At 59.7% G+C, this 56,858-nt stretch carries 52 protein-coding genes and 2 pseudogenes; 23 read left to right on the top strand and 31 right to left on the bottom strand.

Going from position 1 to position 56,858, the window contains the following annotated elements:
- The first annotated feature begins 123 nt into the window (after nt 1-123).
- The gene (locus JWR14_RS15340) at nt 124-357 is read left to right on the top strand and encodes a hypothetical protein (RefSeq protein ID WP_299708144.1); all 234 of its coding nucleotides are present in this window, start codon (nt 124-126) and stop codon (nt 355-357) included.
- 227 nt (nt 358-584) lie between these two features.
- Here the strand turns inward: JWR14_RS15340 and JWR14_RS15335 are convergent, their stop codons facing one another.
- The 6 genes from JWR14_RS15335 to JWR14_RS15310 all read right to left on the bottom strand — a co-directional run bounded on the left by JWR14_RS15335 (nt 585) and on the right by JWR14_RS15310 (nt 7,495).
- A complete protein-coding gene (locus JWR14_RS15335) occupies nt 585-1,079 on the bottom strand; it encodes a hypothetical protein (RefSeq protein ID WP_299708142.1) in 495 nt (164 codons plus the stop codon).
- Nucleotides 1,080-1,220: 141 nt separating this feature from the next.
- The gene (locus tag JWR14_RS15330; protein ID WP_299708140.1) at nt 1,221-2,171 is read right to left on the bottom strand and encodes a DmsC/YnfH family molybdoenzyme membrane anchor subunit; all 951 of its coding nucleotides are present in this window, start codon (nt 2,169-2,171) and stop codon (nt 1,221-1,223) included.
- An 11-nt stretch (nt 2,172-2,182) separates the two neighbouring features.
- Complete coding sequence (locus JWR14_RS15325; protein ID WP_299708138.1) at nt 2,183-2,926, bottom strand: 4Fe-4S dicluster domain-containing protein; 744 nt, start codon at nt 2,924-2,926, stop codon at nt 2,183-2,185.
- 39 nt (nt 2,927-2,965) lie between these two features.
- Nucleotides 2,966-5,896 (bottom strand): molybdopterin-dependent oxidoreductase, encoded by a 2,931-nt coding sequence (locus JWR14_RS15320; protein WP_299708136.1) that lies wholly within the window; start codon nt 5,894-5,896, stop codon nt 2,966-2,968.
- 127 nt (nt 5,897-6,023) lie between these two features.
- Entirely contained in the window at nt 6,024-7,019 is a 996-nt protein-coding gene (locus JWR14_RS15315) for an Ldh family oxidoreductase (protein ID WP_299708134.1), read from the bottom strand.
- A gap of 173 nt (nt 7,020-7,192) precedes the next feature.
- On the bottom strand, nt 7,193-7,495 hold the full coding sequence (locus JWR14_RS15310; RefSeq protein ID WP_299708132.1) for a helix-turn-helix domain-containing protein: 303 nt from the start codon (nt 7,493-7,495) through the stop codon (nt 7,193-7,195).
- 86 nt (nt 7,496-7,581) lie between these two features.
- Here JWR14_RS15310 and JWR14_RS15305 point away from each other — a divergent pair, with 86 nt between their 5' ends.
- Complete coding sequence (locus JWR14_RS15305) at nt 7,582-8,679, top strand: NADH:flavin oxidoreductase/NADH oxidase (protein WP_299708129.1); 1,098 nt, start codon at nt 7,582-7,584, stop codon at nt 8,677-8,679.
- A 105-nt stretch (nt 8,680-8,784) separates the two neighbouring features.
- Here the strand turns inward: JWR14_RS15305 and JWR14_RS15300 are convergent, their stop codons facing one another.
- Together JWR14_RS15300 and JWR14_RS15295 are read right to left on the bottom strand one after the other, a co-directional pair.
- Nucleotides 8,785-10,419, bottom strand: a complete 1,635-nt coding sequence (locus JWR14_RS15300) for a methyl-accepting chemotaxis protein (RefSeq protein ID WP_299708127.1) — start codon at nt 10,417-10,419, stop codon at nt 8,785-8,787.
- 384 nt (nt 10,420-10,803) lie between these two features.
- Nucleotides 10,804-11,964 carry a 2-aminoethylphosphonate--pyruvate transaminase gene (locus JWR14_RS15295; protein WP_299708125.1) on the bottom strand — a complete coding sequence of 387 codons (1,161 nt, stop codon included), beginning with the start codon at nt 11,962-11,964 and terminating at the stop codon, nt 10,804-10,806.
- 295 nt (nt 11,965-12,259) lie between these two features.
- Here JWR14_RS15295 and JWR14_RS15290 point away from each other — a divergent pair, with 295 nt between their 5' ends.
- From JWR14_RS15290 to JWR14_RS15280, 3 genes are all read left to right on the top strand, one after another.
- On the top strand, nt 12,260-13,171 hold the full coding sequence (locus tag JWR14_RS15290) for an NAD(P)-dependent oxidoreductase (RefSeq protein WP_299708123.1): 912 nt from the start codon (nt 12,260-12,262) through the stop codon (nt 13,169-13,171).
- Nucleotides 13,172-13,410: 239 nt separating this feature from the next.
- The gene (locus JWR14_RS15285; protein WP_299708121.1) at nt 13,411-14,067 is read left to right on the top strand and encodes a peroxiredoxin; all 657 of its coding nucleotides are present in this window, start codon (nt 13,411-13,413) and stop codon (nt 14,065-14,067) included.
- 194 nt (nt 14,068-14,261) lie between these two features.
- On the top strand, nt 14,262-15,332 hold the full coding sequence (locus JWR14_RS15280; protein ID WP_299708193.1) for an MBL fold metallo-hydrolase: 1,071 nt from the start codon (nt 14,262-14,264) through the stop codon (nt 15,330-15,332).
- A gap of 120 nt (nt 15,333-15,452) precedes the next feature.
- Here JWR14_RS15280 and JWR14_RS15275 read toward each other — a convergent pair whose 3' ends face one another.
- Nucleotides 15,453-15,905 (bottom strand): Lrp/AsnC family transcriptional regulator, encoded by a 453-nt coding sequence (locus tag JWR14_RS15275; RefSeq protein ID WP_299708119.1) that lies wholly within the window; start codon nt 15,903-15,905, stop codon nt 15,453-15,455.
- A 124-nt stretch (nt 15,906-16,029) separates the two neighbouring features.
- Here JWR14_RS15275 and JWR14_RS15270 point away from each other — a divergent pair, with 124 nt between their 5' ends.
- Nucleotides 16,030-16,653, top strand: coding sequence for a LysE family translocator (locus JWR14_RS15270; RefSeq protein ID WP_299708117.1), 624 nt, complete (start codon nt 16,030-16,032; stop codon nt 16,651-16,653).
- A gap of 482 nt (nt 16,654-17,135) precedes the next feature.
- On the opposite strand, the gene JWR14_RS15265 is transcribed toward JWR14_RS15270, so the two are convergent.
- The 6 genes from JWR14_RS15265 to JWR14_RS15240 all read right to left on the bottom strand — a co-directional run bounded on the left by JWR14_RS15265 (nt 17,136) and on the right by JWR14_RS15240 (nt 23,736).
- Nucleotides 17,136-17,582, bottom strand: coding sequence for a heme-binding protein (locus tag JWR14_RS15265; RefSeq protein WP_299708115.1), 447 nt, complete (start codon nt 17,580-17,582; stop codon nt 17,136-17,138).
- A 46-nt stretch (nt 17,583-17,628) separates the two neighbouring features.
- Nucleotides 17,629-18,648 carry an aldo/keto reductase gene (locus JWR14_RS15260; RefSeq protein WP_299708113.1) on the bottom strand — a complete coding sequence of 340 codons (1,020 nt, stop codon included), beginning with the start codon at nt 18,646-18,648 and terminating at the stop codon, nt 17,629-17,631.
- Between the two features lie 59 nt (nt 18,649-18,707).
- Entirely contained in the window at nt 18,708-19,928 is a 1,221-nt protein-coding gene (locus JWR14_RS15255) for an ABC transporter substrate-binding protein (RefSeq protein WP_299708191.1), read from the bottom strand.
- Between the two features lie 183 nt (nt 19,929-20,111).
- Nucleotides 20,112-21,359 carry a DUF1479 domain-containing protein gene (locus tag JWR14_RS15250; protein ID WP_299708111.1) on the bottom strand — a complete coding sequence of 416 codons (1,248 nt, stop codon included), beginning with the start codon at nt 21,357-21,359 and terminating at the stop codon, nt 20,112-20,114.
- A gap of 353 nt (nt 21,360-21,712) precedes the next feature.
- Nucleotides 21,713-21,979, bottom strand: coding sequence for a hypothetical protein (locus JWR14_RS15245; protein WP_299708108.1), 267 nt, complete (start codon nt 21,977-21,979; stop codon nt 21,713-21,715).
- Between the two features lie 332 nt (nt 21,980-22,311).
- The gene (locus JWR14_RS15240) at nt 22,312-23,736 is read right to left on the bottom strand and encodes a PLP-dependent aminotransferase family protein (protein WP_299708106.1); all 1,425 of its coding nucleotides are present in this window, start codon (nt 23,734-23,736) and stop codon (nt 22,312-22,314) included.
- Between the two features lie 103 nt (nt 23,737-23,839).
- On the opposite strand from JWR14_RS15240, the gene JWR14_RS15235 reads away from it, so the two are divergent.
- Genes JWR14_RS15235 through JWR14_RS15225 form a run of 3 tightly spaced genes read left to right on the top strand, consistent with a single transcriptional unit; the run spans nt 23,840 to nt 25,446 of the window.
- Entirely contained in the window at nt 23,840-24,316 is a 477-nt protein-coding gene (locus JWR14_RS15235) for a GNAT family N-acetyltransferase (RefSeq protein WP_299708189.1), read from the top strand.
- On the top strand, nt 24,313-24,957 hold the full coding sequence (locus JWR14_RS15230; RefSeq protein ID WP_299708104.1) for an NAD(P)H-dependent oxidoreductase: 645 nt from the start codon (nt 24,313-24,315) through the stop codon (nt 24,955-24,957). Before JWR14_RS15235 ends, JWR14_RS15230 begins: the two co-directional genes overlap by 4 nt.
- 57 nt (nt 24,958-25,014) lie before the next feature.
- Entirely contained in the window at nt 25,015-25,446 is a 432-nt protein-coding gene (locus JWR14_RS15225; protein ID WP_299708102.1) for a carboxymuconolactone decarboxylase family protein, read from the top strand.
- A gap of 80 nt (nt 25,447-25,526) precedes the next feature.
- Here the strand turns inward: JWR14_RS15225 and yghU are convergent, their stop codons facing one another.
- The 3 genes from yghU to JWR14_RS15210 form a co-directional block, all read right to left on the bottom strand.
- On the bottom strand, nt 25,527-26,405 hold the full coding sequence (yghU, locus tag JWR14_RS15220; RefSeq protein ID WP_299708100.1) for a glutathione-dependent disulfide-bond oxidoreductase: 879 nt from the start codon (nt 26,403-26,405) through the stop codon (nt 25,527-25,529).
- Between the two features lie 232 nt (nt 26,406-26,637).
- Entirely contained in the window at nt 26,638-27,279 is a 642-nt protein-coding gene (locus JWR14_RS15215) for a DsbA family oxidoreductase (protein ID WP_299708098.1), read from the bottom strand.
- Nucleotides 27,280-27,711: 432 nt separating this feature from the next.
- Nucleotides 27,712-29,247 carry an FAD-dependent oxidoreductase gene (locus JWR14_RS15210; RefSeq protein ID WP_299708096.1) on the bottom strand — a complete coding sequence of 512 codons (1,536 nt, stop codon included), beginning with the start codon at nt 29,245-29,247 and terminating at the stop codon, nt 27,712-27,714.
- 53 nt (nt 29,248-29,300) lie between these two features.
- On the opposite strand from JWR14_RS15210, the gene JWR14_RS15205 reads away from it, so the two are divergent.
- Nucleotides 29,301-29,939 (top strand): TetR/AcrR family transcriptional regulator, encoded by a 639-nt coding sequence (locus JWR14_RS15205; RefSeq protein WP_299708094.1) that lies wholly within the window; start codon nt 29,301-29,303, stop codon nt 29,937-29,939.
- 60 nt (nt 29,940-29,999) lie between these two features.
- Here JWR14_RS15205 and JWR14_RS15200 read toward each other — a convergent pair whose 3' ends face one another.
- The 4 genes and pseudogenes from JWR14_RS15200 to JWR14_RS15185 form a co-directional block, all read right to left on the bottom strand.
- Nucleotides 30,000-30,326, bottom strand: a complete 327-nt coding sequence (locus JWR14_RS15200; RefSeq protein ID WP_299708092.1) for a DUF1634 domain-containing protein — start codon at nt 30,324-30,326, stop codon at nt 30,000-30,002.
- Nucleotides 30,323-31,186 carry a sulfite exporter TauE/SafE family protein gene (locus JWR14_RS15195; protein WP_299708090.1) on the bottom strand — a complete coding sequence of 288 codons (864 nt, stop codon included), beginning with the start codon at nt 31,184-31,186 and terminating at the stop codon, nt 30,323-30,325. Before JWR14_RS15195 ends, JWR14_RS15200 begins: the two co-directional genes overlap by 4 nt.
- A 14-nt stretch (nt 31,187-31,200) precedes the next feature.
- Complete coding sequence (locus tag JWR14_RS15190; RefSeq protein WP_299708088.1) at nt 31,201-31,947, bottom strand: GntR family transcriptional regulator; 747 nt, start codon at nt 31,945-31,947, stop codon at nt 31,201-31,203.
- Between the two features lie 55 nt (nt 31,948-32,002).
- Nucleotides 32,003-32,215, bottom strand: a pseudogene (locus JWR14_RS15185) (helix-turn-helix domain-containing protein); the annotation flags it as partial.
- Between the two features lie 13 nt (nt 32,216-32,228).
- Between JWR14_RS15185 and JWR14_RS15180 the strand changes: the two are divergent.
- Nucleotides 32,229-32,527 (top strand): annotated as a pseudogene (locus JWR14_RS15180) (hypothetical protein).
- A 13-nt stretch (nt 32,528-32,540) separates the two neighbouring features.
- On the opposite strand, the gene JWR14_RS15175 reads toward JWR14_RS15180, so the two are convergent.
- From JWR14_RS15175 to JWR14_RS15150, 6 genes are all read right to left on the bottom strand, one after another.
- Nucleotides 32,541-34,028, bottom strand: a complete 1,488-nt coding sequence (locus tag JWR14_RS15175) for an MdtP family multidrug efflux transporter outer membrane subunit (protein WP_299708086.1) — start codon at nt 34,026-34,028, stop codon at nt 32,541-32,543.
- Entirely contained in the window at nt 34,025-36,133 is a 2,109-nt protein-coding gene (locus JWR14_RS15170; RefSeq protein ID WP_299708084.1) for an FUSC family protein, read from the bottom strand. Before JWR14_RS15170 ends, JWR14_RS15175 begins: the two co-directional genes overlap by 4 nt.
- Before the next feature lie 9 nt (nt 36,134-36,142).
- Nucleotides 36,143-37,201 carry a multidrug transporter subunit MdtN gene (gene mdtN, locus JWR14_RS15165; RefSeq protein ID WP_299708082.1) on the bottom strand — a complete coding sequence of 353 codons (1,059 nt, stop codon included), beginning with the start codon at nt 37,199-37,201 and terminating at the stop codon, nt 36,143-36,145.
- A 19-nt stretch (nt 37,202-37,220) separates the two neighbouring features.
- A complete protein-coding gene (locus tag JWR14_RS15160) occupies nt 37,221-37,517 on the bottom strand; it encodes a YtcA family lipoprotein (protein WP_299708080.1) in 297 nt (98 codons plus the stop codon).
- A gap of 85 nt (nt 37,518-37,602) precedes the next feature.
- Nucleotides 37,603-37,968 carry a response regulator gene (locus JWR14_RS15155; protein ID WP_299708078.1) on the bottom strand — a complete coding sequence of 122 codons (366 nt, stop codon included), beginning with the start codon at nt 37,966-37,968 and terminating at the stop codon, nt 37,603-37,605.
- A 45-nt stretch (nt 37,969-38,013) separates the two neighbouring features.
- Nucleotides 38,014-38,625 (bottom strand): response regulator, encoded by a 612-nt coding sequence (locus tag JWR14_RS15150; RefSeq protein WP_299708076.1) that lies wholly within the window; start codon nt 38,623-38,625, stop codon nt 38,014-38,016.
- Between the two features lie 610 nt (nt 38,626-39,235).
- Here JWR14_RS15150 and JWR14_RS15145 point away from each other — a divergent pair.
- The 6 genes from JWR14_RS15145 (at nt 39,236) to JWR14_RS15120 (ending at nt 49,056) form a co-directional block, all read left to right on the top strand.
- The gene (locus JWR14_RS15145; RefSeq protein WP_299708074.1) at nt 39,236-42,946 is read left to right on the top strand and encodes a PAS domain-containing protein; all 3,711 of its coding nucleotides are present in this window, start codon (nt 39,236-39,238) and stop codon (nt 42,944-42,946) included.
- Nucleotides 42,947-43,082: 136 nt separating this feature from the next.
- Complete coding sequence (locus tag JWR14_RS15140) at nt 43,083-43,826, top strand: threonine/serine exporter family protein (protein ID WP_299708072.1); 744 nt, start codon at nt 43,083-43,085, stop codon at nt 43,824-43,826.
- A gap of 548 nt (nt 43,827-44,374) precedes the next feature.
- Nucleotides 44,375-46,096 (top strand): ubiquinone-dependent pyruvate dehydrogenase, encoded by a 1,722-nt coding sequence (poxB, locus tag JWR14_RS15135; protein ID WP_299708070.1) that lies wholly within the window; start codon nt 44,375-44,377, stop codon nt 46,094-46,096.
- 32 nt (nt 46,097-46,128) lie between these two features.
- The gene (locus JWR14_RS15130; RefSeq protein ID WP_299708068.1) at nt 46,129-47,412 is read left to right on the top strand and encodes an MFS transporter; all 1,284 of its coding nucleotides are present in this window, start codon (nt 46,129-46,131) and stop codon (nt 47,410-47,412) included.
- 87 nt (nt 47,413-47,499) lie between these two features.
- The gene (locus JWR14_RS15125; protein WP_299708187.1) at nt 47,500-47,820 is read left to right on the top strand and encodes a DUF3331 domain-containing protein; all 321 of its coding nucleotides are present in this window, start codon (nt 47,500-47,502) and stop codon (nt 47,818-47,820) included.
- A 261-nt stretch (nt 47,821-48,081) separates the two neighbouring features.
- Nucleotides 48,082-49,056: a PDR/VanB family oxidoreductase gene (locus tag JWR14_RS15120; RefSeq protein WP_299708066.1), complete on the top strand. Its 975-nt coding sequence runs from the start codon at nt 48,082-48,084 to the stop codon at nt 49,054-49,056.
- On the opposite strand, the gene JWR14_RS15115 is transcribed toward JWR14_RS15120, so the two are convergent.
- On the bottom strand, nt 49,053-49,988 hold the full coding sequence (locus JWR14_RS15115; RefSeq protein ID WP_299708064.1) for a LysR family transcriptional regulator: 936 nt from the start codon (nt 49,986-49,988) through the stop codon (nt 49,053-49,055). The genes JWR14_RS15120 and JWR14_RS15115 overlap by 4 nt on opposite strands.
- Before the next feature lie 119 nt (nt 49,989-50,107).
- Between JWR14_RS15115 and JWR14_RS15110 the strand changes: the two genes are divergently transcribed.
- Genes JWR14_RS15110 through JWR14_RS15085 form a run of 6 tightly spaced genes read left to right on the top strand, consistent with a single transcriptional unit; the run spans nt 50,108 to nt 54,774 of the window.
- Entirely contained in the window at nt 50,108-51,400 is a 1,293-nt protein-coding gene (locus tag JWR14_RS15110; protein WP_299708062.1) for an aromatic ring-hydroxylating dioxygenase subunit alpha, read from the top strand.
- Between the two features lies 1 nt (nt 51,401).
- Nucleotides 51,402-51,899, top strand: a complete 498-nt coding sequence (locus JWR14_RS15105; protein ID WP_299708060.1) for an aromatic-ring-hydroxylating dioxygenase subunit beta — start codon at nt 51,402-51,404, stop codon at nt 51,897-51,899.
- Between the two features lie 51 nt (nt 51,900-51,950).
- Complete coding sequence (locus tag JWR14_RS15100) at nt 51,951-52,316, top strand: hypothetical protein (RefSeq protein ID WP_299708058.1); 366 nt, start codon at nt 51,951-51,953, stop codon at nt 52,314-52,316.
- Nucleotides 52,313-52,876 carry a nuclear transport factor 2 family protein gene (locus tag JWR14_RS15095; RefSeq protein WP_299708056.1) on the top strand — a complete coding sequence of 188 codons (564 nt, stop codon included), beginning with the start codon at nt 52,313-52,315 and terminating at the stop codon, nt 52,874-52,876. Before JWR14_RS15100 ends, JWR14_RS15095 begins: the two co-directional genes overlap by 4 nt.
- A 3-nt stretch (nt 52,877-52,879) precedes the next feature.
- Nucleotides 52,880-54,034, top strand: a complete 1,155-nt coding sequence (locus JWR14_RS15090; protein WP_299708054.1) for an amidase — start codon at nt 52,880-52,882, stop codon at nt 54,032-54,034.
- On the top strand, nt 54,031-54,774 hold the full coding sequence (locus JWR14_RS15085) for an SDR family oxidoreductase (RefSeq protein ID WP_299708052.1): 744 nt from the start codon (nt 54,031-54,033) through the stop codon (nt 54,772-54,774). Before JWR14_RS15090 ends, JWR14_RS15085 begins: the two co-directional genes overlap by 4 nt.
- A gap of 77 nt (nt 54,775-54,851) precedes the next feature.
- Here JWR14_RS15085 and JWR14_RS15080 read toward each other — a convergent pair whose 3' ends face one another.
- Nucleotides 54,852-56,090: a dienelactone hydrolase family protein gene (locus JWR14_RS15080; RefSeq protein ID WP_299708050.1), complete on the bottom strand. Its 1,239-nt coding sequence runs from the start codon at nt 56,088-56,090 to the stop codon at nt 54,852-54,854.
- Between the two features lie 20 nt (nt 56,091-56,110).
- A partial coding sequence (locus JWR14_RS15075) for an SDR family oxidoreductase (RefSeq protein WP_299708048.1) occupies nt 56,111-56,858 on the bottom strand: 748 nt, incomplete at its 5' end.

The following is a 56,858-nucleotide window of genomic DNA, read 5'->3' as shown; positions in this document are numbered from 1 at the left end:
GATTGCCCACGTGCTGCGTTCCTGCTTTTAATTATGTGCTGGGTGCGGAAAATTAATATTTTTGACCGACGAATGGCGGGGCTAAAGTTATCGAAGCGTGGCAATCAATGAAAAGGAGATGCGATGGTCTTTTATCACCATGGTGCGGCTATTCAACCGTCGGTAACAAGACTAGGCAACACGTTCCTGGCGCGCGTTTCCATCCTCGAGGAGGATGGCGAAGCAACCTCTCTTGGCAATCTTGGACAGTTCGCCAATCGTGACTGTGCCTTTGAATTTGCTGTGCGCAGTGCCACTGCGTTCATCGATGGCGAACCCTTGCCGCGGTCGCCGTTTGAGCAGCCGCGGACCAAGTGAACAGAGACGCGGCCGCTCAGGTTTCGCTTGAGGCCAGAGACGTCCAGTAACACGTCATGCGGACAAAGGCGCGCAGGAACGACAGAAACAGCCTGGGCAGAATCCACGATTGTCGGTTCTGCCCGGATCGACCGCCAGAAAGCTGGCTCAGGATAACCTGTGCCAGCGCGTCAAATCCTGCGCAAGGTCTCGTACACAAGACCGATTAAACCAGCAGCGGCTGCAAGTTATTGCATCGACAAGGAACCTGCGTCGCCTTTGATCCTCAATACGGCCGCTTGAGCCGGAGGCGCCAGATTTTGCTCAGCAAGGCTGGCCTTGAGCACGGTAACCTGGTTTTCAGTTCCCTGATCGAAGTCGGCGTCGAGTTCGCTGATGCGGCGGTTGTACCAGTTGACCACGCAGACTTTGTCCTTGCAGTTGTGCTGACGCCACTGCCACTGCTTGACCCGGTCGTCCTCAAAAGCTTCCGTGTCGGGCGTAACGTCCTTCGCGCGCTTGTAGGCGATCGCCAGCTTGTCGTCGAGTGACGACAGTTCGGGATCGTTGCACACCAGCTTCTCCGAACTTGAGACCCGCTTGCCGCAGTGGAAGCTCGCGGCCTGAGCCGTCCCGGACAAGCCACCACCCAGCATGAGTAATGCCGATAACGCCAGCGCGGTTTTCCTGGCGGCACGCCTCACGTTGAACCGTTTCGATTTCAATTTGCCTGATTTGGTCATTCCTGCCCCCGTTGATTCATCGTTGAAGTTGCGTTGACGTTGCGTTCATCGTCAAGCCGATGATCCTAGGTTTCGGGCAAGCGAACCCATCGAAAAGGAGGCGACCTTCTCAAGGCCTTACTTAATATTTCACGCCAAACGTCAACCGACGCGCGCGTAATAAAGGTTCTGCGGATGCTTCGCCTCGGCGAAGAAGAACCATCGCTCCGCCACCAGGCCTGCGTACTGCACGAGACACGCCGCAGCGAGCAGAATGATTGAGCCGCCGATCGAATGCACGCCTGCGCCCAAGGCCAGCAGCACGATGGGAACAACAAACGCCGTCGCGAGGAATCCCCACTTGACCCCGCGCAGCGTACCTGCCGATTTACCGTGAAAGAACTCGCGCAGATTGAATGCGCCGGCCGTGAAACCGCGCGATACCTGCACGACCTTAGCGTTCTTGATCCCCGTCGCGCTCTGCACCGTGGACTTGGGCCGCAGCCGTGCATTGCGCACGAGCGATGCCGACCGGCTCGCGCAACCAGCAAGCGTCAGCGCGCACGCGCAGGCGGCAAGGCTTGCGGTTAGAGAAGGCGCGAACCACGCGCTCAAGGCGGTGACCAGCGTGAACCCGGACGCGCAGCCAAGCAGGACAAAGTTGGCGAGTGTCAGCGGCGTGGCCCACTCCTGCAGGAAACGCAGGCACGCATAGATCATGGCCGAGCAAACGAACAGTGCAGCGCTCGCGAGCACACCAAGGGTCCCTAACGCGAGCGACCATGGCGAGCCGAACCAGTGCGCGACGCCATAGAAAAATGCGCACGCGAGAAAGGCCGGCAGACACAGGCATTCACGCGATAACCACGAGGTTCGCCACATGGCGACCGCGCGCCACGCGCGTTCAGGATGTCCGAGATGGAAGAACGAGGCGATGAGACCGAGTCCGCCAAGAGCAACCGAGAGCGTCGCGCCCGCGACATAAAACGCCGTTGGGGGCGCCACAAGAAGGCCGAAATAAGAGACCGTCTCCACGCCAACGAGCGCGATCAGCAGACCCTGCGCGGCGCCGCTTAAGGTGGTTAAAAAGACGACTGAGAAAGCGGGGTTCATTGCGGAGTCCTTTAGATACGCGTCGCGACCGACGCGAGATGCAATTGCCCACGCTCGAGTTGGGCGTCCACGGTTTGCGGCATGGACTCGGCGGAGCCTGTCTTGCATGAACAACTGCCTTCCCCACAGCCCGAAGCCGACGTCATCTTGCGTGGCAAATAATGATTCGCAGGCTTCGTGTCCCATTCGGGCATCAACTGATAACCGCCGCGCTCCCTGATCGCCTTCGACACCACGGACTCGGGGTCATGAATGTCCCCGAACAATCGCGCGGAAGTCGGACACGCGAGCACGCACGCCGGTTGGCGATCTCGCTCGGAAAGGTTTTCATCATGGATACGATCAACGCACAACGTGCACTTCGTCATCTCCTTGCGCTCTTCATCCAGTTCGCGCGCGCCGTACGGACATGCCCACGCGCAGTACTTGCAGCCGATGCATTTGTCGAAGTCCACCAGCACGAGCCCGTCTTCCTTGCGCTTATAGCTCGCACCGGTGGGACACACCGGCACGCACGGCGGATCCTCGCAGTGCAGGCACGACTTCGGAAAATGGATAGTCTCGGCGTTCGGATAACTGCCCGCCTCAAAGCTCTGGACACGATTGAAGAACGTGCCGGACGGATCAGCGTCGTAGGGGTTGAGGTCGGCCAAGCTGCCCGACTCGCCCGATGTATTCCACTCCTTGCAACTCGTCACGCAGGCATGGCATCCCACGCACACGTTCAGGTCGATCACCAGCGCCATCTGAGTCATTGCATGTCCCCTTTGCTTGTTAGAGTCGCCTTTGCGTGACTACTTGCGCCCTACCGCACCGCGCAGCCGTGCCGCAAATTCGCCTCGCCCCGCGAAGTACGTCTGCACGATCCGCGATATCACACCGTTCGAGCCCGGCAGCGCGCGCATGGCGTCGAACTGCGGCAGCGTGTGTTGCGCGTCGGCCTCCGCCGGATAGATCCGCACGCGCACGTCGTACCACGCAGCCTGCCCGGTTATTGGGTCCGAGTTCGAGAGACGTCCGGCTGCCTCATCCGCCTTGTCCGCGCCGGGAAGTTCGTCGGTGATCAAATGATTGAGCAGGAAGCCACGTTGCGATTCACTCGCGTTCGCGCCGAGGCTCCATGCCCCCGACGCCTTGCCGATCGCATTCCAGGTCCATACCGTCCCCGGCTCAACTGTTTCACTGAAGCGCGCCATGCAGCGCACGCGGCCCCACTGCGATTCCACGTAAATCCAGCCGCCATCCGCAATGCCGTTTTCAGCCGCCATCAACGGATTCATGTAGAGATAGTTCTCGCCATGGATTTGACGCAGCCATGCATTTTGCGAGTCCCATGAGTGATACATCGCCATCGGCCGCTGCGTCACTGCGGCAAGTGGAAAGCGCACGAGATCGGTTGAATTGCTTTCAAGCGGCGCGTACCAGAACGGCAAAGGATCGAAGTATTTTTCGACCCGCTCACGCAGGTGGTCGGGAGGCTGCCGGCCCTTCGTTCGTCCTTGTGCCGCGAGACGAAACTTCTGCATGACATCGGAATAAAGCTGGATAACGATGGGTTCCCGAAACTTGCGAAAGCCGTTTTTCACCGCCCAGTCCAGATACGGCCCATTGCAGTTGCGCATGTACTGCAAGTCCTCCGGCATCACGTGATGGAACACGCAGTTGTTCTTCGCGTATTGCTCCCACTGCTTCGGATTCGGCTCGCCAACCAGCGCCTTGTCCCCGTCCTTGCCACGCCATCCACTCAAAAAACCGACTCCGGAATTGGGCGTCGTCGTGTAATTGACGACGAAGTCAGGATAGTCACGAAAGCGCCGCGTGCCTTCGGCCGTGGTGAACGCTGGAAACTTCAACCGCGACGCCAGCTCGATCAGCACCTCCTGAAACGGCTTGCACTCGCCCGACGGCGGCACGACCGGCACGCGCACGGAATCGGCCGGACCGTCGAATTCGGAGATCGGGCGATCGAGCATCGACATGGCATCGTGGCGCTCAAGGTAAGTGGTGTCAGGCAGGATCAGGTCGGCGAACGCCGTCATCTCCGACTGGAACGCGTCGCACACCACGAGAAACGGAATCTTGTAGTCACCGTTCGCGTGTTTGTCGACGAGCATCTCGCGCACCTTCGTCGTGTTCATCGACGTGTTCCCGGCCATGTTGGCCATGAAGGTCATCAGCGTGTCGATCGGGTACGGATCTCCCCGCCACGCGTTGGTGATCACGCTATGCATCACACCATGCACGGCAAGCGGGTACTCCCAGGAGAACGCTTTATCAATGCGAACGGGGCCGCCGTTTTCATCGATGAAAAGGTCTTCCGGCGCCGCGGGCCAGCCCAGCGGCCCGGTTGCCAGCGGCGTGTTCGGCTTGACGGCGTCGGGGCTGTTCGGCGGTTTCGCCGATGGCGGCACGGCGCGCGGAAACGGCGATTTATGCCGAAAGCCGCCGGGCCGGTCGATCGTGCCCAGCAGCGACATCAGCACCGCCAGCGCACGGATCGACTGGAAGCCGTTGGAGTGCGCCGCCAGGCCGCGCATGGCGTGAAAAGCGACGGGATTCCCGGTGACGGTTTTGTGAGTCTCACCCCATGCGTCGGTCCAGCGAATGGGCAGCGTGATCCGGTGATCGCGGCTCGTTTGAATCATCTCCTGCGCGAGACGGCGAATGGTGGCCGCGGGAATGCCCGTCATTTCAGCCGCCCACTCGGGCGTGCAATCCGCCACGCGCTCACGAAGCAATGTGAACGACGGTGCGACGGGCGTGCCGTCCTCGAGCGTATAGCGGCCCTCGAGCGCGGGTGTCACGCCGGGTGAATGATGCGGCACGGCGCGCGCCGCTTCGGCATCCCACCATGCATGATTTTGCGGAAACAGCGGATTACCCGCGGGCGTATCCGGATCACTGATGAACAGGCCGAAGTTCTCACTTGCTTCATTGAGATCGACGAGATCGGCTGCGTTCGTATAGCGCCGCACGAACTCGTGGTCCCAGGCGTCGGCCGCGATCAACTCGTGAAGAAACGCCATGAACAGCGCGCCGTCTGTGCCGGGCCTGATCGGCACCCATTCGTCGGCGATGGCGGCGTAACCCGTGCGGATTGGATTGATCGCGATAAAGCGTCCGCCCGCACGCTTGAACTTCGAGATGGCGATCTTCAGCGGATTCGAATGATGATCTTCCGCCGTGCCGATCATGAAGAACAGCTTGGCGCTGTCGAGATCGGGGCCGCCGAATTCCCAGAACGAGCCGCCGATCGTGTAGATCATGCCGGCCGCCATGTTCGCCGAACAAAAACCGCCGTGCGCCGCATAGTTAGGCGTGCCGAACTGTTTGGCGAAGAGGCCTGTCAGCGCCTGCATCTGGTCGCGACCGGTGAAGAGCGCGAACTTCTTGGGATCGGTGGCGCGGATGCCGGCAAGGCGTTTTTCCAGCGTACTGAAAGCGACGTCCCACGACACCGGTTCGAATTGCGCGCTGCCACGATCCGCGCCCGCCTTACGCATCAAAGGCTGCGTGAGCCGGGCAGGCGAATATTGCTTCATGATGCCAGATGCGCCCTTCGCGCAGATCACACCCTGGTTGAGCGGGTGCTCGGGGTTGCCATCGATGTATCGCACTTCGCCTTCGCGCAAATGCACGCGAATCCCGCAACGACAAGCGCACATGTAGCACGTGGTCGTCTTGATCTCGAGCCGCTCGTCCTGAGTGCGGGCGTGATGTTTCATGCTGGGTCTCCCTCGCGGCTTCCGGTATGTCGACGTGGTAATGATCCGATCCTGACCATCCTAAACGTCGCCGGTCGCCAAGGGAAATCGCGATTTGCGAGAGGAACTATCCGCTACGCTGATGGTTTCAAATTCCCTTCAATTGCGCGATCAACGTATCGGGAATATCAACGCCTTCCTGTTCCGACACGTCGGCAAGACGTTCTCTCCGATAGCCGGGAAGCCGGACGTCGTCGTCCAGGAGCATCATTTCAATCAGCGTTTCCACGCGCGACAGATAGGTGTCGTCGCCGGCCAGTGCACCCGGATCAATCGCCCAGAATAAATGACCGATGCGGGAACGCTCGCCCCCCTCCGTCAGGAACGAACCGGCTTCGTAACCGAAGTTCGCGCCGGTCAGCGCCGCCGCGAGCAACTCGACGACCAACGCCAGCATCGCGCCCTTCGCTCCGCCGAACGGCAGCATCATGCCGTCGAGGGCGGCACGGGCGTCGGTCGTCGGCTGGCCGTCGCGGGTGGTCGCCCAGCCTTCCGGAATTGGCTTGCCGTCACGGGCGGCTATGGCAACCTTGCCGCGCGCAATCTGCGAGAGCGCCAGGTCGATCACCAGCGGCTCCGCCTGACGGCGCGGGAAGACGGCGGCAATCGGATTGGTGCCGAAGAGCGCGCGCCGGCCGCCCCACGCAGGCATGGCTGCGGGCGAGTTGCTGAACGCGAGGCCAACCATGCCCGCCGCGCCAAGCGCTTGCAGATGCGCCGCGCCGACGCCGAAATGATGGCTGCGCCTGACGCCCGCCACCGCACTGCCGAACTGCCGCGCGCGTTCGATCAACGCGCTGATGGCGAGATCGCAGGCGGGATAAGCGAGTCCATCCGCGCCATCGACCAGCACGGCCGCGCCGCGATCCGAGACGATGCCCGGCTGCGCCAACGGATCGACGCGGCCGTTCCTGAGTTGCGCGCAATACATCGGCAGACGCGATACGCCATGCGACGAGAGCCCGCGCAGGTCAGCATAAACAAGCGCACGGGCCGTCGATTGTGCGGTCGCGGGCAACGCGCCGGCGGCAAGCAGCGAGTCGACAGCAAGCGCGCTCAGCGCGTTGGGAAACAGTCGGGCCATCGATCATTCCTTCTAAGTTATAAATTTCAATCTTCAAGCGCGGCCGCGATCCGTGCCGCCATGAGCGAGCTCACGCGTTTGTCAGCGGCTTGCCAAGGCGCAAGGTACACGCATCCGCCACCTTGAAAAAAGGCGCGCGGTTGGCTGCGTAGGTCAAGTGATCAGCGAAGTCTTCACGGAGCCTGGTTGAGGATGGCGTCCATGAGTCCCGGGAACCTGCTGTCGAGTTCGACACGTCGCAACGTATTCTGATGAACCGTGCCGGCCACGCGGGTCTGGACGAGACCCGCCTCGCGCAAGATGCGGAAGTGGTGGGACATGCTCGATTTCGGGCGACCACCGTCGAGCTCTCCACAGGTAGCCTCCGTGACACGCGACAAATGCCGCACGATGTCGAGACGCACCGGGTCGCTCAAGGCGTTGAAGATCCGCTGGAGGGTGAAACCCTCAGGGCCGGGATGGTTATATATGCGCATACAGCAGATGGTACTGGTTTCTGTGATAATCGATAGTTCGAATTATATCGAACTATCGAACTAGATCATTCCACGGAGCCTGCCCGATGCCCGCATTATTCGAACCCTTCAAGCTCAAAGATATCTCGTTGCGCAACCGCATCGCGATCCCGCCAATGTGCCAATACTCCGCTGTCGATGGCCTGATCAACGACTGGCACCGTGTGCACCTGGCTGGTCTCGCACGCGGCGGAGCCGGACTGGTTATCGTTGAGGCGACAGCCGTGTCGCCTGAAGGCCGCATCACCCCGGGCTGCACGGGCATCTGGAATGATGAGCAAGCGCAGGCGTTCGTGCCCGTCGTTGCATCGATCAAGGCAGCAGGCTCGGTGCCGGGGATCCAGATCGCCCACGCGGGTCGCAAGGCCAGCGCCAACCGGCCGTGGGAAGGCGACGACCATATCGGCGCAGACGATCCGCGCGGCTGGGACACCATCGCGCCCTCGGCTATCGCCTTTGGAGCCAACCTGCCGAAGGTGCCCAAAGCGATGACCCTCGACGATATCGCCCGTGTCCGCCAGGATTTCGTCGATGCTGCAAAACGCGCGCGCGATGCGGGTTTTGAGTGGTTGGAACTGCACTTCGCGCACGGCTATCTGGGTCAGAGCTTTTTCTCGACGCACTCCAATCAACGCGATGATGCCTATGGCGGGAGCCTCGACAACCGCAGCCGCTTCATGCTGGAGACGCTGGCTGCAGTGCGCGAAGTCTGGCCCGAGCACTTGCCGCTGACGGCGCGCTTTGGCGTGATCGAATATGACGGCCGCGACGAGGAAACCCTCGCTGAGTCCATCGAGTTGGCGAAAAATTTCAAGCGTGGCGGGCTGGACATGCTCAGCGTCAGCGTGGGCTTCTCTACGCCTACAGCAAACATTCCGTGGGCGCCTGCGTTCCTCGCGCCTATAGCACATCGGGTGCGGCGTGAGGCACAACTGCCCGTTGCGTCGGCATGGGGAATCGATACACCGGAACTCGCCGATAACGCCGTGCGCGAAGGCCAGCTCGATCTCGTGATGGTCGGCCGGGCGCATTTGGCCAATCCTCACTGGCCGTACTACGCCGCGAAAAAGCTCGGCATTGCACGTCCTTCGTGGACGCTGCCTGCGCCTTACGCGCATTGGCTCGAACGCTACGCGGTCAGTTGATCACGCGCCCTCGACGCCGGCAATCGATGTGCATGTTGCACAGTTGCCGGCTGAAGAGGGATGGCTTGAGGGCCTGGCGTTGTTCGTTGTTATTTACAAAGACTCCTAAGCAAGCTGCGGCTCGCGTCGCGGAACCGGACTCATCGCCTTGAGCGGCATGCCGGGGCGATGCGCCCGCGAACCCGTAGACACTTCACCAGACCGCGATGAATCGCCGCGCAGCGTAAACACCGCCACCGCATCACGCAGCGAATTGGCCTGCTCGGCAAGCGCGTGTGCCGCTGCGGACGCTTCCTCAACGAGCGCGGCATTCTGCTGCGTGACCTCGTCCATTTGTGTGACGGCCGTATTGACCTGTTCGATACCCGTGCTCTGCTCCTGTGACGCCGATGAAATCGCGCCGACAATATCCGTCACACGCTGCACCGATCCCACAATCTCCGCAATGATCTGCCCCGCGTTGCCAACGAGTGCCGAGCCTGCATTCACGCGATCGGTCGACTGGGCGATCAACGCCTTGATTTCCTTGGCTGCCGATGCGCTACGCTGTGCGAGCGTGCGCACTTCCGCTGCGACCACGGCGAAACCGCGCCCTTCCTCGCCGGCGCGCGCGGCTTCCACGGCCGCGTTGAGCGCAAGGATATTGGTCTGAAACGCGATAGCGTCGATCACGGCGATAATCTCCGCGACCTTGCTCGAACTATCGGCAATTCCATGCATGGTTTCAACGACCTGACCCATCATCACACCGCCGCGCGAAGCAGTGTGGGAAGCCGCGTCCGCGAGCGTGGATGCCTGTCGCGCGTTCTCTGCGTTCTGGCGGACCGTGCCGGTGAGTTCTTCCATGCTCGCCGCCGTTTCTTCGAGCGATGCCGCCTGTTCTTCCGTGCGCGACGAAAGGTTCAGGTTGCCCGATGCGATCTCGGCGCTGGCCGTCGCCACGCCTTCGGCGTTCTCACGAACCTTGGCGACCACTTGCGACAAACTCGACTGCATGTCTTTCAGTGCCGCAAGCAACTGGGCGATTTCATCCTTGCCGCTGGAGTCAAAATCCATCGACAGATTGCCGGTCGCCACTGCCCGTGCGCAACTCAGTGCGTGACCCAGAGGCCGCGAGACCGTACGGCTGAACATGACGCCGCCGATCATCGCGAGCGCGAGCACCGCCAGCATCAGCGCGATGCTGATCTCGGTCGCATGATGTGCATCAATAGCCGCCTGCGCCGAAACTTGCGCGCTGTCAGCGGCGATTTTCTGGGTGGCCTGTTCAAGCAGCGCCGAAGGTTCACGGTCCACGCCGGCCACGGCTTTATCACCGGCTGAGGGTTCGAACCCGGCAGACTTGAAAGCTTCGAAGCCTTTGCGATAACCCTCGCCCATCGAAGTGTGCGCGATCGCAAAGCGTTCGATCAGCGTGCGGCTTTCACCTTCCGGCAACTTGGTCTTGAGTTCAGCCGCGAGCGTGCTGACAGTCTTTTCACGGGTCTGGAAGGCAGTCCAATATTTGTCGAGATCTGCCGGGTCCTTGCCACGCAATAACGTGTCTTTCCACTCCTGGACTTGCAGCTTGAATGCGACGAGCGTGGCTGACACCATCCGTTCGTTCGCAACGTTGTCCTGCACTGTGGTTCCGTAGGCGTTGATCGACTGGTTCAGGGCGAAGATGCCATACAGTGCGCCGGCGAACATCAGCAGCAGCGCCACGGTGAAGGCAAGAGGAATTTTGAGGCTGAGCTTCATTGATGGTTCTCGCATTCGGCAAGCCGCGACGGGAGCGCGCGGTTGGACTACTACTTATCGGTCCATTCGCCCAAAACTGAAGGTGCGCAGTCGCTATGCATCTCGAAGCGGCCAGCCGATAGCTAACGGCGGGTATGCAATAAAGAACGTGACCCCATTTGATGGAACCATCACGTTGGCGCCCGTTCTACGGCATCGATAGTTCAGACAAAAAAGCGCTGCATTTCCGGTAGCGGAATCAACGTCTCCGCCTCAGCGTTATTTGCGCGGCGTTGATGCCCTCATCTGGAAGGCGCGGGGCAAGCGTACGGTGGAAATCAAATGCGCCACGCCGAGCTTGTCGCCCGGCGAAGCGCATTAGACTATCTTCGCGTTACCGAGGTTTTACTCAGCAGTTGTGGCGCTCAGACTATTCACACCCATTTCATCCAGTACATCGCGCACCGCGGCGAGCAAACCGTGCATCTGCTTTTCGTAGAGCCTGCCGATGCAGCCGATACGAAACGATTCCGCGATCGTCAGCTTGCCAGGATAGATCACATAACCGCGTGTTTTCAGGCCATCGTAGAAACGTTCGAAGACAAAGCCCGGATGCGCGGGCATCCGGAAAGTCACGATGATCGGCGCCTGCAGATCCGCCTTCAGCAGAAGCTCAAAACCAAGCGCCTTCATGCCGTCCACCAGAACGCGGCAATTGTTCCGATACCGCCCTCCTCGGCCAGCCACGCCACCCTCTGCATCAAATTCCTGAAGCGCCTGGTGAAACGCCACGATCACATGTGTAGGTGGCGTGAACCGGTACTGCCCGGTCTTTTCGAAATTCGCCCACTGGTCGTAGAGATCGAGAACCAGCGTGGTGGCGTTGCCCTGTGTCACTGTCAGTACGTCGCGCCTGCACACGACAAAGCCAAGACCCGGCACGCCTTCAATGCACTTGTTCGAGGAAGCGGCCACCGCATCTGCGTGGATCGCGGGTGCGTCGATTGGCAGTGCGCCGAACGCGCTCATTGAGTCGATGAGATAGCCCTTTTTGTACTTGGCCGCGAGCGCGCCAATCTCGGCAATCGGATTCAGGATGCCCGAGGTCGTCTCGCAATGGACCACGAAGATATGCGTGATCGAAGGCGTGCGCTTCAGGATTGTCTCGACCTTTTTAAGGTCAGGCGGAGCATCCTCGGCCGTTTCATGGATGACGGTCTTGCGTCGGGCGATGTCGAGAATGCGTTTCGCGCGCTGACCGTAAGCGCCATTGATGAGCAGGAGAACCTTGCCCGCCGGCGGAACGAAACTGGTCAGCATGGCTTCGACTGCAAAGGTGCCAGAACCTTGCATAGGCACCGTCACATAGTTGCCTTCGCCGTGAACGATCTCGGCGAGTCGCGCGAGCACCGCTTTGTTGATTGCGACAAAACTCGCATCGCGCGAGCCCCAGTCGTGTGCCATCGATGCCTTGACGGTACGCGAGGTAGTCAGCGGTCCGGGCGTCAGAAGAAAGGGATCACCCGTTTCGGTGGCAGCTGGTTTGAGGACCTCGGATTGATTCATAGAAAGGGTGTCCGGTATCGATGTGTGGTGACTAGCAGGCTGCGACGCGTTCACGTCCGCAAGGTCCTTGGAGCATGACGACATTTTAACCGCCCGTCGTCCAATGCGAGGTCTCAGCCCCTGCCTCGACACGAAACACACCATTCATAAATACAAACGATACCGTTTATTTTAGACGTGGATTGACGATGGGTTGATGCACAGCGGCTCGCGTTCGACGCAGGTACCGCCCAGCGCGCGTCTCGCATCGCTGGGATAATCGAGTTTTCTCTGTCGACCCTAAAAGGATACACACGTGACGGAATCTGCAAACTCTTCTTCCGGCGAGCCCGTGCGCCGTGTCGCGTTTCTTGGCTTGGGCGTCATGGGTTATCCGATGGCCGGCCACCTTGCCAAAGCCGGCCTCGACGTCACGGTGTACAACCGAACCCACGCCAAGGCGGAACAATGGCTAGCCGAACACCGCGGACAGTCGGCACGAACACCGCGCGAAGCCGCGTCGAAGGCAGACCTGGTGCTGGCGTGCGTGGGCAACGACGACGACCTGCGCAGCATCACGCTGGGCGACGATGGCGCTTTCGCCGGGATGACACCGGGCGCCGCCTTCGTCGATCACACGACCGCATCCGCCAACGTCGCGCGTGAACTGGCGGAGGTCGCGGACGCACGCGGACTGGCCTTCATCGACGCCCCTGTGTCCGGTGGCGAGGCGGGTGCGCAAAATGGCAAGCTCACCATCATGTGCGGTGGCGCTCCAGAAGTGTTTGAGCGTGTCCACGCCACTCTCGATCACTACGCGACGGCTGTTACGTTAATCGGCCCGGCCGGCGCGGGGCAACTCGCGAAAATGGTCAACCAGATCTGCATCGCGGGACTGGTCCAGGGTTTGTCTGAAGCGGTTAATTTCGGCCAGTTGTCGGGCCTCGACATGCCGCTCGTACTCGATGTAATCGGCAAGGGCGCCGCAGCAAGCTGGCAGATGGACAATCGCGGCAAGACCATGATCGACGGCAAGTTCGATTACGGATTTGCCGTCGACTGGATGCGCAAGGACCTGGGCTTCTGTCTGGACGAAGCGAAGCGTAACGGTGCTTCCCTGCCGGTGACAGCGCTTGTCGACCAATTCTACGGCGACGTGCAGGCCCTCGGCGGTAATCGCTTCGATACCTCCAGCCTGATCTGGCGCCTGCGCAAACTCAAGAGCTGATCTAAAGCGCTGAACTTCGCCCGCGCCGGCGCAACGGCGGATTAACCCTACATTTAACCAACGGGGAAAGTCTTTTGTGTCCTACGCTATAAATGCGTCCTCCGGCGCGATACGGTGCAATCGGCCGGAGGGTGATTCTCGAATCAGGCCAATCGCCTGACCAAACCCTTGCAGCCCGGGGGATGTCGCTCCGGCCGCCGCATTGGCTCCCTGTTGCACCCGCCCTATGGAGACTGATCATGTCGATTCGACTAGGAGAAGACGCCCCCGATTTCACTGCTGAAACCACACAAGGGACGATCCATTTTCACGAATGGATCGGAGACCAGTGGGCGATCCTCTTTTCGCATCCGAAGGATTTCACCCCCGTTTGCACCACGGAACTCGGATACTTGGCGGGCCTTAAACCAGAATTCGACAAGCGCAACACGAAGATTATCGGGCTCAGCATCGATCCCGTCAGTGACCACGAGAAGTGGCTCAAGGATATCGCGGAGACGCAGGGCCACGAGGTCGGTTACCCGCTGATCGGCGACCCTGACCTGACGGTGGCGAAGCTCTACGACATGATTCATCCCGAGGCGAGCGGCGGCGGCCCGCGCACCGCGGTGGACAACGCGACCGTGCGCTCAGTGTTTCTCATCGGACCGGACAAGAAGGTCAAAGCCATGCTCGTCTATCCGATGAGTGCGGGCCGCAATTTCGACGAAGTGATGCGACTGCTCGATGCGCTGCAGCTCAATGCAAAACACGCAGTGGCAACGCCGGTGAACTGGAAACCGGGTGAAGACGTGATCATTCCAACATCCGTTTCCAACGACGCAGCGATGCAAAAATATCCGCAGGGTTTCAAAACCGTAAAACCTTACCTGCGGTATGTTGCGCAGCCGAAGTAAAGCGCGCATTGATTGGAGCGGCGACCGCCGGAGAGTGCGAAGGGCGGGTGCATTGATGCACATCCATGTGCATCAATGCACCCGCCCTCTGAACGGGCTGCGGCCAATTCGGCGGCCTGCAGAACAGGTTGGCGGTGCCTCACGGGCCACCATTCTTAAACGCTCGCACAAGCGGGCCGCGGAGCGAAATCGTGTTGACCTTCCGGCAGCTATTTGATCAGCAATCGTCAACCTACACGTATCTTCTTGCCGACAGCACAACGCGAGAGGCTGTGCTGGTCGATCCGGTGTTTGAACAGGCGCGCCGGGATGCTGCCCTGATCGCAGAGCTTGGCTTGCATCTGCTTTACACAATCGACACCCACGTCCACGCCGATCACGTGACCGGTGCATGGATGCTGAATCGCCGTACAGGCAGCCTGATTGCGATATCGGCTGCGAGCGGCGCCGAAGGTGCGCACCGCTATCTGAGCGATGGAGACAGGGTCGAGTTTGGCGCGAGATATCTGGTGATACGTGCAACGCCGGGTCATACCGATGGGTGCATCACACTCGTACTCGACAATGAGACCATGGCGTTTACCGGCGATTGCCTGTTAATCAGGGGTACTGGCCGCACAGATTTTCAGCGTGGTGATGCGCACACCCTGTTTCGCGCGATCCACAACCACATTTTTACGTTGCCTGCCGCGTGCCTGCTTTATCCGGCCCATGACTATCGCGGTTTGACGGTCACCAGTGTGGCCGAGGAGCGACGCTTTAATCCACGCCTGGGCGGTGAACTGTGTGAAGAAGATTTCACCGGATACATGGCAAACCTGCACCTGCCGCATCCGAAGCAGATCGACGTAGCGGTGCCTGCGAACCTGAAATGCGGCCTGGCGGAGCGCCACCCCGAGCAGATGACCGAGCCGGATTGGGCGCCCCTCACATGCAGCTTTGCGGGCATCTGGGAAATCAACGCCCAGTGGCTCGAGGAAAATCTGCGTGCGGTCGACGTTGTCGACGTGCGAGAACCCGACGAGTTCAACGGACCGCTGGGTCGCATCCCCACAGCCACGCTCATTTCATTGGGTAACCTGGCCGGGCGCGCCACTGAACTCACGAAGGAGCGCCCGATCGTGACTGTCTGCCGGGCCGGTGGGCGGTCGGCACAAGCCACGGTCATGCTGCGACAAGCGGGATTCGAGCGGGTCGCCAACCTTGCCGGCGGAATGCTCCGCTGGCGTGCGGAAGGCCGCGTCGTCGAAAACGCCAGCATGTAACAACGGACGGTTCCTTCGAACCAAGGAAAACCGTCAGCCAGGCGGCGTCCGCGCTGGTGAAGTGGCCGGTTGATCAAAGGAAGGAGCCGGTCGAAATCAGAATTGATCGTTATCCTAATCTCACTCGCCTTGTAGCGGAGGCCTGACCGGCTTGTGCGCGACCTGCGTCGACAGCACGATCGCCGTCGAGGTCGTGCCATAGGTATTCAGTGCATCAATGATGCCCTGCAAATGTTGCACGTCGGTCGCGAGCACACGCAGCAGCGCACAGTCGTCGCCCGTCACCGTCAGGCATTCGATGACTTCGGGGCGCTCGCGGGCAAACGCTTCATACGGCCGCCCCGCCTGAGCCTGCACACGGATCATCGCGGTGATCGTATAGCCGAGCTTTGCCGGGTCAACCCACGCACGATAACCCCCTATAACACCCTGCACCTCCAGCCGCTTGATTCGCTCAGACACGGCTGGCTGGCTGAGGTGTACGCGCCGGCCAATTTCAGCATGCGACACGCGCGCGTCCTGCTGCAAAAGCTCGAGGATTTTGCGGTCGTGATGGTCGATTTTGGTATTCATGGAAAACCCCCGATAAATCCGATCAATGATCGGGTTTTCCTGGAAAATACCATTGAATGCTTGTTATAAAAACCATGATGATGCGATAGATTATAAGTAAATCTCCCATCGTACGAGACTCGATATGCACCTGAAAATCTGGCTGATCTTCATCGCGACAACGGGTCTCGTCTGCCTCACGCCCGGCGTTGCAGCCCTTCTCGTTGTCGCCCAAGGCGTCTCCAACGGCGTGCGACGCAGTTACTGGGCCATCGCCGGGATCGCGCTCGCCAATTCAATTTATTTCGCTTTATCGGCGACCGGTCTCGCGGCGCTGATCGTCACGAGCCACACCGTGTTTAATGCGGTGAAATGGGCCGGGGTTGCCTATCTCGTGTATCTCGGCGTTCGTGCTTTATTGAACCGGTCGAGTGCGCTGACCATCCAGCCTGCGGGCATTGCGGCGGTCAGCGGTCAGCGTGCGTTGAGCCAGGGCCTGATGGTTGAGTTGGCGAACCCGAAAGCACTACTCTTTTTCGTCGCGCTACTACCGCAGTTCGTCGACGTGCACCGACCGATCTGGCTTCAAATGCTGATCTTCGGCCTGACTACGGTGCTGCTTGACCTCTGTTCCTATTCTTTCTATGCGTGGCTCGGCGCGACAAGTCAGGGATTCGCCGCCAATCGAAAATGGGCCAGTGCCGCGAGTCGGGTAAGCGGTGTCGTGTTGATCGCAGCGGGGGCGCTAACCGCGTTCGCTAAAGCCTAAGCCATACGTAATATCGGCGCGCGGGTAAAATCTGCGCCTCGTTTTTGATGGTGTTCGGCGGGAGTGGATCGAGTGGTTTAAGGAAACGTCACCGTTAGACGCGGCGGCGTATCGTCTTAGGGCGGCAGGCGCCGCCCCTAGCATCAGTTAATGGCAGCGGTTTTGCCAGTGGCCATGCACCTTCACTTTGTGACATACGCGGTGATGGTGATCCTCTGCGAAAGCGGATGTAAAGGCGCCAAGCGTAAGAGCGGCGGTGATTACGGCGAGAATGGTCTTTTTCATATGACGATATGAGGTGGAAGGGAATTGGAATCCTAGCAGCGTTACATTACATTCCCGAACGGCGCGCCCCGCGTTGAAACCATCAAAGATCCCGCGCGACATCTCGTGCAACATGTCCTTGGGACGGCCGCTCTACTCGATGGTGGCCGACCTCGCGAGACGGCTCTGCGACTTTTCAAAGCCGGACCTCGCTTCTGTCATTTCACGGTAGACCGCTTGCGTGCCGCTGCTTGCATGGCGATAACCGCATCAACACCAAGCTGCGCGATTCGCTCGTCGTCATCTTCGGATAAGCCGCTGACCGCAACCGCGCCGGCGACCTTCCCCTCTATCAGAACGGGTAAGCCACCCGCCCAGCCGATATAACGCGGATCTCCGTAGTAGGACAAGCTCCAGCCCCCCGCCTTGGCATCCAATGCCAGTTGACGGGTGCGAATTCGTTGTCGAGCCGCTGTAAAGGCCTTGGCTTGCACGACAGCTATGGAAGGCAGTGGCGCCCCATCCATCCGTAGAAGCGCGATCAATTCGCCATGTGCATCGCTAACCGCAAGCACAGCGGCTGCATCAATTTCCTCAAGCGCCTGCCGCATGCGCTCGATTGCAGAAGCCGCTTCCGCATTGCTAATGCTGCTATGAACTAGCACTGAAATCCCCCCGGACGTTATATAGGCGAATAGACGATAGACGGGGTTATGCGGGAAGTGGAGCGTCTTCACGGATAAGCCGGTTCGTTCGCAGTGCAGCCCAGAACGCTGCCGGAATCTCCACCTTGAACGTCTCGATGTTGTCCTCCAACTGCGCGACTGTTCTGACGCCCGGGATATTGGTGGCTATCGCGGGATGCGCCAACGCGAATTGCAACGCGGCAGCTTTGAGCGGAATCTTGAATTCATCGCAAACCGCCTCGATTTTTCTAACGCGAGCAACTATTTCATCCGATGCAGGCGCATAGTTGTATCGCGCGCCGGGGATTGCACCGGTCGCCAATATGCCGCTGTTATAGCAGCCCCCCAGGATGACCGAAACCTTTTGCTTCTCGCAAGCCGGAAGGAACCCGTCGAGTGAATCCTGCTCCAGCAACGTGTATCGGCCGGCTAATAACAGACAGTCGAAATCAACCCGCTTGATGGCCTCGTAAGCGACCTCCCATTCGTTGACGCCTACGCCAATCGCTTGCACCACACCCTCGTCCCTTAGACGAATCAGGGCCTTGGCCGCACCCGACATGGCTGTATTAAAGACCGCCGGCTGATTCCGCGGGCCATGCGTAAAATTGTCTATGTCGTGAATCAGCGCGATATCTATTCGTTCCAGTCCCAGACGCTGCAGGCTATCTTCGATGGAACGCATCGTGCCGTCATAGCTGTAATCGAAACGCAGCTCAAACGGCAGCCCGCTTGCCCAGGGGCTAAAGTCGATATCCGATCTCCTGGCCGCCTTTAGCAGACGGCCGACCTTCGTGGAAATGACAAACTCATCACGCGGATACCAGCGAAGTCCCTGACCACAACGCGCTTCGCTAAGGCCATGGCCATACATTGGCGCTGTGTCGAAATAACGAATACCCGCATTCCATGCCGCTTGAATCAGCGCGGCGCTTGTCTCTTCCGAGATCGGCCGCGCGAGGTTGCCAATGGGCGATGCACCAAACCCCATCACCGTCACGTCCAGCTTCGAGCGTGGCCAGGTCTTTTTCATGTCAGCGTTCATTTCTTCTCCTGTTTAAGCAGTGCGGCCAAGCCGCTGCGCTCACTTGAGTTCATTTGACCTCATTTGACTTTAGCTGCCGCAGCCAGTGCCTGAACACCGGTCTTCGCATCCTCATTGGAGTTCATGAACTTGCTGATGGCATCGGACATGGCGCCGGCGGTCACGGTCGACTGCACCATGCCAAATGCAAGCGATGGCAGGAAACCGCCTGACTTGATCGTCCTTTGTTCGTCGGCGTACGACTTCTTGGCGCAGTCGTCAAACTTGTCCATTGATACATCCTGCCGGATCGGGATCGAACCTTTGTACAGGCTGAACTGTTGTTGAAAATCGGGTGACATGATGGTCCTGGCTAATGCGAGCTGACCCGGCGTTGCTTCTTTTGAGCCCTTCTGTTGAAAAAATACAAAGGAGTCCACGGTGTAAGTGAATGCGCTGGACGTGCCTGGCGCGACAGCGCAGACGTAATCAACACCGGGCTTCTTGTTTGCATTTTCGAACTCGCCTTTGGCCCAGTCGCCCATGAACTGCATGCCGCCCGTACCGTTGATCACCATTGCGGTTGCCAGATTCCAGTCCCGGCCTGCGTAGCCTTTGTCGAAGTACGACTCGATCTTCTTGACCGTCTCGAACACTTGGACCATTTGTGGCGAAGTCAGCGTCTTCTGGTCAAGGTCGACCAGCGCCTTCTTGTAGAAGTCGGGGCCTTGCGACAGCACGACAGTTTCCCAGACCGTCATATCCTGCCAAGGCTGTCCGCCGTGTGCGACCGGGGTAATGCCTGCGGCGCGAAACTTGTCAGCCAGTGCGAAGAATTCAGGCCATGTTGCAGGCGGCGATCCTCCGACCTTGTCCAGCGCCGCCTTGTTTATCCAGAGCCAGTTGATTCGATGCACGGAAAAAGGCGCCCCAACATAATGACCGCCGGCGCGCATGATTGCATCGATTTGTGGAGGCGTATGACTCTTCCACTCGCCCGCAGATTTGTCGATTGGAACCAGCATGTCCTGGTCGGCCCAATCCTGAATGAGCGGACCTTTGATCTGTGCGGCCGATGGCGCGTTGCCGGAGATCACCTGGGCTTTCAACGCGGTCATTGCAGCCGCGCCCGCACCCCCGGCAACCGCGAAGTCTTTCCACTCGTAGCCTTGTTTGGTCATATCGTCCTTGAGCAGTCTTACCGCTTTCGACTCGCCGCCCGAGGTCCACCAATGCAGCACTGAAATGGACTCAGCCGCGCTCGCCGCGTGACATACACAAAGGCTGAATAAGGCGCACATGCCCTGTTTTAGATTTTTGTTCATCGTTGTCTCCTGGGAATTACATGTAGCCTTATCGGCTCGTCTATTTTCTTTGCTTGGCCTGGCTGGCTTAAGCTTTGGCCGGACAAAGAGAGTCTGCGCAGCGTCGGGTACCTGACCCGAGCTGCGTTAAAAGAAGCGCTAGAAGTAGTAAGAGGCTGTTTAAAGTGAAAGGCCGAGTTGCTCTCTGCCCAGCGGCGTTAAATCCGCCTCGGTCGCGCGTCCGACGAAATCAACTTCGAAGTTATCGGCGGGAAAGTCGGGAGGGCTTTTCCCTTCCCTGAAGCTGGGTAGTTGACGCTTCAAGTAGGCATCGTTTTTTGCACAAGCCGGTGCCGACGATATGTACATGACATTGCTAAACCCCGTGCCACGGTGTGCATCCTCAACGGCGTGAATGACGTCGCTGTGCCAGAACACGGTGTCTCCCGCTTGCATCTTGGGGATTGACGACAGCGCGTCATAAAGTGGGCCGTGCCACTCGGGCTTGATCGACAACGCGCGGCCCGGCATGGCTCCGCAGAGGTCGTCCTCAGGCACGTCGTCCTGAAGCGCCCGCAGCAGTACATAGGCCATGGCGTTCGCGATTGGAATGAGTTGCAGCGTTCCATCGCCCGGCCCTTGCGGTGTCAGCGCAGTCCAGCCCTGGAAGGTCCGGAACATCGAGCACACCGCGGGCGACGCGATCTCCCTCACGTCCGGACGATAAGCCGCGTCGAACGGGTTATAGCGTTTCCAGTCGCCGCTAAAGACGTGCCGATAAACCCGCCTGAAGTTTTCCTCAAGCCACCGCTCGACGGACCCGCCATCGCAATGGGCGGACAATCCTAACGACTCCGAGCCCGGCGGACGCCGGCGCAGGCGGTCCGCGTAGACCGGCACATGATCGGGGTCAAAGTGCTGACGGCCCTCGCTCTCGGCTTTCCACAAGCGGTTGAGGAACACGCGGGTGGCAGTCAATTCAGGCGACTGACGCGCGGCAACTTGCGGCTTGGACCAGTAGACGCCGTAGATTTGCGGCTTGCTTGACGCAAGGTTGCCGAAGTACTTGTCCTCCGCGCGATTCAGCAGCCGCTCGTCCAGATTGTTGGTGTCCACGTATTCGGCGATCTGCCCGTCCCATTGCGTGGCTAGCTCCGGACTGAATACGCGTCGCACCACGCATGCACCGCGAGTCTTGATTAACGCAATGGTGTCGGCACTGACGCGCTGCGCGGCGACGTCCGCATAGGCCAACTCAGGAATCACCGGTTCGCCGCGAGCACGCTGCGCTGCAATGATGCCGGCTTGTTGTTTGATGTCTTCCTCGACCGCAAGGAACACCTCGCGGTAATTGGGCAAGGCGTTGCGCAACGCCCGTTTCGCTTCGCGAATGGCGGTGGGCAAGTCATCGATTTGCAGGGGTTGCATGATTGTCTCCGCGTGTTGGTATGTGCGGAGCTTAAGCCGAGCCACGGCAAAGAAGTGATACGATCAAGACAATCAATTTGCGTTTTCAGCCACTGAACTACTGGTTGAAAGTGTCGCCATTGGCGACGGTTGGTTGCTGCGGGTTAACCCAATGCAAGCCATTGCAAGTTGCCGACATTCAGTTCAGCGAAGGTCCCATGCTGAATCTCTGTTTGCCCGGAAATATGGATGGCCGAGCGCGTGCCGTTAACGCCGCCAAATAGCCCATCCATTCGTCGTACGACTCACCCGACGGGCGGGATCGACTGCGATTCCGTCCGCTTGCCCACTACTTGTTCGCGGCTTGCTGACTACTACTTTCGCGGCAGAACGGTAGCGCCGCCTTTGTTGATCACCGGCGAATCGAACACGCCATGCGTGGGGCCGTAGTTGGGGCGGGTATTAATGTTTGTCGTAGGGTTTGTCGTAGAACCACTCTTCGCTGGCGCTTTGCCTGAAGGCTGCGCGTTCAGCGATTGCGTTTCCAGCAGCTTTTGGGTCCGGTCATTCATCCCGGCGTTGCCGGTTTCGAGCAAGCAACAGCAGCATACGAAACCAACGATAAGTTTCCATTTGGTCATGAGCGTCTCCTTAACAAGCACGCATGGCCACGGAATCCTCAACCTGGAGGTTGAGCCGGCGACAGGGAGATTGACGCCGCCCGTGGCTTTTCAAACACGCCTGACCCGGAACGATGAAGAGGTGATCGGCGAACCAGCAACTCGTCCGCGGGGTCATCGCCAAATGATTATCCTGCGCTTTTATCAACTGCATAACAAGCTGATCTCAAGCGGCTCTACCCTATTTTTCCATAAAGAAAATCCCGCTCTTAAGTTCTCTTCCCGAAACGAAAAACGCGTGGTTAGTGGTGCAAATGAGCGAACCCTTCGTCCCTTGTGTTCTAGACTTTCGGTCAGAAGGCGCTAAGCAGAGTCCGAGCCAATGCGCTCGCCTCTTCGGTGGACCCGACATTGGTGAATCCCATCAACAGTCCTCGTTTCGGTGTTGCTCCGCTATACCAGCTCGACAACGAATTCACCGATAATCCAAGGCTTCGCGCGCGTAACGCAATCGCACTGTCATCCGATCCGTTTTCGAGCATTGCAAGAAGATGCATGCCACCGGCTTGCAAGCGAAGCTGGGCGCGCGTACCCAACGCGGCACCGAGCGCATCCGCAAGCATCGTGCGGCGATCCGCGTAGATGTTCCGCATTTTAGTGATATGCCGCGCGAAATAGCCCTCTTCGATGAACCTTGCCAGGGTCGCCTGAAGCAAACGCGGACACTGATTCTGCATTCGATCAGCGGTTTCAAAGAACCGGGCTACCTGCTCTTGCGGCACCACCAAATACGATAGACGCAACCCCGGCGCGAGTACTTTGCTAAAGGTGCCCGTGTACAGCACTCTCCCTGGCCCGCCTGTATCGAGACTTTTCAAAGCGGGAAGTGGCCGCCCTCTATACCGGTATTCACTGTCGTAATCGTCTTCAATAATCCAGCGGTCGCCGGCTCTTGCCCAGTCCAGCAACGCGTATCTGCGTGAAAGGGATAACGACACACCCAGCGGACTTTGGTGACTGGGCGTGACCAACGCAAAACGTGCATTCGGGTCCATTTTGATACCGGCCTCGACGTCCAGGCCGTCGTCATCGACTGGAACCGCCAGCAGTTTCATCCCCGCATTGCTCAGGAAGTGCCGCGCCATGAGATAGCCGGGATCCTCGAACCAGCATGCGTCTCCACTGCGCAATACAGAGCGACAGATCAGATCCAGACTGGCGCGATATCCGGCGCAAATGAAGACCTGATCCGGCGAGCAGGCAACGCCTCGCGATACGCCCAGGTACCCGGCGATGGCCGCACGCAGCGGCGCGTGCCCCTGGGGATCGGGATAGATCAGATCCTGAAGACCGCTTTGGCGCATCTCACGCGCCGCCAGGCGGTTCCAGACCTTGCTTGGGAAAGCATCCAGCGCGGGAAGGCCCATCTGCAAAGGCAGCGGCATCGAGCCGGTATGTTCCGACCACAGCGCGGTCTCCGGCACGACGCTGGACTGCCCAGCCGACTCGGGCAGTTTGATCTGGGGTGAGACCACCGTGCCGGCCGGCCCACGGGCGATCAGATAGCCCTCGCCAATCAAAAGCTGATAAGCCGATTCAACGGTGCCGCGCGCCAGATTCAATTCCGACGCCAGTCCCCGCACCGAAGGCACGCGGTCTCCGGGCCGCAACACGCCGTCCGCGATGGCTTGGCGAATGCGCAGATATATCTGACGATAAATCGGGCCGTCTGTAGTGGCACTGATGGGGCTGAATGGCGATGTCATCTCTCTCGTCATGTCCTACTCGCATGTCCTACTCAAATTCACATTTCTTGGCTCTACAGTGTATGACATCAATCGCTTAAAGTACCTCAACGATGACAAACAAAGAGGTACAGCGATGGCACCAACCATGAAACTTCAGGAATTGGACACCCCTATGCTGCAGCGGGCAGGCTTCGCGCTGATGCGCGAACTGCGCCCTCACCTGACCGACGAGGCCGCGTTCGCCGAACAGATCGCGCGTCAGTATGCGCAAGGGTATCGGCTGCTTGCCGCCTATATGGGTGAGCGAATCGCGGGACTGATCGGTTACCGCGCCATGGAAAACACGGTGTATGGCCGCTTCGTCTATGTCGACGACCTGGTCATCGACACGGGCGAGCGCCAGCAGGGTCTCGGCGCATTCCTGATCACGACAGTGCGCAACGAAGCGACGCGCCTGGGATGTCAGCATTTTGTCCTGGATACCGGCCTTCATATGGCATTGGCGCAGCGCTTTTACTTCCGTCAGGGCTTGTTGGCGCGCGGCATGCATTTTGTCCAGCCGCTACAGCAACCACAGCAACTTCAGCAACTACAACGGGACGCGACATGAACGACTTCTTATTCTTGAGCGCGAGCCCGAATCAACAAGCTTCACATGCATACCGTTTTGCCGACGCGCTGCTCAAAACGCTTGGCGAAAGGCATCCGGGAATGAGCGTGAATCGACGCGACCTCGCGGCGGATCCACTGCCACCGCTGAGTGCTGCATACGGGGCAGCGCTGACAAAACGCACTCCCTTCGATGACCCAGCCTTTCGGCAATCGGAGCAGTTGATCGACGAACTGGAGTGCAGCCGCCACCTGCTGATCGCCACGCCCATGCATAACTTCACCGTGCCCGCGACGCTGAAGTTGTGGATCGATCATGTGCTACGGATTGGACGCTCTTTTTCGGCGGGTCCCGAAGGTAAAGTCGGCCTGCTAGCCGATCGCCCAACCTACATCATCGTGAGTTCTGGCGGAATTCATCAAGGGCCGCAAGCGCGACAACCTGATTTCTTGTCCGACTACTTGAGAGTTGCACTACGGACAATCGGGATTACTAACAGTCACTTCATCTATCTGCAGGGGATGGTCGGAGGTGAAGAGGCGGTGAACGCCGCAATCTCCAGCGCCCGCCAGCAGTTATCGCAAACGCCACTCTTCGCCGGAGTCGAACTGGAGTCGACCGTGTTTGTGCCGTCGGCATGAATTTTTCACCTTGTTTCGCTTTTTTATCGCCCTCTTCAACTACTTCAGAGCCTGACCATGAGCCAACTTCGCCTTCCATTTACGACACTATCTCCTGCCGCTTACCAGGGTCTCCTGGCGACAAGCAAGGCACTTTCCGACAGTAGCCTCGGTCTGCCCATGATCGAATTGATCTATCTGCGCATTTCGCAAATCAACGGTTGCGCGTTCTGTCTCGACAAACATTCGTCGACGCTCCGTGATTCCGGTATTGCCGTACGCAAACTCGACCAACTCGCGGGTTGGCGTGTCAGCGCGCTGTTCGACGCACGGGAACGCGCCGCGCTGGCATGGGCCGAGACGTTGACGCACGTCGACCAACAAGGCGCTCCGGAGGAACGCTACGCCCCGCTGAAGGCACTCTTCTCCGATGCGGAAATCTCGGATCTGACAATCGCCATCGCGCTGATGAACGCGTTTAATCGTCTCGCTATCGGCATGCTGCTTTAGGCTTTTGTTTTTGTTGCGAGTAGCCGCGTAAAAGTTCTGAACGGCTCCGCTTTGCAATTGTGCAGCGGAGCCGTCTTGCCTCACTCCGGCTGGGTGGTCAGCTTGTCCTGTGTCCTGGTTTCGAAGTCAGAGGCATCATGGCGCTCGTGCAGTTGACTGGAAAGCTCGCCAAAAACACGGTTGACCATCCGCCCACGGCGCACGGCCGGGCGTTCCCCGATCGCATCAGCCCAGCGCTGAACATGTTTGTAGTCCTGTACGGCCAGGAACTCGGCCGCCTCGTATATCCAGCCCTTTACCAAGCCACCATACCAAGGCCAGATCGCCATGTCGGCTATCGTGTACTCGCTGCCAGCTATATATTCGTTGCCGGCGAGCTGCTTGTCGAGCACATCGAGCTGACGCTTCGTTTCCATCGCGAAACGGTCGATGGCATATTCGATCTTCGTCGGTGCGTAGGCATAAAAATGGCCGAAGCCTCCGCCCAGATACGGTGCGCTGCCCATCTGCCAGAACAGCCATGACAGGCATTCGGCGCGAGCGCTCGCTTCCGTCGGCAGGAACGCGCCAAATTTTTCGGCAAGATAAAGCAGAATCGCGCCGGACTCGAACACCCGGATTGGCTTCGGGCCGCTGTGATCGAACAGCGCGGGGATCTTGGAGTTGGGATTCGCTTGCACGAAGCCGCTACCGAACTGCTCACCGTCGCCAATCCTGATCAGCCAGGCATCGTATTCCGCGCCGCTGTGACCGCGAGCCAACAATTCTTCCAGCATCGTCGTGACCTTCACGCCGTTCGGTGTCGCCAGTGAGTAGAGCTGGAGAGGATGGCGACCGACTGGCAGATCCTTGTCATGGGTCGGCCCGGATATCGGCCGGTTGATGTTCGCGAAGCGGCCATTGTCGGATTTGTTCCAGGTCCAAACTTTCGGCGGCACGTAGTCAGCGGAATCGGTCATGCTCAAAGCTCCTGGTATTTTGGGGAATCGTTTTGGGGCATTGGTATCTTGAAGCGACAGTAACAAATTGGCGGGAGGCGTGCAGGCAGGTCCCTTTTTACGGGAGTCGATTGCTCCAACGGCCGTTCACCTATCAATGTTGTTGGGTGAATACTCGACCGTCGGTGAGTCGGTTCGGTTGCCGAACGCGCCAGTGAACGACTGCTTCTCGCAGCCGCTCACCGTGGTGTGATTACGCTTCAGACAGAATCTGTCGAATGGCTTTCTCGAACGCTTCGACCGGTTGTGCGCCAGTCAGCAGGTAGCGGTCATTGAAGATGATCGACGGCACTGACTGGATACCCATTGCCTGATATTTCTCTTCTTCTGCACGGACCTCATTGGCATAGTCGCCTCCTTGCAGAACGGAGCGCGCCTCAGCACCGTCAAGCCCCACAGATTGCGCCGCTTCAACCAGAATGTCATGGTTGCTCGTGGCCTTGCCCTCGCCATGATAAGCCTGCAGCAGCGCCTCTTTAAGCTGTACCTGTTTGCCCTTGATACCGGCCCAATGCATCAGGCGGTGCGCGTCGAAGGTTCTATAGATCCGGCTACGCGTGCCGAAGGTGAAACCAACAGCCGCGCCGCGCTGCCGGAGATCCTCCTGCGCTTGGGCCACCTGTTGCGGAGTGCGCCCGTATTTCTTGCTGATATGTTCGACAAGGTCTTCACCCTCCTCACCCATCTGCGGATTCAGTTCGAAGGGATGCATGACTAACTCGGCATCGACGGCATCGCCAAGCCGTGACAGGGCAAGTTGCAGCGAGGATAGACCGACAGCACACCACGGGCACGCTATGTCGGAGACAAAATCGATTCTGATCGGTTGTTTCATTGCTTTCCTGATGATGATTGTCTGTTTCGTCACCGGTTCGACACGAGGGCAACAGCCGCCTACAGCGTAGCCGGATTTGCAAATGCTTGCCGAAGCGGTGGCCGATTGCAGAGCACCCGAGGCTGGAGAACGCGGTACAAAACAGGCGGTGAATTCTTCGAGAACTGCCCAGACGTTTCAGTCCTGATCGGGCGTGGATTCTATTCTGGACGAGTTGAGACGCGAAATCAGCATGGCCCGTCGCAATTCAATTGTTCCCATCAGTCAAGCATGCGTCATGCCCTACGCTGATTGGTACAGGCCTGGTTGGCAAATGCACTGCTTGTTCTTGCCGACGTTTTAATCGACTGCGAGTGATGCGGCATAAGGCAGATAAGGCAGATAAGGCAGATAAGGCCGATAAGGCCGATAAGGCCGATAAGGCAGAAATGATCACTGTCCGGATCGAACCATGGACCCGTCATCACGTGCTGGTATGAACCAGCGACGGAGCGCGTCCTCCAATCCGTCTGTGCTGTTCTCCTCACCGGTCCAAGCAATGCAGGCGTCGGGACGGATCAGCATTGACGGGCCTGCATCAACGGCGACGCAACATACTCTCTGCGTGCCGACCGCAACGATCCCGGAAGCCTTCGCACCGGTTGATGCGTCGAGAAGAACGCCCATGCCATCCTGCATGAGATCGTAGAGGGAGACCTCGGCATTGCCGTGGTTGATCGGCCTGTCGCCAGTCAGCCGTCCGACGGCGTCCCGTTCCGAGCCGAGATCGTAACGGGTGGAGAGGCCGCGCATGATCTCACTGATGAGCTGATTGACGTCGTCGAGTTGCATGAGGTTCGCGACCAGTTCCCGCATCGCACCGGATTGTGGATCGGGCCGTAAGATTGCCGCCTGCGCAAGCGTGTTCGCCAGAACGGCAACGGCCACGGGCCGCCGCTCGGCCGTATAGGTGTCGAGCAGGCTTTCGGGCATCTCGCCACGAATGACCGCGGCGAGCTTCCAGCCGAGGTTGGCGGCGTCCACGAGCCCGAGGCTCAGGCCCTGACCACCGAACGGCGAATGAACATGCGCCGCGTCACCGGCAAGCAGCACGCGGCCCTGGCGGTAGGTATCGACAAGCCGCGTGTTGTCGGCCCATCGGCTGCCGCTTGTCAGCGCTTTCACGCGCACGTCCACGCCGCTGATGCGGCGTAGAACGGCTTCGATCTCCTCCAGTGTCACCGGAGCCTGCCGATCTTCAGGCGGGCCGCTAAAGTCCAGCATGAACAATCGACCGGGGACAGGCCCGTAGGAGAACACACCATCCGATGTGCGACGCCAGCCAATGGGCAACAGGCGCTCGGGATGGTCGATCTCCGCGATGACCTGGTAGAACGTCGACGTTGGAGCCGTGCCGGGGAAATCAAAGCCAGCCATCTTGCGGATGAGGCTGCGTCCCCCGTCGCAACCCACGAGGTAGGAGCAGCGGATATGGCCTTCGCCTGTCGGCGATGCCCACTCCACGTCGACGCCGTCCACCTGCTGCTCGAAGCGTGTGACGTCGCGCTCGCGGCGCACCTCGATTCCGAGCGCGTGCGCGCGCTCCGCCAGCATGGCTTCGAGGCCATGCTGGCCCACGGCATAGGCGCGTCGTTCCGACTCTTTTTGTGCGTCCTTTCGGATCAGCAGGCCAGCGAAATGGCCGCTGAACTTCGACGCTCGGCCACGCAGGTCCGCTCCGGTCTGCGCTGTGAATCGCGCCATCGCCGCGAAGCTGTGCGCCTCTTCAGTGGCGATGGCCGCGGTCATCCCGCGACGCCGTAACGCTTCACATGCAAGAGGGCCGACCGACATTGCCTTCATGGCCATGCTCGCGACGGCCAGACGCTCCAGGACGAGGACGCGTGCGCCGCCCAGCGTCAATTCGATGGCGCTCAGGAGCCCGACCGGCCCGGCGCCCACGATGACAACATCAACGTGTTTTTTCATATACTGCATCCCAATATGTACTCAGTACACTAATTATGCTGTAAAATGGCGACATGTCAACGCCATCCGACCGTCGATCCCGCAAACGCCTCGCTACGCGAGAAAGCATCTCCATTGCCGCCACGCGCCTCTTCCTGGAGCGGGGCTTCGATCAGGTGACGGTGGACGAGATTGCGGCAGCCGCCGACGTCGGACGCATGACGGTGTTCAATCACTTTCCCCGCAAGGAGGACATGTTCTTTGATCGCGACGAAGAGGGTCGCGAGCTGCTGCGCGAAGCTTTGCGGCAGCGAGATCCCCGCGTCGCTCCTATCGAAACGTTGCGTCTGCTCGCTCATCGGCTGATTGCGGAACAAAGCCCTTTCGTGAGATTCACTGCTGCGAGCCAAGGCTTCGTAGAGACAATCGAAGGCAGCGAAACGCTCAAGGCGCGGGCCCGGGCGGTCCGTGACGAGTTCGCTCAAGTAGTAGGGTTGGCGCTATGCGAATGTGTAGGGCGAGAACCTGCCGATCCCGATGCCCATCTCGCGGCCGATCTGCTCCTGGCGACGTGGACGGTGGCCCTCATCCAGGCGCATCGGACCTTTCGACAAAGGCAGGATACAAAGGAAGCGAAAGCCGCCTTCCTCGCTATTGTTGATAAGGGAACCATCGGGCTGAAAGCGGCAATGGCTGGCACGCCTTACGCCTGAGCAATCACCTTCTGCCGGCACGAATTTACCGTGCTGTCGCACAGCCACGCATGCGGCCGCTCACATTGCGCCGATCATCGATCCGGCGATCACGATCATCAGTACCAGCGCGGCGATCGCGCTGAAACGATAATCACGTTGATGCAGGAAAACGCCCAGCATCAATATCAAACGCATGACCGGCAGGAGGATGAAAAATGCGATTCCCGTAGTCATGATACGGGTGGCGACAACTGCCGTTGCCGGGGACCCGTTGCGAGCCCATGAACCCAGCAACGCCAGCGCGAGTCCTGCCGCAACCGTACTTGCGGCCACCCACGTGCCATATTGCAGAAGCCAGGCCAACCACCGATCGAGCCCTGGTGCACGCGATGCCGTGCGTCTCATGCCGACGCTCCGAAGAGGCGAATACCCAGTGCTTCGAGAAGCATCTGCACTGCAAGGATCGCGAGCACCACGACGAAAAGCACGCGCAGTTTGTCACTCGATATCCGCATCAAAACGCGAGCACCAAGCACCGCGCCCACGACAGAACCCAGCGCCACGGGTGCGGCAATCGCGGTCACGATTTCGCCGCGCAGGAAGTAGGCGCCGGCGCTGGCCGCCGCTGTCACGCCGATCATGAAATTGGACGTCGCGGAGGAAACCTTGATCGGCAGGCGCAACGCCATATCCATTGCAGGGATCTTGAGGACGCCGCTACCGATGCCAAGTAACGCCGAAATCAATCCGGCGCCGTACATCAAGGACATGCCAAGGCCGACGCGATGCACGTGATATTCGATCTCGCGTCCGAGCGTGTGATCCGGATACCGGGAATCCAGACGCAACGAAGCACTCCACGCAATGGCGCTCGCGGTAGCGGGTGCAACAACAGGATCGGAACGCCTTGCAAGCATTTGCTGTGCTGACAGCATCAGGATCACGGCAAAAATGAAATAGAGCACGGGTACTGGAATGAGACCGCTCATCAGCACTCCGGACAATGCACCTAGAGTTGTTGCGGTCTCCAAAACAACAGCAAGCCGGATATTGGTCAATCGACCGTGAAGAAAGGGAGCGGCGCCGCTGCAGGAACAGGCGATTACCGAGACGATGCTCGCGCCAATTGCAACATGAATGTCGATGTGGCCGAACACGGTCAGGATGGGCACGATGAAAATGCCGCTCGCCATGCCCAGCATTCCGCCTAGTGCACTAGCCCCAAGCGACATCGTAAACAGCCAGAGTACATGACCGCTATCCATGGAAGTTCCTCACCCTACCGGCCGTGCGGCTTGCGCCGCCTGAGGTGCGTGACGAACTGGATCTGGTCACCGCGGTAGTACAACTTTTCATAGTCAACGGGTGCGCCCTGCTCGCCGTACGACGTGCGTTCAATCAGGAAAATCGCGCTGCCCGCCTTGATCTCAAGTGCTTGCGCGACAATCTTGTTTGCCAAGACAGCTTCAAGTCTGTACTCCGCCGCAAGGAGTGGCGTGTCGTACTTCTGCTCGAGCAACGCAAAGATTGGTTCGACCTCCAGGTCGTTCTCGATGATCTTCTCGCCGATCTCCTTCGGCAACCAGGTTTCATCGAACGATAACGGTGTCCCGTCGGCAATGCGTATGCGCTGAATATGGACCACTGGCGCACCCGGCTCAAGCGAGAGCTTGCGAGCGACAAGATCACTCGCCTTTTCAATTTTCTTCGTCAACAAACGCGCGGTGGGATGGCGGCCATGTTCGCGCATATCCTCGACAAAACCGCTCAGCTCAGTGAGCTCTTGCGTAAGGCGTGGTTGTGAAACGAACGTGCCCTTGCCGCGGCGGATTTCAATCAATCCCCGGCTGATCAGATTCTGCACGGTCTTCTGAAGGGTTGTCCGGCTTATGCCGAACGCCGACAGCAAGGCGGCTTCGTTTGGCAGTTGCGTTCCCGGAGGATAAGTCCCGTCGGCAATACTGGCCACAAGCGCGGCTTCTACCTGCGCATAAAGGGGAAGTTGACTGTCAGGATTCGCATTCATACAGACATCATGACGTCATGATGTCTAGTTGTCAACGCTTTACCAGCGCAGGAATTCACGACGCCCGCAACTCACGTACGCCCTTCCCGATGCGCCGCCGCAGCAATGTTCGCAAAGTGTGGCCGTCTGCATACCCAACCTGCTCGGCGATGCGATCAACGGTCAGCTTGCTTGTCTTGAGCAGATGGACGGCGCGCTCGATCCGCAGATCCTGAATGTACTCGACGGGCGTTTTACCGAGCACCGCGTTCAGACGTCGAGTCAACGTGATGGAGCAACTCGTGTCGATTCATTACAAACTAGGTGTTTTGTTTGCTGCCGTTGCGTTTTCGAGCGTGTCTTTTGCGCAAACGCCTGACGTCAAACCCGAACGAATTCGTGGCGATATCGTGTCATTCAAAGCCGGCAGCAGCACGGTGACGGTGCCGGAAAACGTGCCCGTCGTGACACCGGCTCCGGCGAGCAGAACGGATCTGATAGCGGGAAAAAGGTGTTCCTCGTGGTGACACCTGGCGCCAGTGGCGTTTATGACGCGCACGTGCTGTTCGTCGAAAAGGACGGCGTGGCGCCGCAGTTCTAACGCACGATGCCGTTCACCGCGGTTTCAGTTCGACGGGCGGATCGGCGCGATAGCCACCGCCGAGCGCCTTCGTCAACGCGATCTCCTGGCTGAGCGTCTGGGCGTTGAGCGTGAGCAAAGCAACCTGTTCCGCGATCACGGGCTGGCGCGCTTCGAGCGCTGCGAGCCGGCTCGTCAGTCCGCGTTGATAAGAGGCTTCAGTGCTGTCCCTCGTGAACGCAATTGATTCGATCCGTTGCTTCTGCAACCCGGTCTGAGCATCCAGAGCTTGCAGACGGCTGCCCGTCTGCGCGACATCGCGTACCGCGTTCAGGACGGCCTCGTTGTACCGCTCGATCAGCAGGTTGCTGCCCTCCCGCGCGCCGTTCAGGTTCGCATTGAGCCTGCCGCCATCGAAGATCGGCAAGTACAGGCCCGGGATCAGGTTGATCTGCTGGCTTGCATGCGTGAAGAGGTCTGCGAGGTGCAATGCGTCGAAGCCGAAGAACGCCTTGATGTCGAAGCTCGGATAGAACGCCGCCTTCGCCGCGTCGATTTTGTCGAACGACGACTCTACAACCCATCGCATTGCTTGCAGATCGGGGCGCCGTGCGAGCAGTTCGTATGAAAGCGTCGCGGGCAAGGCCGCCTGCGAGGGCGGCAGCGCCACGGCCTCGATCGCCGGCAAGCCGCTGGGACCGGCGCCGACCAGCGCTCGCATTGATTCGCGATACTGCTTTATCTGTACTTGTGCCGACACAATCTGTTGTTCGATGGCCAGTTGTTGCGCCCGGGCTTCTTCCAGCAAGGTGCGGGCTTCGAGTCCACGCGCCGCGCGTGCTTGGTGTGCTTGCACCGCAAACGCCGCTACCTCATGCAATTCGTTCAGCAGATCGATGAGCTGGTAATTCGTCTGGATACCGTAGTAAAGCTGCGCGACATCCGTCGAGATTTCGAGTTCAACCGCGGACGTCTCGGCAAGCCGCGCATTGCTCACGCCCAGCGACGCGGCAATCTGCGCGCGCTGCTTGCCCCAGATGTCGACGTCCAGGCTTGCGCCGAGCCCGACGATGCCTTCGGTGTACCACGGACCCGTCAGCCCCGCAGCTGGTTCGTCCTTCGCGAACGGCCCGAGAAAACCGTTCGCCGAGATGTGCTCGCGATCCAGCGACGCCAGCGCGGCCACCTGAAGGTTCGATCCCGCTCGGGCAAGCTCGACATCAGACTTCGCCTGCGCGACGCGCGTGCGCGCAATGACCATCGTTGGCGCATTGGCAAGCGCCTGATCGATCAGCGCGTCGAGCTGCGCGTCGCCATAGCGCGTCCACCAGCGCGCGGCGGGCCAGCCGTCGCGCGCGAGATGGATGTCGTCGGCGAGATTGATTTGCTCGGGCGCGATCTCCGCATAAGGCGTGCCGTTATGGTGGATCAGCGCGCAACCCGACAGCACGGATGATGTCCACGCGATGCATAAGAGGCATCGACGCCATTTCCAGTCGCGACCACCCCATCGCGCGTTCATGTGCGTATGGCCTTTGGTGAGGGTGCCTCGACGCGTGCCTCGACGTCCCAGTCCGGCAACCCCGCGAGCTGCCGCGACAGTTCTTCTGCTGAGGCAATAAGCGACGCATCGAATGGCGGGACCGGATCAGCAGCTTGCGCAGCGATCCCGATGCGTCGCGGCGCACTGGCCGCGGGCGGGTTGGATGCAAGTTCATCCGCGTACCGGTTGAGTTCGGCTGACGCTTGTTCCTGCGTCGAGCGCACTGCATCGACCGTTCGCGGGCTCGACGATCCCGCTTGCGCCGCGAGCGTGTTGCGCAACGCATCGCCGGCAAGCATGATCTCGCGCCCCTGCGCGAGGATGGTTTGCGCGCGCAATGTCAGTTGGGCCTGCTCCACTTCCTGCCAGTCGGGCTCGAGCGCGACGCGCGACAGGGTTGCCTCGCAATCAGCCAACACGGCCCACGCCTGCAGTTGCCGCTGCACATACGGCATCTCGTCCCGCTGGTCGACGCCCGCCTGTGGAGAAAGCAACTGTGCGGCAATGGCGCGCAACAGGGTGGCGAGTTTTTGCCGCAGCACGTCGCCCTCGCCTTCGCGCCAGAACGACATCTGCACGAAGGTCGCCACGCAGACGCCCAGCAGGATACCCACCATCCGGTCGCGGATCTCAGTAAGGTTTGCTGATGGGCCGAACTCTCCGAGCACCGCGAGCGAGAAGGTGAACATCACCTGGAGGCCGGCATAACCGATCCGCTCCGAACCCGCCGCTATCCACGCCCCGAGTGCGACAACAGGCAACGTCATCAGTAGCAAACTGACAATGTCGTCGAAATGCGGAACGATGAACACCACCATGAACAGCGCCAGCGCGCTGCCCACAGCGGCTCCACTCAGCCGCAGCAACGCGCGCTGCGTCGATGCCCCCAGGCTCGGCAGCGCGACGATCAGGCAGGTCAGCATGACCGTATGAACGCCCTGCCAGTCCGCGGCGTTGTAGAACACGTAGCAGACGAGAACAGCGAGCAGTGTCTTCAGCGAAAAGCGCATGTACGCGGGATTGGTCCATGCGTCGGGTGCGATCATCGGCTCGCTCGCGGGCGGCTTGCCGGGTTCCTCACCGCTTGCGACGACGTCCGCGTATGCATGCAGCGCTCGCTGCAATTCGCCTGCGGCAGGAATCGTATCGGCTGCATTGCGTTCTTCAGGTGTCGCCGTGCTCACGTAACGATACGGCTCACCCGATATCACCGCTTCGTCGAGCGCCCGCACGTTCGCGTGCAACTCACGCAACATCGCCAGCCGCGCTCCCGTCGCGCCCGGCCACGCAGGCTGCAATTCACTCACTCCGCGATAAAGACGCGACACGGTCGCGATGCACGCAAGCTGCGCCGCCTGATGCTCGCGGAAGTGGGCGTCACGCATCGTCGTGAATCGCAATAGCTTCTGCAGCGTGAGTGCGCCTTGCTGGACGGCCGCAAGCGTAATCGGCGCGGCGCTCGTGCTGCCGTCGATCAGTTGCGTCAGGCGCATGTCCAGTACCGCGAGTTGCCGATGGATTTCCGCCTTGAGTTGCAATTGCGGTTCGGCAGGCAACAGCAACGTGTTGACCACGAGCGTCAGCGCGATCGGATAGTTGACGGCAACCCAGACCCACAACACCGCGCGAATCAGCAGGTCGGCCTGATCGGTCTGGTCGACGAAGCTCTGCACGTAGATCACGACGATCGCGACGATGAAGAACACGACGCCAATCTTGAGAACCCGAAGCAGGTACACGCTGCCGAAGAACAGCAGACTGGCGATCACGATACGCAGCAACGGATAGTCGAACGTGAACTTCAGCAGCAAGATTGACAGACCGATTGCAAACGTCGATCCGACGATGAACATCAAGCCGACCAGCCGCGTGAGCACCACGTTCGACTGCGTGACGTAGAACACGACCAGCAGCGACAGCGCGAGCTCCGGCACTTCGAGCGCCATCGACGCGACGATCACAATGGCGCTCGTCAGCATGCAACGCAACATCACGTTGAAACGCCCAGGGAAAGGCGCAAGCTCGCGCTTCAGGAAATCGCCGGCGTCGCGCAGTGCGTCGGGAAGGTAATCAGATGCGGCCATGGGCGCTCCTCAATGGCGCTCGCCGTCGTTGCCGCGCCCGGGTTCCAGCACCGCCACCGCCGACGTACCGACACGAAACAGCTCCGGGTTTGGATGATCGACCCGGATCTTCACGGGGAAGCGCTGCGCCACATGAACCCAGTTAAGCGTGCGTTGAATGCGCGGCAAGCCGCCGGGCAACGCAAGGCCGCCTTCATCGGGCGAGACGCCATAGCTGATTGAATCGACCGCGCCCTGGAACCGCTGGCCTGTATCGCTCATCAGGTACACCGTGGCGGGGGTGCCCGCACGAACACCCTTGAGTTCCGTCTCGCGAAAGTTCGCGACCACATACCAATGGCGCGTGTCGATCAACGTGAAGACAGGTTTGAGCGCCGATGCGAACTGCCCCGTCGATGTCTTCAACGACACGATGCGTCCGTCGAAGGGAGCACGCACGGTTGCATACTCCAGGTTCAGTTCGGCGGTCGCGATCTCCGCCATGACGACGGCACGTTGCGCGACCAGCGCATCGACACCGCTCACCGCCGCTGCCGCCTGTTGCGCCTGCAGTTGCGCGGCGCTGAGTTCGGCCTGGGTGGAGCGTTGTGCGGTGCGCGCACGATCGACGTCTTCCGCCGACACATAACCGTGCGACAAAAGCGGCTCCATGCGGTGCAGCGTATCGGATGCCTGGCCGGCTGCTGCTCGCGCACGCTCGACGGCCGCGCGCACGGACTGCGCGTTGTACTGCTGCGCATTGACCGAGCGCTGCGTCAGTTCGATCTGGCGGTCGAGCGCAACGAGCGATGCCCCGCCTCGCGCGAGCGCATCCTGATACGGACGCGGATCAATGCGGAACAGCAGATCGCCCTGCTTCACCGCCTGATTGTCACGCACGGCCAGTTCGACGATGCGCCCGCTGACCTCGGGCACGACGTCGATCGTATCCGCGTAGACATAGGCGTCGTCAGTGCGCGGCGTGCGGTCCCACAGCCGGATGACGAAGACAAGCAGCAATAGCGTCACCACGACCAGGATGATGGCCGGCCATTTGCGCTTCGATGTTTTGCTGGCTGTCGTCGCCATTCATCTACCTGAAAGAGATTCAATGTTGGAACAGCGTCAACCAGACAGCGAGTGCGATGAAAGCGACAAGCGTGGGATACACCACGGCCGAAGGTCCGAGCAGATGATCGACCTGCAGACGCTTGAGAATCAGATAGATGATGACCGTGAGCGCGACGCCCCCGACAATACAGAACAGCCAGTCCGGAAAGTACGCGCCGAGCACGCCAATGGATGGCGAACTTGCGCACCCTGACACGAGACCCGCGGCAATCACGACAATCGCGATTGCACGTTGTGGAGATCTGCCTCTGACGAGTGGAAGATGTCGTTTCAAAGTCATTCCTGCGGTTGGAATCAATGTCATGAATCAATCACGCCGCGACAGATTCCCGGGCTTTCGGATCTTCAGGCAATACTATTCAAGCAATACTATCAAGCAGGTCCAGCAACGCGTCCCCGTCGACAGGCTTCCTGAAGAAACCTAGTGCGCCTCTCTGCAAATAGTAGTCTTCCGTATGCTCGCCCGGCTTGCCTGTGATAATGATGACGGGCGTTGCTGCGACCGAATGGACCGTTCTATCAAGCACTTGAATGCCGTCAATGGGGCGCATTCCCAGGTCGGTGATCACGCATACAAGACCCGAGTGGCCATCTGAAAAAAAATCCAGTGCAGATTCGTAGGCCCGTGTTCCATAGCCGCCCGAGGCCAACAGGTTCGCCAGAGACGTCAGCACGCGTCGGTCATCATCAATCACGGCAACGGTTCGAACCGGAGGCGTGGACATTTTTTTCCCCGGGACATCGAGTACAACAAAGAATCAGCGTTAGCGTCAGGCATCGAACATCGTCGTCGACGATCTTTCCAGCGGCAGTTTGCTCGCTAGCCTGACCAGGCCGGCAAATGAATCCGCTTGCATTTTTCTCATTATGTGACCGCGATGTACCTGCACGGTGTATTCGGTAATACCCAGTACCGACGCCGCCTGCTTGTTGAGCAGACCACCTGCGAGTAACGGCAAAAGCTCCTGCTCGCGAGGCGTCAGCGATTGGTAAAGAGCCTGAAGCGCCGCTGTATCTTCCGCCTCCTTGCGAAGCACGTGCGCGCGGGCGAGTGCCGCATCAACCGCGCGCATCAAGGCGTCTTCATCAAGGGGTTTCGTGAGGAAGTCGACGGCCCCGCCCTTCATGGCAAGCACCGTGGACGGCACATCGCCCCTTCCGGTAATGAAAATGACGGGGATCTGTGAGTCCCTGCTGACAAGCTCCTGTACTTCCAGCCCATTCATGCCTGGCATTCTCAAATCCAGGATCAGACACGCAATGGCTTCTTGACGCGGCGTGTCCAGGAATTCCCTGCCGGAGTTGAATGCGTGGACGTCTCTTCCATTTGCACGCAGCAGCGCAGAGAGTGCTTCTCGCACTCGTTTGTCGTCGTCGACCACATACACCAGTTCACTTGCGGACTGCATTGATTCCCTCCGTTACCCGCTGAAAGCCTCTCCCGACGCCGGCACATCCGGTCCACGATAATCTCGCCGAATGTTTCTCTCTCGCGGTCGCGCCGACAAAAAATTATAGCTGCCGGAATCGGCGCCCGGAAGCGCAGACAGCCGTGTTTTGCATTACATGATTATGTAATGGCGCGGCCCAATATGACCTTGTACATTTATTTATTCCTCATCGGCCTGACCGGCGGTGCCTGCGGCGGAGCCTGATGCGGTGCGCGCAAACAGGCGGTCAGTCTTGCGGCAGCTGGACCCTTGACAGTCGGACCATCTTCTTCAAAACTGCATCGTCGAAAAGCTTTGATCCTCCCAGATGCAGTCAGCCATTCGCAATGGTATGACGTGTCTCCATTGCCCTCGTAATTGATCCGCGCCACAGCGGTGTGCGCGATCAGACCTCGCAAATACCACACCAAACCACACAAAATAACCGGCGACACTTCTCGCTTAATTTGCAAGCAAGGGATCGTTGCGCTTGAAAGTCCCGCGATTCGCGGGAAAATGCGGAGTATCACTATTCAATGCGCCGACGAACTCCGAGGTTGACATGCTTACCGTGTTGATACCGCGCTCATCCAGGGGTGCCGCCCTTAGCATCGCCATAGCGGGTGCGTCAGCAGCGGCAGGATTACTCGAGCCGATTACGGGCTGCCTTAGCCTCGTTTTGGTTGTCCTGTTCACGCACTTTTTCGGCCGCAGCCTTGGACGTCTCTCCGCGGGTTTCACCTCGCTTGGGATCGCCGCAGCCATGTTGGCTTCCAGTCACCCTCCTCTGGCCTCTGACTCTGTCAGCCGTTGCGCCATCGCGCTCGTCGCGATCGCCGCGGCATGGCTATGTGCCGAGCTGGTTTCCCGGCGCCCCCGGCGGCCAGGCTCGACGGCCCGATTGAAAGATGACCCGTTCGACCTGCCGATTGACCAGCTCAGCCGGAATATCTGGTCTCGAACCGTAGAGGGCGAACTTGAATATGTCAGTCAATCAGTCATGGACTATTCGGGTCAAACGTTTGAACAACTGCGCTGGCCTTATACGCTTACGCATCCGGACGACGTAGCGATCCCGGCGCAAGCATTTCAACGCGCGAAAGAAACGGGAGAAGCCCAGGAATTCCAATGCCGCTACAGGTCAAGGGCCGGGAACTACGAGTGGTTTGCAGCAGTGCTTCACACACAACGTGACCAGAACAACGAAGTCTCGCGCGTGTATGGCATGCACTGGAACATCAACAAACAAAAAAACGAGGAAGAGCAACTCCGCGAACGAAACCAGACGCTTCAAAGCGTCAGCAATCTTTTTCCCGGCCACGCATGGACTGTGCTGCCCAATGGCTCCATCGAATATCTCAGTCCTAGCTTGTGCGAATACACAGGCATAAAAGAAGTACATAGCTACGACATTTTCCGTGCTGCAATCCACCCGGATGACCATCAGGCAAACGACCGCTATTGGGACGCACTCGTGTCCGGAAACGACGAGGGAGAGCTCGAGTTCCGACTCAGGCGGTCGGACGGCATCTACCGATGGTTCCTCTGCCGTGTCAAAGCCATCAGAAGCGACAGTGGCCGGCTCCTGCGATGGGTCGTTGTGAGCTGGGACATACACGACCGGAAGACCGCGGAATTTTTTCTCCGAGCCGAAGAGGAAACGTATCGGCGCATTGTGGATAGCGTGCCGGCATGCGTCTATGTGGGTGGACCCACCGGCGAGCTCCTCTACGTGAATAAAGTGGGTGTTGCCAACCTGGGAAGACCGCTAGAGGAAATAGTCGGCGACGGATGGATGACGTCCATTCATCCCGATGACGTGCAGGCCGCACGACAGCAGTGGAACGCGAGCATTGCCGCGTGTGAACCGGTCGTCCTTGCCGTGAGGATGCTGCAGCACGATGGCGTATACCGCTGGCAGCATCTTTTAGCCGAGCCATCACGCTGCTCAAACGGGGATGTCATCAACTGGTACCTCATCGGCATAGAAATTGAAGAGACGATCAAGGCTCAACAGGCGTTAGCGGCAAGTGAGAGAGAAGCCAGGGAGCTCCTCGATCGCTTACCGGGCCGCTTTGCCACGCGCACAGAGCAGGATTTCGACTACATCAATCAGGAGATTCTTGACGAAGCGGGAACCACGCTTGAGGGCATGCAGAATCTCGGCTTCCTGCACTTTATTCACCCCGATGACCGCGACAGAATCAAGGCGGGATATCTTCGCTCTGTTCAGGAAAAGAGCACGTTCGATACGACCTATCGATGGGCGGACCACGGCTGTGAGTATCGGTGGCGTCACTCGCGTTCCGTTCCCTATTTTAACGATAACGGAAGTGTCTATAAGTGGTACGCCGTGAATATGGACATTGACGATCTCTACAAGTCCAAAGAGGTCGTCCGTGAACGTGAAGTTCAACTGAATTGGCTGGCGGAGACTGTTCCCAGCCTGCTCTGGCGTACAGACTCTCATGGCCGCCTCGAATATGTAAACAAGCGCACTGAAGACTACACCGGGCTGCGGCTCGATGATTTGATAGCAAACGGCTGGCTTCACCTGGTGCACCCGGATGACTACGCGTCAACCATCGAAGCCTGGCGAGATTCCCTCGATAGTGGAAAACCTTATGACTGTGTTCTTCGGCTCCGCTCAATTGACAACACGTATCGCTGGTTTCAATGCAAAGGCACGCCTATGCGGGGTGCCAACGGCGAGATCGTGAATTGGTATGGACTGTCCACGGATATCCACGAACGGCAGTTAGCACAGGAGGCCCTTCGCAACGAAGAGTTTAATTTGCGAAGGCTGGTGGACGCATTGCCCGCGATGATCTGGAGAGCGACGCCGCAAGGAGATGTCGACAGATGGAATCCGCAAATGCTGACGTTCATGGGTAAGAGCGGTCAGGAATTCGACAGGGAAATGTTGCTTAATCTGATCCCGGAAGCTGACCGTCTTCGTGTCCGCTCGCGCTGGAGGGGAGCTGTCCAGGAAGGTGTGTCCTATCAGGACACGTACCAGGTTATTGGCGCGGACGGGAAGTTGCACTGGTATCTCGCGCGTGGCGAACCGTTTCGCGACAAAAGCGGACAGATCCTGCACTGGTACGGCGTATGTACAGACATCAACGATCTCAAGCAAACGGAAGCGGCGCTGGAACAACGGGAACTGCAACTACGCAAGCTGATCGAGACCATCCCGGCCATGCTCTGGTGCAATGACCCACAAGGCAGGCTCATTTACATCAATCAGAAAACTTCCGACTTCCTCGGTCTGGGTATTTCGCAGCTCGCGGGCCTCAGCTATCAGAGGGCCATTCACCCTGACGACCTGGGCAGCTTGCTTCAAGCGTGGACACGCTCGGTCGAGACTGGCGAACCGTACAGCCACGTTGCCCGGCTTCGCCGGCGGGATGGGGTTTACCGGTGGTACCAGCACACCGCCGAAGCAATGAGAGACGCCGACGGCAACATTGTCCAATGGTACGGACTCTGCCTTGATATTGACGAACCGAAGCGTGCGGAGGACCGGCTCAAACAGGCTCAGGCTGAACTCGCCCGGGCCACCCGGATTGCCACGGTCGCGGAGCTTTCGGCGTCGATCGCTCACGAACTCAATCAGCCTCTCACGTCCGTTATCGCCAATGCGCAGGCTTGCAAGCGGTGGCTTGCGGCGTCTCCGCCAAATTTGAGCGAAGCCAGGGCTTCAGTGGAGAGCGTCGTTCGGGATGCCCGTTCCGCTGACGAGACAATGCTGAGCATCCGCGCATTGTTCAAGCGGCAAACCTTCAAGAAGCGGGAGAGGAATGTGAAAGACATGGTACTCGAAGCCGTACGGCTGCTCCGCGAAGACGAAACCCGGCGTACCGCCGACATCGACCTCGACTTGCCTGATGGCTTGCCTCCGGTGTTCGTCGACCAGATACAAATTCAGCAGGTCCTTCTTAATCTCATTACGAATGGAATAGAGGCTGCAGAAAACACAGGACGCGTACCCAGGATTGTCATTGCCGCAAGCCCCTTTGACAACCAGTCCGTGCTGCTCGAAGTTATCGACAACGGTTCGGGCATCGTGGGTGGCGACAGCATATTTGACGCATTCGTCACGACGAAGAACAAGGGGATGGGCATCGGGCTTGCGGTGTCGCGCTCCATTATCGAAGCGCATGAGGGTCGTCTTACCGCCTCCAATAATGAGGGCTACGGAGCAACCTTCAGCGTCGTCCTGCCAGTCTTGCCTGTGCAGGTTTCCCAACTGGAGGTGGGCGCCAAATGACTTGGCCGGGGCACCTCGACAACGCCAGACACACGGGAGTTCCAGCTTCATGTAATAGCCACCCGATGCCGCGCTCACTACTATCAAAGCATAGTGAGTAGCGCTGATGGTGGGGCCGCGGCCAGAGGAGAACGCAATGAACAAAGACGCCATCCCTGGCCGAGTCTCCACGGACGAGGTGGACACCGTCGCATTGGCAGCCTCGCTCCTGTTCATGCACGGACAGACCACGGAAAGGACTGTCGTCGCGGCACGGCAACTCGGACGCGCCCTCGGCGTGCCGGTCAGGGTGTTACCGCACTGGGACGAACTCGTGGTCGAGCTTGACCACACCTCCTTCTCGGAAATTGTCCCAGCCGCGCCGCTAGGCGTAGACATGGGCAAGGTCCTGGCCGTCCAGACAATCGTGCATCAAGTGTGCGACGGCGCCGTGCCAAGTGCAGCCGCGCGCCCGGCGCTCGTAACCGCAGGGGGTATGCCGCCCGTCGCGATACTTCGCTTCACTGTTTTCGCGGCCATCGGCGCAGCGTCTCTCGGCGTGATCTACGGCGTGTACGATGTCGCGAGCCTGGCGCTGATCGCCGTAAGCGCCGGTGCCGGGGCCCTTGTCCGTCGATGGCAAGGAAAGCTTGGCGGCAATCCTTTCCTCGAACCGCTTTCCGCGGCCACGATCGCCGGCTTGATCGGCGCCATTGCAAGTCGCCTCCACCTTTCAGACGCGCACCGCGACAGCGGCGTTCTTCGCCTGTCTGCTAGCCGGCCTGATCGTCACACCGATCGTCGATCGCCTGCGCCTCCCCTTTGCCGCCGTCGGCTTTTCTGCGGTCGTCTCGATGATGCCGGGCATCTTCCTGTTCCGTGCCGCAAGCGCGCTGCTTGAGTTGGTCACCATCGGACCTCGCGCATCGGCCGACCTTAACCTTGTCCCGGCCGTCGTTGCGAACAGCGCCATGGCGTTCCTGATCGTCCTTGCCATGACCGTTGGACTGATTCTGCCCCGCATGCTGTTTGAGCGGTTCGCGACGGCGCGTCCGGCCTTCTGACTGATCTTCAGACGAGGGCCGCCGTCCACCCGCTACTGCCCTGACCAACCGCCGCACCCCATCCCCGGTCCGTCCAGTTTCGCGACGCGCTCATATTCATTTTGCATTCCGAAGCAAATGACATGACCGTAGCCATCACACGGAAACAATCTATGACATTGGGCCCCGCCGATAAATTGCGTGCTTAAGTAGTCCGAGACCCGTACTCCGAGGCACGCAGTCCGAGGCACGTCCCGGTGCCTGGCCTGGTTAGCAACAAACCAACAAGCGTCGAGCGCCAACAGCCTCACTCAGCTAGTTCCAGATTCATGTAATAGCCGTCCTTTGGCCTGACAACTATGATCAAGAAACTCGGACTGTGAACCACTCTCAATGGAGATCTGAAATGGCGACGATAGCTGCCGACTACATGGTTGGTGCACTAGTGAATGCAGGAGTGAAACGCGTGTTCGGTGTGGTGGGGGATTCGCTGAACGGATTCACCGATTCGCTGCGCCGCGATGGTTCGATTGAATGGGTTCACATGCGGCATGAGGAAAGCGCGGCTTTCGCCGCCGGCGCCGAGGCTCATCTAACGGGGCAACTCGCCGTCTGCTGTGGGAGCTGCGGTCCGGGGAATCTGCACCTTATCAACGGTTTATTCGACTGCCATCGCAGCGGCGTTCCTGTTCTCGCTATCGCCGCGCATATCCCAAGCACGGAAATCGGCCTCGACTATTTTCAGGCTACCCATCCCGAAGCGCTGTTCAAGGAATGTAGTCACTACGTTGAACTCGTTTCGAGTCCCGACCAGTTGCCACAAATTCTGGCCCGCGCCATCCGTACGGCAGTTGCGCGTAAAGGCGTCGCGGTGGTCGTCGTACCTGGAAATGTGGCGCTCGGGCCTCTCACCAAAGCTGTGCCGGCCTGGAGCGCGCCTTCCGCTCCGGTGATTCGCCCATCGAACGACGATGTCGGCGAACTCGCACGCCTGTTGAACCGGTCGTCGCGAGTGACGTTGCTTTGTGGGGCGGGTTGCAAGGACTCCCACACGGAAGTCATAGAACTCGCCCGCAAGCTGAAAGCGCCAATCGTGCACTCGCTGCGGGGAAAGGAGTACATCGAATACGATAACCCGTTTGATGTGGGCATGACGGGGCTCATCGGGTTCGCCTCCGGTTATACCGCGATGAAAAGTTGCGACATGCTTCTGATGCTGGGTACCGACTTCCCTTATCGACAGTTCTATCCGGAGAAGGTGACCATCGCGCAAGTCGATACAAGGGCCGAAGCACTCGGCAATCGATGCCCGATCGAGCTTGGCGTATTGGGAACAGTCAAGGACACGCTCGATGAACTTCTTCCATTGATTCAGGAGAAAGCGGACGGCAGCTTCCTGAATCGCGCGCTCGACGACTATCGCAAGGCTCGCGCGAGTCTGGACGAGTTGGCGCAGCCAGAAGAGGGCAGCAGCACCATCCATCCGCAGTACGTGACCCGGCTCGTCAGCGAACTCGCGGACGAGGACGCGATCTTCTCCTGTGACGTCGGCACCCCTGTCGCGTGGACGGCCAGATATCTGAAGATGAACGGCAAACGGCGGCTGGTTGGATCGTTTAATCACGGCTCCATGGCCAACTCCCTGTTGCACTCGATTGGCGCGCAGGCCACTTTCCCGAAGCGGCAAGTGATTTCGATGTCAGGTGACGGCGGCTTCACCATGATGATGGGTGAGTTCCTGACGCTGATTCAAACAGGCTTGCCGGTCAAAGTCGTCGTGCTCAACAATGGCACGCTGGGCTTCGTGGAAATGGAGATGAAGGCCAGCGGGTTCGTCGACACAGGATGTGACCTGAAAAATCCTAACTTCGCCGCGATGGCCAATGCGATCGGAATCAAAGGCGTGCGCGTCGAGCACCCTGCGGAGCTTGAAGGAGCCCTACGCGAAGTATTCGCGCATCCGGGCCCGGCGCTCGTCGACGTAGTGAGCGCACGCCAGGAGCTCGTGATGCCTCCCGCGACCAGCGCCGACCAGACTTACCACTTTGGGCTGTTCATGCTTCGCGCCGTCATGGATGGTCGAGGCAAGCAGCTCATTGACCTCGCAAAGGTCAATCTGTTCCGGTAGTCCAGTCCGACAAACTCTTTGGAAATCGAACCATGTCCAGCAAGGTCGTAAGCACTGGCAATATTCAGGCGGGCCGCGAATCCCTACACATGGGTTTCGTGGTCGCCTGGCTTTTCTGTGCCGCGTTCTACTTCATGCAGTACATGCTGCGTTCCGCGCCGGGCGTAATGATTCCCGAGTTGAGTGCCGCGTTTGCCCGCGATGCGCTGGGCGTGGGCACGCTTGTCGGACTGTACTACTACACCTATGCGCTGTTCTCGATCGTTTGCGGTGCATTGCTCGATCGGCTCGGGGGCAAGGCCGTCATTCCGGCCGGCATCGTTCTGGTTGCCGTCGGAGCGGCGCTGTTCGGCCTGGGCAGCGTGGATGCCGCGCAGATCGGCCGCCTGCTGCAAGGCGCGGGTTCGGCGTGCGGGTTTATCGGCGCCGTATATCTCGCCACGCACGGCTTTCCCCCGCGCTCGCTTGCAACGGCCGTCGGGTTCACTCAATGCTTCGGCATGCTTGGCGGTTCCGCGGGTCAGTTCGCCGTTGCACCGCTCATTCACGGCCTCATCAAGTGGCAGCAGTTCTGGTGGCTGTCCGGCCTCCTCATCCTTTTGATCGCCGTGCTGGTCTTCTTCGCGACGCCGGCAGGCCACGATGACAGCCCAGCGGCCCAGGGCTCGTGGCTAAAAATGTTCGCGCCGTACAAGGAAGTATTGTCCAATCCGCAGTCCTATCTTTGTGGTTTCTGCGCCGGCCTGCTGTTCCTGCCGACTACGATAGGCGACATGATCTGGGGCATTCCGTTCCTGCGCGGTGGTCTTGACGTCAGCTATGCAGAGGCGGTCAATCGCGCAAGCATGGTGCCGCTCGGCTGGGTGATCGGCTGCCCGCTGTTAGGTTACCTGTCTGATCGCCTGGGCCGCCGCAAGCCGGTGCTGATCGCCGGCGCACTGCTCATGCTCGTTTCGGGCGCGGCGATCTTCTATCTGCCGGCCGGTGTGGCGCCGCGTTACGTGCTCGGCCTGATGCTCGGTATTGGCTCCGGTGCAGCAATGCTGCCCTATACGGTGATCAAGGAAGTCAATCCAGACAACGTCAAGGGCAGCGCCAGCGGCGCGATCAATTTCCTGGTGTTCACGTTCAGCGCATTGCTCACGCCCATGTACGGCAAGCTGCTCGCCCACGTCGCGAACGGCGGCACAATGGACCTGCCGGTGTTCCGGGCAGCCGGCTCGTGGCTGCTCGGTGGCATCGTGCTTGCCATCGTGCTTGCGATGTTCATGCGTGAAACTGGACCACGCGGACCACGCGGCCGCCCGAACGCTTGATCCTGTGAGGACCGCATCGTGCCAGCTCCCCTTGAAGCAGACAGAACGTGGCAGTCAACGATCGCCCTCCTCTCGAGCGAGGGTGAAATGCGGTTGCCCAGTGTGTCCAGTCGCGTCCGCCCCATATGCCACGAAGAGTATTTTTCGAAATGTGCCGTGCGGATTCTCGGGCGCAGTAAGCAAACCTCGGCAACGGTTGCGTGGAGCGACGCGACTTCCTGCTGCTACGGCGAACAGCTATGGCGACGCGGCATAGCGAAGAAAACCGGGGTTTGCGCCCTGAGTGGCCAGGCTATTGCAACTGGCGATGCCGTGTATCGACCCAGGCTTGTTCAACCTGCACCCCGAAATATCGAAGCGATGATCCTGGCCACCGTCATGGAAGCTATCCCTGTGGAAGGGGTCTGACGGTTCAAATCCGGCTCTCGTCGACCAGGCATGAGCCGATCATGGCTCCGTCCTCCAACCACGCGACGGTGTCTCAGCGCATCGAACTAACGCCATTGCTTCGAGCCCTCTGTGGCAACTAAAATAAACAGGATTGATAACACCATCGATTTATTATCGATTTGGCGTATCTGGAATCTGCCTGTATTTTCCATTGAAGCGCGCTCCGGCCAAATTCCCTGATGCCGATGTGCGCATCAATCGAAAAACTGCGCCCACGCCATGAATTCTTCCGTCATCACCGTCTGCGTCAATGCTGTGCGCGACGAAGCTCCCGGTATTCGCTCCTACGTCATCTCGCGCGTCGACGGCGCGCCGCTCGACGCGTACGAGCCGGGCGCTCATATAGACGTAACCAGTCCCTCCGGCATCACGCGGCAATATTCATTGTGCGGCGACCCTGATCTGCGGGAGCAGCATCTTTTCGCGGTCAAGCGCGAAGACGCTTCACGGGGAGGATCGAGCTCGTTGCACGACCACGTGGAGCCCGGCGCGCATCTGGTCATTGGGCCGCCGCGCAGCTTGTTTCGCCTTGATGCAACGGCCAGTGAACACATCCTGATCGCAGCCGGGATTGGCATTACGCCGCTGCTCAGCATGGCGTATCGCCTGGTTCGCCAGAAAGCCTCCTTCAAGCTGCATTACTTCGTTCGCGACCCAGTCAGCGCGGCATTCCTTCCGTTGCTCACGCAGCCGCCATTTGCCGATCACGTGGCGCTTCACTGTGGCGTCGAACCCGATCGAGTCGATGCGCAAGTCACGGGATGCCTCGCCGGCATCGCCCCGGGCGCCCACGTCTACACATGCGGCCCGGGCGCGTTCATGGATCGCGTGGTGAGCGTGGCAGAACGACACGTCCCCGCTGAATCAATCCATCTCGAACGATTCGCGGCCGATCCCGCTAAGGCCACCGCTGCAGCACCCGTTCTCGATTCCTTCGACGTGGAAATCGCCAGCACAGGGTCGAGAGTGCGAGTGAGCAAGGGCATGTCGATTGTGGAAGCGCTCGCGTCCATTGACATCCTCGTCGATACATCGTGTGGCGAGGGCGTCTGCGGCACCTGCATGGTCGATGTCGTCAGCGGCGAGCCTGAACATCGTGACCACTGCCTGAGTCAATCGGAACGCGCAAGCGGCGCGGTGATTTGCTGCTGCGTATCGCGCTCGCGGACTCCCGTGCTGGTCCTCGACCTTTAGGCGGCTGCCTGCGGAAACTGATCGAAGGTCTGCACCCTCTCGGTCAGCAGTTCACGCAGCCAGACGTTGCCTTCGTCGTTATCGAAGTTCTCGTGCCAATGCATCGTAACGGTCGCGCCGGGTAACTGCACCGGCAGTTCATAGACCTTGAAACGGCCATCGCGGTTAAAGATCTGGGCGAGCCGGCGCGGCAGCGTTGCGTAGTAATCCGTGACGCCGAGCACGCTGGGCAACGCAACGAAGTGCGGCAATTCGAGCAGCGTATTGCGCCCGACGCCTTGCGAGCGGAACGCGTCTTCCAGTGCATGATGACTGTGCTCAACCGACAGGATCTGGACGTGCGGCGCTTGCGTGAACGCGGCCAGATCGATTTGCGCGCCGCGCGGCAAGCCGCGGCGCTTGCGCGTCATGCAGACGTAAGTCTCTTCGAACAAGAGCCGATGGCGCGTTCGCGCCGTGAGCTCGGGCAAATTGCCGATCGCGAAATCCAGCCGGCTTACCCTCAACGCTTCTTCAATCTCCTCCACGGGCGTCGGCTCTATCCGCAGCTTCACGCGCGGCGCTAGCCGCTGCAATGCCGCACAGATGGGTGGCAAATACGCTAATTCCCCCGCATCCGACAACGACAGCCTGAAGGTCCGCGTACTGATGGCCGGATCGAATCGTTCCGCGTAACGCAGCGCTTCGCGCACCGTGTCCAGCGCCCGCGCCACGATTGCCGCCAGTTCGAGCGCGATGGGCGTCGGCTGCATGCCAACCCGCGTCCGGATAAAAAGCGGGTCGTCGAAAAGTGTGCGCAACCGGCCGAGCGAATAGCTGACCGCCGGTTGCGACAGCGCCAGCCGCTGCCCCGCGCGCGTCAGGCTGCGCTCTTCAATAATCGCGTTGAACACACGTAGCAGATTGAGGTCGACATGATCGATGGAGGTCATGATATTTGCCGGATTGATGGACCTACCGATTTTAGATGAATTTGACCTATGGATACCGGCAGCCGACACTTCAATTCATAACGAGCGTCACAGCCCTCCCCACTTTATTCAGGTCATCGATGAGCGATTTCCACCCAACGGCCTGTCAGGCCATCGACACGAGCGCGCTCTACAAGCGCGCGGAAGCCGACCGCGTTTCACCTTCGCTTTATAACGATCCGGCAATTTTCGAAGCGGAACTCGAACGCATCTTCTACAAGACGTGGATCTGGGTTGCACATGAAAGCGAGCTGCCGAAACCGGGCGACTTTCGTACCACGACTATCGGGCGTCAACCGGTGATCGTAGTCCGTGACAAGACCGGTGCAATCAATGTGCTCGAAAATCGATGCCGCCATCGCGGCGCAACCGTGTGCGAGCAGCACAAAGGCAACGCGCGCGGCTTTACCTGCCCGTATCACAGCTGGACGTACGGACTCGACGGCGCACTGCGCGCGTTGCCGTATGGCGATGGCTACGAGGGCATTGTCGACAAGACCGAGCTGCCGCTGAAAAGCCTGCGCGTCGGCATCTATCAGGGACTGATTTTCGCGAGTTTCAATCAATCGATCGAATCACTGGAGGATTTTCTCGGCGGAGCGAAACCATGGATCGACCTGTTCATGAAACAGGGCGCGGGATTTCCGGTCAAGGCGAACGGCGAACACAAGTTCAAGTTCAAGGGCAACTGGAAAATCCAGCTCGAAAACACGACTGACCTGTATCACTTCCCCGTCGTCCACAAGTCGTGGATGAAGACAATCGACGACGAGACCGCTGCCGCCATCACCAGCTTCATGACCAGCGACAAAGCATTTTGCCGGTCGCTTGGCAACGGCCATAGCCTTGCCGTCCTGGTCCCCGAGATCGTCGACCTGGACGAGGACAACGGGGCGCCGATCCCGACCCGCTACGAAGCCTTGGCAGAGTCCCTGGCTCTCGACTATGCGCCCGATCAGGTGAGGCGAATCGTTCGCTCGCTGATGGGCGTCGGCTTCAACCTGAACCTGTTTCCGAACCTCGCGTTGTCGATGGCATTTTTCCGCGTGCTGCGGCCCATCTCCGTGGAGGAGACCGAGATCCGTCATGTGGCGCTCGGCATGGACGGCGGTCCCGAGGAAGCCAACCGCGCACGCTTGCGCGTGCATGAACACTTCCAGGGCCCATTCGGTTTTGGCAGTCCCGACGACGCCGAAGCGTGGGAGCGTGTCCAGCGCGGCTCGCACGCAGGGCCTGATGTACCGATCCTCGTCAATCGCGGACTGAACCGCGAAACCACGGCGGCCAACGGCGAGAAAACGGCGCATGCGACCGACGAAACCGGCATGCGCGCCGCCTACGCGAAATGGCGCGAGATGATGGAGCAGCAATAACATGGACGATACCAACGCCCTCCTCGTGCAGCCCGCGTTCGCACAAGCCGTGCAGTTCATCTGGCGTGAAGCCGAGATTCTGGATCGGAAGAACTATCATGCCTGGCTTGAGCTGTGGTCGCCTAAAGGGTTCTATGTGGTGCCCATCGACCCGCTCGCGACCGACTTCGCGTCAACGCTGAACTACGCCTACGACGATCACGCCATGCGCGCGCTGCGCGTGCAGCGGCTGAGCTCGGGCTATTCACCGTCCGTCACCGACGCCGCACGCACGGTGCGCACTGTGTCGCGCTTCACGATGTCGAGTGACTCGGCGGACACGGTCGACGTACGCAGCGCTCAGGTTGTTGTCGCCTACAAGCGCGGTGTCAGCACGTTGTTCGCGGCGGATGTGGAACATCGCATCGATCTGTCTGGCGGCGAGCCGCGCATTGTGCAAAAGGTCGTCAGGCTGATCGATTCCGCCGACGCGCTTAATGCGATCGGTTTCCTGCTCTAGCTCGCATTGCCAACGCTCGGCGAACGCGCCAAATTTCAGGAGAGATCCACCATGATGGACACCGTATCGATGCCTCTGCGCGTGCTGTTTTGCTGCGGTGTGACGCAGAATTTCTTCGACCTTCCGCGCGAGCAGATTGGCACGGTCTGGCAGGCGTACGGCGTGATGCTGAAGAGTATCGAGGCCATGGAAGGGGTCAAGGTCCTCGGTATCATGGACGACGACCGCGTGGTGGTGGGTCAGGCCAGTAGCGCACCGTGGACCTTCTACATCATGGCCGATGTCGACAGTTTTGACACAGCCGCCGCCGTCTGCAACCTGTACCGGACGACCCCCGTGGGCGAATACAACCTGTGGCGCTACGGCAAGATCGAAGCTCGCATAGGCCGGGCACTGACCGTACCGAGCCCGACATGAACGAGCTGATGAACGAGGTGATGAAAGCGACGCTGGCCGACATGACCGCGCGGCTCGCCGTGCTCGAGGCCGAGCACGCGATTCGCCGGACCATGATGCGATACATGGCGCTCTGCGACGTTCCATCGGGCGGCGAACCCTCCGAGACACTCGCCGAACTCTTCAGCGCTGACGCCATTTGGCAAGGCGTCGGCCCGGAGTATGCAGAGAAGTTCGGCGCGCTGACCGGCCGCGAAGCGATCGTCACGATGCTTGCGCGCTATCTGCCGCCCACGCCGCATTTCAGCGTGAACGCGCACTTCATGGCATCGGAGACTATTGATGTCGACGCCACCGCGACGCATGCCACCGGCCGCTGGATCATGTTGCAGGCATCGGGGTATCTATCGGGCGAGGCCGAACTGGTATCGGCAAGACTTGAAGTGGATTTCGTGCCGGCCGACGATCGCAAGCGCTGGCTCATCAGGCATTTCCGAACGCAGCGCCTGTTCGATGCGCCCTCGGAGGTTCATCCCTCTTCAACCGGAAGCTTCGGCGACTTCAGGCAATCCCAGGCTTAGGCAATGAACGAATTCATCAGCGAATTTACGCTTGGCGATGCCGACGGCCCGAGCATTGCGCTCAAGGACACTATCGACGTCGCGGGTTATCCAACCACGGCGGCAAGCCGCGCGCTGCTGGACGCGCCGGCAGCGCAAGATCATGCGGAAGTGGTAGACCGCCTGCTCGCGCAGGGCTGGCGAGTGGTTGGCAAGACCAACATGCATGAACTCGCGTTCGGCATGACCGGGATCAACGACTACACGGGCACGCCCGAGAATCCGCAGGATGAGACGCGCATTCCGGGTGGTTCGTCGAGCGGGTCGGCGGCGGCGGTCGGGCTGCATCTGTCGTGCGCGGCGCTCGGCACCGACACCGGCGGCTCGGTGCGCGGTCCTGCTGCGTGCTGTGGCGTGATCGGCATGAAACCAACGTTCGGACGGGTGTCGCGACGCGGCGTTGCGCCGGCACGGAGCACGCTCGATTGCGTCGGCCCGTTCGCGCGCGAAATGCTGACGCTGATCGACGTGATGGCGGCTATCGCACCCGGCTTCGATGAAGGCGTAGCGAACACGTTGCCGTCTTCACTCAGGATTGGCATAGTGTCCGCCGAGGCAACCCGCGAGATTAGCGACGCCGTGACAAACGCGCCGTCGCTTGCGGGCTTCGCATCGAAAGGCATCGAATTGCTCAACCTGCGCGCCGCGTTCGATGCGGGCTTGACCGTGATCAACGCCGAAACGTGGGCCGCGTTCGGCCATCTGCTCGAGACGGGTAAGCTCGGTGCCGATCTGGATGCGCGCCTGCGGATGGCGTCGAAGACGACCGCGGCCGATCTTGCTGTCGCGGAATCAGTGCGCGCGCGCTTTACCGCCGAGGTCGATCATGCATTGCAGAGCGTGGATGCCATTGTGCTGCCGACCCTGCCCGCGCTGCCGACTACGCTCGAGGCGGCGAGGAATGGTACGTCGGTCATCGCCATGTCGTCGCTGATCCGGCCGTTCAATCTCAGCGGTCATCCGGCGCTCAGCCTGCCCCTGCCGATTGCCGGTTGGCCTCTCCGAGCCGGATTGCAGATCGTCGGGCGCAAGGGCGCGGACGAACTCGTTTGCGCTATCGCCGCATGTTTTGAAGCTTGTTTTGAAGGCGCGCTTGCTCAATGGCCGGAGACAGCATGACGGAAAGAGTCGTTATGGTGACGGGTGCGGCGCGGGGTCTCGGTGCAGTGATTGCACGACGCTTTCATGCATCGGGATATCGCGTGGCGATCGCCGACATTGCGTTCAACGCCGCGCAGGAACTGGCGAGCGAACTGAGCGCCGATCACTCGAGCGCGTTTGCGTTGAACCTCGACGTGACATCGAAGGCAGATTTCATCGCTGCGCGCGACGCGATCCTGGACAAGTGGCAACGCATTGATGCATTGGTGAACAACGCAGGCGCATCGAAGGTCGTGCCGGTGATGGACATCACAGCGGAACAATTCGATCACGTCATCCAGGTGAATCTGCGCAGCGTGTTATTCGGCTGCCAGGTTTTCGGCCAGCATTTCGCCGATGCAGGCGCGGGACGCATCGTTAATATTGCATCGCTCGCGGGGCAAAATGGCGGCTCGGCAACGGGCGCGCACTATGCGGCATCGAAGGGCGGCGTCATTACGCTGACCAAGGTTTTTGCGCGTGACCTGGCCTCGCGCGGCGTCACGGTCAACGCCATTTCGCCCGGCCCGATGGACCTGCCCATCGTTCACGAAAGCGTGCCCGCCGAGAAGTTGAACGCGGTCATTGCGAGCATTCCAGGCGGACGCCTCGGCTCGGCTGACTACATTGCCGATGTGGCCGTCATGCTCGCCGCGGAGAATGCCTACTTTGCGAACGGAGCGTGTTGGGATGTAAACGGCGGCTTGTTCATGCGCTGAGGTCCGTGCTTTTTCAGGCGACGGAACCGCGCCGCTTCGTCGCCTGATTCGTCGCCTGATTCGCCGTCCTTTCCGCGCTAAACCGGCTTGCCTTCACTCGACGCCCAGTTGGGCATCAACGTATTCGTCGGCAAGGTTTCATCGACCATTTTCTTCGCGGTCTGAATGCCGGCAACCGGCAAGCCTGTTGGATCGAGCGCACCGATCTGCACCAGCACCGACGCCTGGTCCCAATAGATATGCTCGTTGTACAGCTTGTCGCCGCGAAAACAGATGACCGCGAGCATGGGCACTTCGAAGTATTTTCCGGTCGGCTTGAGTCCCGGCAACAGCCAGTCGATTTCCCGGTCGTGCGTCGCGCAGAACACGAACTCGTCGACCACGCGATCCGCGCCGATAGTGCGTGACACCGGAATCAGTCGCGTGTCCGCCGGATTCGAATCGACGAAATGGTACTTGTAGAAACGCTTGAGCTGGTCATGGCCGACACCGCCGGTCATCGTGGGAACGTGGTTGACATAGGGCTGCGCCACCATGGTCGGCATCACGGCGTTGACGTCGCGCGTGCCGAATTCGTAATAGCAATGCATCTCCCAAAGCTGGTTCAGGTCGTACACGGGACCGAGCACTTTGCGGAGCAAACTCATGGTCCGTGAATACGCCATCATGGCCGCGGGTTTGTCGAAGTGCTCGCGCTCGGGCGTGGCGAATGCGTGATCGCAACCCGGGTACACATAGGTTTCAATCGACGGTTTTTGCTTCAGCGCCGCAATGATCTTTTCACGCGATGCCGTTGGCGTCATCACGTCGTTCTCGGCGAAATGGAAGATCATCGGACAGTGAATCGCCGGGATCTTGCTGGTGTAGGCATCGAGTCCCACGCCGTAATAACTTACGGCGCAATCCACGTCGGTGCGTGCAGCGGCGAGCATCGCAAGACGGCCGCCCAGGCAATAGCCGATCGCGCCAACTTTGCCTGCCTGCTCAGGCAACCCGCGAATCGTGGCGATGGTCGCCGCAATATCGTTGACCGCGTTCTCTTCGTCGAGCCTTTCGTTGTAGCCCAACGCTTCCTTGAAATCTGCTTCGCTGTAGCCGAGTTCCACGCCCGGCTTCATGCGCCAGAATAAATCGGGAACGAGCACCACATAACCTTCCTCGGCATAGCGGTCAGCCATCGACTTCATGTACCCGTTGATGCCGAATATCTCCTGCAGCAATACGAGGCCGGGACCCGACCCTTGCGCGGGCTTCGCAAGATACGCCGCGAACTGGCCGCCGTCCTGCGCTGTCACCTGGATTGTCTGACCGCTCATCATCTTACCTCCGTCCATGTTCAAAGATAGCCCGCGAACTGCTTCTGGACCGCATCGCGATCGGCCGCGAGACCTGCATTGACGCCTTGCGCCATCGCGCCAACATACACCTCGTCGGGGCCATGCGCGAGTGCGGCGAACACAGCGTCGACCACTTCCGCTACCGACAGCTTCGGCGGCGGAAAGTCGCGGCTCATGTCGGTATCGATCGCGCCGGGCAGCACGCCGAGCACGCGCACATGATGTTGCGCCAGTTCGGCACGCAAACATTCCGTCATGCGCAGCGCCGCCGCCTTCGACGCACACAAGGAACCCATCATGGGCAACCCGACGCGCGCGAGAATTGACAGCATGTTCACGACCGCCCCGCGATTGGCGATCAACGCGGGTGTGAACGCGCGGCACATGCCAAGCGTGCCGAAGTAGTTCACCTCCATTTCAGCGCGGGCAGCGGTGTCGTCGCGGGGAAGAATAGCGCGCTCGAGCCGGTTGATACCCGCGTTGTTGATCAGCAGGGTGACATCGCTCGCTACCGCCGCCGCTTGCGCCACCTGCCCGGGATCCGTGACGTCGAGCGTGACGGGGACGACACGTGAGTCGCCCGTCGCAACGGCGTGGCAATCGCGAGCGGCGGCGTACACCTTGCGCGCGCCGCCTTCGAGCAGGCTCACGACAAAGCGCGCGCCTACACCGCGATTGGCGCCTGACACGAAGGCGACGGAATCTTCAATCTGCATCGCATGCTCCTTGGTGGATAGAGCTTGAATC

The sequence above is a fragment of the Caballeronia sp. genome (assembly GCF_028292365.1).
Lineage (GTDB): Bacteria > Pseudomonadota > Gammaproteobacteria > Burkholderiales > Burkholderiaceae > Caballeronia.
This window is presented reverse-complemented; position numbering and strand designations above follow the sequence as displayed.

Excerpts from the sequence above, each read along its gene's own strand:
- JWR14_RS15230 (WP_299708104.1), top strand. The coding sequence starts at position 24,313 with ATGAACGACTTCTTATTCTTGAGCGCGAGCCCGAATCAACAAGCTTCA.
- poxB (WP_299708070.1), top strand. The coding sequence starts at position 44,375 with ATGGCGACGATAGCTGCCGACTACATGGTTGGTGCACTAGTGAATGCA.
- JWR14_RS15305 (WP_299708129.1), top strand. The coding sequence starts at position 7,582 with ATGCCCGCATTATTCGAACCCTTCAAGCTCAAAGATATCTCGTTGCGC.
- JWR14_RS15210 (WP_299708096.1), bottom strand. The coding sequence starts at position 29,247 with ATGAAAAAACACGTTGATGTTGTCATCGTGGGCGCCGGGCCGGTCGGG.
- JWR14_RS15105 (WP_299708060.1), top strand. The coding sequence starts at position 51,402 with ATGGACGATACCAACGCCCTCCTCGTGCAGCCCGCGTTCGCACAAGCC.
- JWR14_RS15205 (WP_299708094.1), top strand. The coding sequence starts at position 29,301 with ATGTCAACGCCATCCGACCGTCGATCCCGCAAACGCCTCGCTACGCGA.
- JWR14_RS15200 (WP_299708092.1), bottom strand. The coding sequence starts at position 30,326 with ATGAGACGCACGGCATCGCGTGCACCAGGGCTCGATCGGTGGTTGGCC.
- JWR14_RS15330 (WP_299708140.1), bottom strand. The coding sequence starts at position 2,171 with ATGAACCCCGCTTTCTCAGTCGTCTTTTTAACCACCTTAAGCGGCGCC.
- JWR14_RS15285 (WP_299708121.1), top strand. The coding sequence starts at position 13,411 with ATGTCGATTCGACTAGGAGAAGACGCCCCCGATTTCACTGCTGAAACC.
- JWR14_RS15310 (WP_299708132.1), bottom strand. The coding sequence starts at position 7,495 with ATGCGCATATATAACCATCCCGGCCCTGAGGGTTTCACCCTCCAGCGG.
- JWR14_RS15120 (WP_299708066.1), top strand. The coding sequence starts at position 48,082 with ATGAATTCTTCCGTCATCACCGTCTGCGTCAATGCTGTGCGCGACGAA.
- JWR14_RS15115 (WP_299708064.1), bottom strand. The coding sequence starts at position 49,988 with ATGACCTCCATCGATCATGTCGACCTCAATCTGCTACGTGTGTTCAAC.
- JWR14_RS15130 (WP_299708068.1), top strand. The coding sequence starts at position 46,129 with ATGTCCAGCAAGGTCGTAAGCACTGGCAATATTCAGGCGGGCCGCGAA.
- JWR14_RS15095 (WP_299708056.1), top strand. The coding sequence starts at position 52,313 with ATGAACGAGCTGATGAACGAGGTGATGAAAGCGACGCTGGCCGACATG.
- JWR14_RS15315 (WP_299708134.1), bottom strand. The coding sequence starts at position 7,019 with ATGGCCCGACTGTTTCCCAACGCGCTGAGCGCGCTTGCTGTCGACTCG.
- JWR14_RS15090 (WP_299708054.1), top strand. The coding sequence starts at position 52,880 with ATGAACGAATTCATCAGCGAATTTACGCTTGGCGATGCCGACGGCCCG.
- JWR14_RS15235 (WP_299708189.1), top strand. The coding sequence starts at position 23,840 with ATGGCACCAACCATGAAACTTCAGGAATTGGACACCCCTATGCTGCAG.
- JWR14_RS15100 (WP_299708058.1), top strand. The coding sequence starts at position 51,951 with ATGATGGACACCGTATCGATGCCTCTGCGCGTGCTGTTTTGCTGCGGT.
- yghU (WP_299708100.1), bottom strand. The coding sequence starts at position 26,405 with ATGACCGATTCCGCTGACTACGTGCCGCCGAAAGTTTGGACCTGGAAC.
- JWR14_RS15175 (WP_299708086.1), bottom strand. The coding sequence starts at position 34,028 with ATGAACGCGCGATGGGGTGGTCGCGACTGGAAATGGCGTCGATGCCTC.
- JWR14_RS15245 (WP_299708108.1), bottom strand. The coding sequence starts at position 21,979 with ATGACCAAATGGAAACTTATCGTTGGTTTCGTATGCTGCTGTTGCTTG.
- JWR14_RS15140 (WP_299708072.1), top strand. The coding sequence starts at position 43,083 with ATGAACAAAGACGCCATCCCTGGCCGAGTCTCCACGGACGAGGTGGAC.
- JWR14_RS15275 (WP_299708119.1), bottom strand. The coding sequence starts at position 15,905 with ATGAATACCAAAATCGACCATCACGACCGCAAAATCCTCGAGCTTTTG.
- JWR14_RS15225 (WP_299708102.1), top strand. The coding sequence starts at position 25,015 with ATGAGCCAACTTCGCCTTCCATTTACGACACTATCTCCTGCCGCTTAC.
- JWR14_RS15080 (WP_299708050.1), bottom strand. The coding sequence starts at position 56,090 with ATGAGCGGTCAGACAATCCAGGTGACAGCGCAGGACGGCGGCCAGTTC.
- JWR14_RS15250 (WP_299708111.1), bottom strand. The coding sequence starts at position 21,359 with ATGCAACCCCTGCAAATCGATGACTTGCCCACCGCCATTCGCGAAGCG.
- JWR14_RS15255 (WP_299708191.1), bottom strand. The coding sequence starts at position 19,928 with ATGTGCGCCTTATTCAGCCTTTGTGTATGTCACGCGGCGAGCGCGGCT.
- JWR14_RS15260 (WP_299708113.1), bottom strand. The coding sequence starts at position 18,648 with ATGAACGCTGACATGAAAAAGACCTGGCCACGCTCGAAGCTGGACGTG.
- JWR14_RS15335 (WP_299708142.1), bottom strand. The coding sequence starts at position 1,079 with ATGACCAAATCAGGCAAATTGAAATCGAAACGGTTCAACGTGAGGCGT.
- JWR14_RS15340 (WP_299708144.1), top strand. The coding sequence starts at position 124 with ATGGTCTTTTATCACCATGGTGCGGCTATTCAACCGTCGGTAACAAGA.
- mdtN (WP_299708082.1), bottom strand. The coding sequence starts at position 37,201 with ATGGCGACGACAGCCAGCAAAACATCGAAGCGCAAATGGCCGGCCATC.
- JWR14_RS15170 (WP_299708084.1), bottom strand. The coding sequence starts at position 36,133 with ATGGCCGCATCTGATTACCTTCCCGACGCACTGCGCGACGCCGGCGAT.
- JWR14_RS15190 (WP_299708088.1), bottom strand. The coding sequence starts at position 31,947 with ATGAATGCGAATCCTGACAGTCAACTTCCCCTTTATGCGCAGGTAGAA.
- JWR14_RS15320 (WP_299708136.1), bottom strand. The coding sequence starts at position 5,896 with ATGAAACATCACGCCCGCACTCAGGACGAGCGGCTCGAGATCAAGACG.
- JWR14_RS15270 (WP_299708117.1), top strand. The coding sequence starts at position 16,030 with ATGCACCTGAAAATCTGGCTGATCTTCATCGCGACAACGGGTCTCGTC.
- JWR14_RS15325 (WP_299708138.1), bottom strand. The coding sequence starts at position 2,926 with ATGACTCAGATGGCGCTGGTGATCGACCTGAACGTGTGCGTGGGATGC.
- JWR14_RS15110 (WP_299708062.1), top strand. The coding sequence starts at position 50,108 with ATGAGCGATTTCCACCCAACGGCCTGTCAGGCCATCGACACGAGCGCG.
- JWR14_RS15145 (WP_299708074.1), top strand. The coding sequence starts at position 39,236 with ATGCTTACCGTGTTGATACCGCGCTCATCCAGGGGTGCCGCCCTTAGC.
- JWR14_RS15215 (WP_299708098.1), bottom strand. The coding sequence starts at position 27,279 with ATGAAACAACCGATCAGAATCGATTTTGTCTCCGACATAGCGTGCCCG.
- JWR14_RS15155 (WP_299708078.1), bottom strand. The coding sequence starts at position 37,968 with ATGTCCACGCCTCCGGTTCGAACCGTTGCCGTGATTGATGATGACCGA.
- JWR14_RS15195 (WP_299708090.1), bottom strand. The coding sequence starts at position 31,186 with ATGGATAGCGGTCATGTACTCTGGCTGTTTACGATGTCGCTTGGGGCT.
- JWR14_RS15240 (WP_299708106.1), bottom strand. The coding sequence starts at position 23,736 with ATGACGAGAGAGATGACATCGCCATTCAGCCCCATCAGTGCCACTACA.
- JWR14_RS15295 (WP_299708125.1), bottom strand. The coding sequence starts at position 11,964 with ATGAATCAATCCGAGGTCCTCAAACCAGCTGCCACCGAAACGGGTGAT.
- JWR14_RS15300 (WP_299708127.1), bottom strand. The coding sequence starts at position 10,419 with ATGAAGCTCAGCCTCAAAATTCCTCTTGCCTTCACCGTGGCGCTGCTG.
- JWR14_RS15125 (WP_299708187.1), top strand. The coding sequence starts at position 47,500 with ATGCGGTTGCCCAGTGTGTCCAGTCGCGTCCGCCCCATATGCCACGAA.
- JWR14_RS15085 (WP_299708052.1), top strand. The coding sequence starts at position 54,031 with ATGACGGAAAGAGTCGTTATGGTGACGGGTGCGGCGCGGGGTCTCGGT.